Source organism: Fusicatenibacter saccharivorans, from assembly GCF_027667425.1.
Taxonomy (GTDB): Bacteria; Bacillota; Clostridia; order Lachnospirales; family Lachnospiraceae; genus Fusicatenibacter; species Fusicatenibacter saccharivorans.
In genome coordinates, this window is the sequence record NZ_JAQEGR010000013.1 from 57,672 (window position 1) to 103,875 (window position 46,204).

At 46.4% G+C, this 46,204-nt stretch carries 52 protein-coding genes, 2 pseudogenes and 1 riboswitch (1 of these 55 running past the window's edge); of the genes and pseudogenes, 23 read left to right on the forward strand and 31 right to left on the reverse strand.

Translation table 11 applies throughout. The features are described from left to right. From PGS38_RS12765 to PGS38_RS12810, 11 genes and pseudogenes are all read left to right on the forward strand, one after another. Positions 1–154, forward strand: partial view of an SEC-C metal-binding domain-containing protein gene (locus tag PGS38_RS12765; RefSeq protein ID WP_022463188.1) — the 3' end only. The gene continues 353 nt to the left of window position 1, outside the view; 154 of the gene's 507 nt are visible here — the last part of the coding sequence; the start codon falls outside the window, past its left edge; it ends in the stop codon at positions 152–154. A gap of 82 nt (positions 155–236) precedes the next feature. Beyond that, on the forward strand, positions 237–788 hold the full coding sequence (locus PGS38_RS12770) for a 4'-phosphopantetheinyl transferase family protein (protein ID WP_173841600.1): 552 nt from the start codon (positions 237–239) through the stop codon (positions 786–788). 57 nt (positions 789–845) lie between these two features. Further along, on the forward strand, positions 846–1,853 hold the full coding sequence (gene spoIIIAA, locus PGS38_RS12775) for a stage III sporulation protein AA (RefSeq protein WP_055228503.1): 1,008 nt from the start codon (positions 846–848) through the stop codon (positions 1,851–1,853). Further along, complete coding sequence (locus PGS38_RS12780) at positions 1,853–2,368, forward strand: stage III sporulation protein AB (protein ID WP_055221399.1); 516 nt, start codon at positions 1,853–1,855, stop codon at positions 2,366–2,368. Before spoIIIAA ends, PGS38_RS12780 begins: the two co-directional genes overlap by 1 nt. A 27-nt stretch (positions 2,369–2,395) precedes the next feature. Then, complete coding sequence (gene spoIIIAC / locus PGS38_RS12785; RefSeq protein WP_022463192.1) at positions 2,396–2,590, forward strand: stage III sporulation protein AC; 195 nt, start codon at positions 2,396–2,398, stop codon at positions 2,588–2,590. Positions 2,591–2,619: 29 nt separating this feature from the next. Then, entirely contained in the window at positions 2,620–3,003 is a 384-nt protein-coding gene (locus PGS38_RS12790) for a SpoIIIAC/SpoIIIAD family protein (protein WP_055221401.1), read from the forward strand. Next, the gene (locus PGS38_RS12795; RefSeq protein WP_055221402.1) at positions 2,990–4,156 is read left to right on the forward strand and encodes a stage III sporulation protein AE; all 1,167 of its coding nucleotides are present in this window, start codon (positions 2,990–2,992) and stop codon (positions 4,154–4,156) included. The genes PGS38_RS12790 and PGS38_RS12795 overlap by 14 nt, the downstream gene beginning before the upstream one ends. A 23-nt stretch (positions 4,157–4,179) precedes the next feature. Continuing rightward, positions 4,180–4,236, forward strand: a pseudogene (locus tag PGS38_RS17840) (DUF6783 domain-containing protein); the annotation flags it as partial. 26 nt (positions 4,237–4,262) lie between these two features. Next, positions 4,263–4,817, forward strand: a complete 555-nt coding sequence (locus PGS38_RS12800) for a stage III sporulation protein AF (protein WP_270476359.1) — start codon at positions 4,263–4,265, stop codon at positions 4,815–4,817. A 4-nt stretch (positions 4,818–4,821) separates the two neighbouring features. Beyond that, complete coding sequence (locus PGS38_RS12805; protein WP_055221404.1) at positions 4,822–5,391, forward strand: hypothetical protein; 570 nt, start codon at positions 4,822–4,824, stop codon at positions 5,389–5,391. A gap of 13 nt (positions 5,392–5,404) precedes the next feature. Next, the gene (locus tag PGS38_RS12810) at positions 5,405–6,124 is read left to right on the forward strand and encodes a SpoIIIAH-like family protein (protein ID WP_238033485.1); all 720 of its coding nucleotides are present in this window, start codon (positions 5,405–5,407) and stop codon (positions 6,122–6,124) included. A 71-nt stretch (positions 6,125–6,195) separates the two neighbouring features. Here PGS38_RS12810 and PGS38_RS12815 read toward each other — a convergent pair whose 3' ends face one another. Next, positions 6,196–6,864: an energy-coupled thiamine transporter ThiT gene (locus PGS38_RS12815; protein ID WP_055221407.1), complete on the reverse strand. Its 669-nt coding sequence runs from the start codon at positions 6,862–6,864 to the stop codon at positions 6,196–6,198. Positions 6,865–6,929: 65 nt separating this feature from the next. Further along, positions 6,930–7,039, reverse strand: a riboswitch (TPP riboswitch). A gap of 152 nt (positions 7,040–7,191) precedes the next feature. Between PGS38_RS12815 and PGS38_RS12820 the strand changes: the two genes are divergently transcribed. From PGS38_RS12820 to PGS38_RS12840, 5 genes are all read left to right on the forward strand, one after another. Further along, the gene (locus tag PGS38_RS12820) at positions 7,192–7,809 is read left to right on the forward strand and encodes a DUF4867 family protein (protein WP_055221409.1); all 618 of its coding nucleotides are present in this window, start codon (positions 7,192–7,194) and stop codon (positions 7,807–7,809) included. Positions 7,810–7,918: 109 nt separating this feature from the next. Beyond that, positions 7,919–9,385 (forward strand): L-fucose/L-arabinose isomerase family protein, encoded by a 1,467-nt coding sequence (locus PGS38_RS12825; RefSeq protein ID WP_055221457.1) that lies wholly within the window; start codon positions 7,919–7,921, stop codon positions 9,383–9,385. A gap of 124 nt (positions 9,386–9,509) precedes the next feature. After that, on the forward strand, positions 9,510–10,982 hold the full coding sequence (xylB, locus tag PGS38_RS12830; protein ID WP_270476360.1) for a xylulokinase: 1,473 nt from the start codon (positions 9,510–9,512) through the stop codon (positions 10,980–10,982). Positions 10,983–11,000: 18 nt separating this feature from the next. Then, positions 11,001–11,888 (forward strand): AraC family transcriptional regulator, encoded by an 888-nt coding sequence (locus tag PGS38_RS12835; protein WP_270476362.1) that lies wholly within the window; start codon positions 11,001–11,003, stop codon positions 11,886–11,888. A 96-nt stretch (positions 11,889–11,984) separates the two neighbouring features. Further along, positions 11,985–12,284, forward strand: a complete 300-nt coding sequence (locus PGS38_RS12840; RefSeq protein WP_022463203.1) for a YerC/YecD family TrpR-related protein — start codon at positions 11,985–11,987, stop codon at positions 12,282–12,284. Between the two features lie 60 nt (positions 12,285–12,344). Here the strand turns inward: PGS38_RS12840 and PGS38_RS12845 are convergent, their stop codons facing one another. Beyond that, on the reverse strand, positions 12,345–12,965 hold the full coding sequence (locus PGS38_RS12845; protein ID WP_117510256.1) for a DUF1836 domain-containing protein: 621 nt from the start codon (positions 12,963–12,965) through the stop codon (positions 12,345–12,347). Positions 12,966–13,146: 181 nt separating this feature from the next. Between PGS38_RS12845 and pcrA the strand changes: the two genes are divergently transcribed. Further along, positions 13,147–15,375: a DNA helicase PcrA gene (gene pcrA / locus PGS38_RS12850; RefSeq protein ID WP_055228510.1), complete on the forward strand. Its 2,229-nt coding sequence runs from the start codon at positions 13,147–13,149 to the stop codon at positions 15,373–15,375. 67 nt (positions 15,376–15,442) lie between these two features. Here the strand turns inward: pcrA and PGS38_RS17845 are convergent. The 5 genes and pseudogenes from PGS38_RS17845 to PGS38_RS12875 all read right to left on the reverse strand — a co-directional run. After that, positions 15,443–16,297, reverse strand: a pseudogene (locus tag PGS38_RS17845) (N-acetylmuramoyl-L-alanine amidase); the annotation flags it as partial. Positions 16,298–16,370: 73 nt separating this feature from the next. Then, positions 16,371–18,011: a recombinase family protein gene (locus tag PGS38_RS12860; protein ID WP_181978349.1), complete on the reverse strand. Its 1,641-nt coding sequence runs from the start codon at positions 18,009–18,011 to the stop codon at positions 16,371–16,373. Between the two features lie 84 nt (positions 18,012–18,095). After that, on the reverse strand, positions 18,096–18,218 hold the full coding sequence (locus tag PGS38_RS12865; protein ID WP_270437975.1) for a hypothetical protein: 123 nt from the start codon (positions 18,216–18,218) through the stop codon (positions 18,096–18,098). 444 nt (positions 18,219–18,662) lie between these two features. Next, a complete protein-coding gene (locus tag PGS38_RS12870; protein ID WP_008393052.1) occupies positions 18,663–18,899 on the reverse strand; it encodes a helix-turn-helix domain-containing protein in 237 nt (78 codons plus the stop codon). 1 nt (position 18,900) lies between these two features. After that, on the reverse strand, positions 18,901–19,317 hold the full coding sequence (locus tag PGS38_RS12875; RefSeq protein WP_117597771.1) for a sigma-70 family RNA polymerase sigma factor: 417 nt from the start codon (positions 19,315–19,317) through the stop codon (positions 18,901–18,903). Positions 19,318–19,892: 575 nt separating this feature from the next. On the opposite strand from PGS38_RS12875, the gene PGS38_RS12880 reads away from it, so the two are divergent. Next, entirely contained in the window at positions 19,893–20,249 is a 357-nt protein-coding gene (locus tag PGS38_RS12880) for a helix-turn-helix domain-containing protein (RefSeq protein ID WP_117597772.1), read from the forward strand. 62 nt (positions 20,250–20,311) lie between these two features. On the opposite strand, the gene PGS38_RS12885 is transcribed toward PGS38_RS12880, so the two are convergent. From PGS38_RS12885 to PGS38_RS12995, 23 genes are all read right to left on the reverse strand, one after another. Further along, on the reverse strand, positions 20,312–20,500 hold the full coding sequence (locus tag PGS38_RS12885) for a cysteine-rich KTR domain-containing protein (protein ID WP_117597773.1): 189 nt from the start codon (positions 20,498–20,500) through the stop codon (positions 20,312–20,314). Between the two features lie 127 nt (positions 20,501–20,627). Beyond that, complete coding sequence (locus tag PGS38_RS12890; protein ID WP_270476363.1) at positions 20,628–21,014, reverse strand: hypothetical protein; 387 nt, start codon at positions 21,012–21,014, stop codon at positions 20,628–20,630. Between the two features lie 10 nt (positions 21,015–21,024). Continuing rightward, positions 21,025–21,666, reverse strand: coding sequence for an ABC-2 transporter permease (locus tag PGS38_RS12895; protein WP_117597775.1), 642 nt, complete (start codon positions 21,664–21,666; stop codon positions 21,025–21,027). Next, entirely contained in the window at positions 21,656–22,525 is an 870-nt protein-coding gene (locus PGS38_RS12900; protein WP_117597776.1) for an ABC transporter ATP-binding protein, read from the reverse strand. The genes PGS38_RS12895 and PGS38_RS12900 overlap by 11 nt, the downstream gene beginning before the upstream one ends. Then, positions 22,526–22,903, reverse strand: coding sequence for a GntR family transcriptional regulator (locus PGS38_RS12905; RefSeq protein WP_117597777.1), 378 nt, complete (start codon positions 22,901–22,903; stop codon positions 22,526–22,528). 204 nt (positions 22,904–23,107) lie between these two features. Beyond that, on the reverse strand, positions 23,108–24,013 hold the full coding sequence (locus tag PGS38_RS12910; RefSeq protein ID WP_270437980.1) for a conjugal transfer protein: 906 nt from the start codon (positions 24,011–24,013) through the stop codon (positions 23,108–23,110). Between the two features lie 15 nt (positions 24,014–24,028). Then, on the reverse strand, positions 24,029–25,033 hold the full coding sequence (locus PGS38_RS12915) for a bifunctional lytic transglycosylase/C40 family peptidase (protein WP_118198943.1): 1,005 nt from the start codon (positions 25,031–25,033) through the stop codon (positions 24,029–24,031). Then, on the reverse strand, positions 25,030–27,159 hold the full coding sequence (locus PGS38_RS12920; protein WP_118198944.1) for a CD3337/EF1877 family mobilome membrane protein: 2,130 nt from the start codon (positions 27,157–27,159) through the stop codon (positions 25,030–25,032). The genes PGS38_RS12915 and PGS38_RS12920 overlap by 4 nt, the downstream gene beginning before the upstream one ends. A gap of 5 nt (positions 27,160–27,164) precedes the next feature. Continuing rightward, the gene (tcpF, locus tag PGS38_RS12925; RefSeq protein WP_117597781.1) at positions 27,165–29,615 is read right to left on the reverse strand and encodes a conjugal transfer ATPase TcpF; all 2,451 of its coding nucleotides are present in this window, start codon (positions 29,613–29,615) and stop codon (positions 27,165–27,167) included. Continuing rightward, a complete protein-coding gene (locus tag PGS38_RS12930) occupies positions 29,602–29,991 on the reverse strand; it encodes a conjugal transfer protein (protein ID WP_117597782.1) in 390 nt (129 codons plus the stop codon). Before PGS38_RS12930 ends, tcpF begins: the two co-directional genes overlap by 14 nt. Positions 29,992–30,104: 113 nt before the next feature. After that, the gene (locus tag PGS38_RS12935) at positions 30,105–30,593 is read right to left on the reverse strand and encodes an antirestriction protein ArdA (protein WP_118198945.1); all 489 of its coding nucleotides are present in this window, start codon (positions 30,591–30,593) and stop codon (positions 30,105–30,107) included. 23 nt (positions 30,594–30,616) lie between these two features. After that, positions 30,617–31,111, reverse strand: a complete 495-nt coding sequence (locus PGS38_RS12940; protein WP_165858243.1) for an antirestriction protein ArdA — start codon at positions 31,109–31,111, stop codon at positions 30,617–30,619. Next, positions 31,093–31,335, reverse strand: coding sequence for a hypothetical protein (locus PGS38_RS12945; RefSeq protein ID WP_117598680.1), 243 nt, complete (start codon positions 31,333–31,335; stop codon positions 31,093–31,095). The genes PGS38_RS12940 and PGS38_RS12945 overlap by 19 nt, the downstream gene beginning before the upstream one ends. 70 nt (positions 31,336–31,405) lie before the next feature. Continuing rightward, positions 31,406–31,912 (reverse strand): superinfection exclusion B family protein, encoded by a 507-nt coding sequence (locus PGS38_RS12950; protein ID WP_015541085.1) that lies wholly within the window; start codon positions 31,910–31,912, stop codon positions 31,406–31,408. Between the two features lie 68 nt (positions 31,913–31,980). Beyond that, positions 31,981–32,202 (reverse strand): hypothetical protein, encoded by a 222-nt coding sequence (locus PGS38_RS12955; protein ID WP_117598681.1) that lies wholly within the window; start codon positions 32,200–32,202, stop codon positions 31,981–31,983. After that, positions 32,202–32,333, reverse strand: a complete 132-nt coding sequence (locus PGS38_RS12960) for a DUF3789 domain-containing protein (RefSeq protein ID WP_117598682.1) — start codon at positions 32,331–32,333, stop codon at positions 32,202–32,204. Before PGS38_RS12960 ends, PGS38_RS12955 begins: the two co-directional genes overlap by 1 nt. Before the next feature lie 4 nt (positions 32,334–32,337). Next, positions 32,338–33,588 (reverse strand): MobT family relaxase, encoded by a 1,251-nt coding sequence (mobT, locus tag PGS38_RS12965; RefSeq protein ID WP_118198949.1) that lies wholly within the window; start codon positions 33,586–33,588, stop codon positions 32,338–32,340. Between the two features lie 137 nt (positions 33,589–33,725). After that, positions 33,726–35,129: an FtsK/SpoIIIE domain-containing protein gene (locus tag PGS38_RS12970; protein WP_118198950.1), complete on the reverse strand. Its 1,404-nt coding sequence runs from the start codon at positions 35,127–35,129 to the stop codon at positions 33,726–33,728. A gap of 16 nt (positions 35,130–35,145) precedes the next feature. Further along, complete coding sequence (locus PGS38_RS12975) at positions 35,146–35,529, reverse strand: YdcP family protein (protein ID WP_117598200.1); 384 nt, start codon at positions 35,527–35,529, stop codon at positions 35,146–35,148. Positions 35,530–35,544: 15 nt separating this feature from the next. Continuing rightward, positions 35,545–35,859: a YdcP family protein gene (locus tag PGS38_RS12980; protein ID WP_005363246.1), complete on the reverse strand. Its 315-nt coding sequence runs from the start codon at positions 35,857–35,859 to the stop codon at positions 35,545–35,547. A gap of 46 nt (positions 35,860–35,905) precedes the next feature. Next, positions 35,906–36,040, reverse strand: a complete 135-nt coding sequence (locus PGS38_RS12985; RefSeq protein WP_270437986.1) for a hypothetical protein — start codon at positions 36,038–36,040, stop codon at positions 35,906–35,908. Positions 36,041–36,103: 63 nt separating this feature from the next. Next, entirely contained in the window at positions 36,104–37,168 is a 1,065-nt protein-coding gene (locus tag PGS38_RS12990; protein WP_302471728.1) for a DNA cytosine methyltransferase, read from the reverse strand. Further along, the gene (locus PGS38_RS12995) at positions 37,168–40,209 is read right to left on the reverse strand and encodes a VaFE repeat-containing surface-anchored protein (RefSeq protein ID WP_118198952.1); all 3,042 of its coding nucleotides are present in this window, start codon (positions 40,207–40,209) and stop codon (positions 37,168–37,170) included. The genes PGS38_RS12990 and PGS38_RS12995 overlap by 1 nt, the downstream gene beginning before the upstream one ends. A 390-nt stretch (positions 40,210–40,599) precedes the next feature. Here PGS38_RS12995 and PGS38_RS13000 point away from each other — a divergent pair, with 390 nt between their 5' ends. Continuing rightward, complete coding sequence (locus PGS38_RS13000) at positions 40,600–41,256, forward strand: NAD(P)-dependent oxidoreductase (protein ID WP_147326119.1); 657 nt, start codon at positions 40,600–40,602, stop codon at positions 41,254–41,256. A 2-nt stretch (positions 41,257–41,258) separates the two neighbouring features. After that, the gene (locus tag PGS38_RS13005; protein ID WP_055221420.1) at positions 41,259–41,780 is read left to right on the forward strand and encodes a phosphatase PAP2 family protein; all 522 of its coding nucleotides are present in this window, start codon (positions 41,259–41,261) and stop codon (positions 41,778–41,780) included. Here PGS38_RS13005 and PGS38_RS13010 read toward each other — a convergent pair. Next, on the reverse strand, positions 41,716–43,278 hold the full coding sequence (locus PGS38_RS13010; protein WP_270476365.1) for a PucR family transcriptional regulator: 1,563 nt from the start codon (positions 43,276–43,278) through the stop codon (positions 41,716–41,718). The genes PGS38_RS13005 and PGS38_RS13010 overlap by 65 nt on opposite strands. A gap of 335 nt (positions 43,279–43,613) precedes the next feature. Here PGS38_RS13010 and PGS38_RS13015 point away from each other — a divergent pair, with 335 nt between their 5' ends. From PGS38_RS13015 to PGS38_RS13025, 3 genes are all read left to right on the forward strand, one after another. Next, entirely contained in the window at positions 43,614–44,561 is a 948-nt protein-coding gene (locus PGS38_RS13015; protein WP_055268199.1) for a diacylglycerol/lipid kinase family protein, read from the forward strand. Then, positions 44,558–45,430, forward strand: coding sequence for a glycerophosphodiester phosphodiesterase family protein (locus PGS38_RS13020; RefSeq protein ID WP_173841597.1), 873 nt, complete (start codon positions 44,558–44,560; stop codon positions 45,428–45,430). Before PGS38_RS13015 ends, PGS38_RS13020 begins: the two co-directional genes overlap by 4 nt. A gap of 72 nt (positions 45,431–45,502) precedes the next feature. After that, positions 45,503–46,174: a phosphatase PAP2 family protein gene (locus PGS38_RS13025; protein ID WP_055268197.1), complete on the forward strand. Its 672-nt coding sequence runs from the start codon at positions 45,503–45,505 to the stop codon at positions 46,172–46,174. Positions 46,175–46,204: the final 30 nt, after the last annotated feature.

Consider the following 46,204-nt stretch of genomic DNA (forward strand, 5'->3'; position numbering starts at 1 on the left):
GGATGAGATCTTCACAGAAGAGCAGAAGAAAACGCTTTACATGGAGCAGAAAAAATCCGGCACTGTAATCAAAGGCAAAAAAATCGGAAGAAACGATCCATGCCCGTGCGGAAGCGGAAAGAAATACAAATACTGCTGCGGTAAAAACGCATAAGAAAGAATTTTCGAGAAGAGACCGGGAAGCCGAAAGTTGAAAGGCTTCGCGGTCTCTTTTTCTATGAAGAGGGAGAAGCAGGATGCAGGAGACGGTAGTTTATCTGAAAAAAATTACACAGCCGGAGGGCGAAAAAAAAGAGCTGGAACGGGAACTCTCGCAGTGCGGATGGGAGCTGTTCCGGATGGGAATGCAGGAACAGTATGGGCTGGATGGAGAAAAGATAACGATCGAACGGAATGCGCACGGAAAACCGTACCTGCCAGGGCATCCGCAGATCTGTTTTAATATTTCTCATTCGGGGGAATACGCTGCCTGCGCTTTTGCTTCCATTCCGATCGGCATGGATCTGCAGCAGCACCGCCGCGCTGCCTGGGAGCGCATGGCAGAACGGTATTTTTCCGACGAAGACCAGAAACGCCTTGCCGCAGCGGAGAATGCTGAAACGCTGTTTTTCCGGATCTGGACCGAAGAGGAGAGCTACGGCAAGTGGAGGGGAACCGGTCTTTTGGGTTCTCTTGGAACGGAAAAGAAAGAGGGCTTCTGCATGCATTTCAGTCCGGAGAAAGGATATGAAGGCGCCGTCTGGGCAGCGGAGCCCGTGAAAATCTGCATGAAAAGAATAGAACCATAAAAATCGTGCATAACCTGTCCCGCCATCTCATATATATAACGATAAGAGGTGGTGAAGATGAAAAGGACAGGAAGACAAAAGGATATTGTTACGCCAGAGAAAAAACAGGAGCAAAGGGAACTTTTGCGCCTGTTTTCTGCGAATATACGGAAAATTCTGAAAAACACAGATCTGCTGGCCGATGACCTGCAGGAAATCCGTCTGCGGACCGGCGCGCCGCTTCTGGTGGTCGCAAAGGATCAGGAGTACTTTCTGACCCCGGACGGAGCACTGACCGGGGAGTGGGAGAAAGGTTATCCCGTCTCACCGACGGATATCCGCGATACGATGGATTACATAGGAAGTTTTTCCCTCTACGCCTACGAGGATGAACTGCGGCAGGGTTTTCTGACCGTGGAGGGCGGCCACCGGATCGGCATTGCCGGAAAGACGGTAATCGAAGGGGAAAAGGTGAAAGGCATCAGCCATATATCCTGCATCAACGTGCGGGTTGCTCATGAGAAAAAGGGCTGCGCGGACCGAGTGATGCCGTACCTTTGGGAAGACGGCCGTTTCCTGCACACCCTGATTGTCTCCGCACCCGGCTGCGGCAAAACGACGATGCTGCGTGATATCATCCGCCAGATTTCGGACGGGGAGTCGCCGTATCCGGGGCTGACCGTCGGTGTGGTCGATGAACGGAGCGAGATCGCAGGCTGCTATCTCGGCGTTGCGCAGAATGATGTCGGCATCCGCACCGATGTGCTCGACTGCTGTCCGAAGGCGGAGGGCATGATGATGCTGATCCGCGCCATGTCGCCCGATGTGGTGGCAGTCGATGAGATCGGAACGGGCGAGGACATCCGTGCGATCGAGTCCGTCGTTAACTGCGGGTGCAAGCTGCTCGCGACCGTGCATGGCAATTCCATGGAGGATATGAAGCAGAAGCCTCTCCTGAACCGCCTCGTGGAATCCCACGTTTTCGAGCGGTACATCGTGCTGGATGCGAAACCCCACGCCGGAAGCGTACAGGCTATTTTTGACGGAAGAGGAACGACACTGTACCGAAGGGAGGCGTTTCTGTGATGCGGCTTGCAGTTTTACTGGCGGCTTCTCTTGCCTGCGTCGGGATCGGCTTTGCAAAGAGTGCGGCGCTGTCGGCCCATGTGAAAGATCTGGAAACACTGCAGAAAATTATCCAGTATCTGCGTGGAGAGATTGTGACGGCGGCTTCCCCGCTGCCGGATGCGTTCTGGGAGACGGGAAGGCGGATGCGGGATCCGTACCGGGATTTTTTACAGGATATTTCCGAGGATATGCGCCGCCCGGACGGAAAGACACTGCCGGCGATTCTGGAAGAGAATACGGCAGTCCACCTGGCGGACACACGCCTTACAAAAGAAGAAAAAGAAGAGCTGCAGGAGGCCGGATGCAGCCTTGGAACCGGGGACCGCGCCATGCAGAAGGCGAATCTGGACCGGTATGAGGCACGCCTTGTGCAGCGGATCGCGGAACTGCAGAAAGGATTGCCGGAAAGGAAGAGGCTCTGTCAGAGTCTTGGAATCATGGGAGGCCTTTTTTTATTTTTGATTCTGGTTTAGGGCGTGTCTGAAAACGGAGGAGCAGGCGTGGAGGTCGGGATTCTATTTAAAATCGGGGCAGTCGGGATTCTGGTATCGGTCCTGTGCCAGGTATTAAAACACAGCGGCCGGGAAGAACAGGCATTTCTTGCAAGCCTTGCCGGTCTTGTGCTGGTGCTGTTCTGGATTCTTCCCTATATTTCCGCGCTGTTTGAGGACATCAAACAACTGTTTACAATTTAAGAGCAGGGAGAAAAAACGGAGGGGATCATATGGATATACTTCGGATCGCTGCGCTTGGCACGGCGGGCGTGCTGCTTGGAATCACAGTAAAGGGAGCAAAGCCGGAATTTGCCCTTCTTGTGACGGTTGGTGCCGGCCTCTGCATTCTTGCCGGGACCGTCGGAAAAATGCAGTATCTGCTCGGCATGCTCGCACAAATGAAATCGTATCTCCCGGTGGACTCATCGTATCTGAATACGCTGCTGAAAATGCTTGGGATCACGTATGTGGGGCAGTTTTCCGCCGGGATCTGTAAGGATGCGGGCTATTCTTCCATTGCAGGGCAGATTGAACTGTTCGCCCGCCTGGCGGTCCTTGCCGTCAGTATGCCAGTGCTGCTCGCTCTGCTGGAAACGGTTCATGATTTTCTGTAAAAAAGCCGGATGGGGCATGGCGCTGCTTTTTCTGTGTCTCATTTTCGGAACGGGAAGAACGCAGAAAATCGAAGCAGCGGATACCGAAACGGATCAGGCAGCAGCAGCGCAGGACGAACTTCTTGCAGAACTCGACTTCGATGCAATCCAGCAGGAAGTGGACAGCCTGCTGTCCAGCCAGCAGTTTTCTTTTGCCGGTACGGTGCGTTCTCTTTTGCAGGATGGCGATCCCTTCCGCACCTTCCGTGCCGGAAATGCCGTTCTCTCCTGTGCCAAAACAGCATTCCTTGCGCAGAAGGGGCTGATGAAGGAGCTGTTTCTCCTCGTTCTGGCAGGCGCGGTGCTCGGCAGTTTTTCCTCTCTCTTTGAAGGAAAACAGGTCAGGGACGCTAGTTTTTATATGGTCTATCTGCTTGCGCTTGCACTGATTCTGAAAAATTTCCAGTCGAGCGGGGAAAACCTGAAAGCTGTCATCACATCGCTGGTCGCTTTTATGCGGATCCTGACGCCATCCTACTATCTGGCGGCCGCGGCCGCCGGTGGTGCATCATCAGCCGTGATGTTTTATCAGATGCTCCTTCTGGTGATTCTGGCTGTCGAAAAGCTTCTGCTCGCCCTCGTCCTCCCGATGATCCATATCTATCTGCTCATCGCCCTTGTAAACGATCTTTCCGGCGAGGAGATTTTGTCCCATATGACAGAGCTGCTGGAAACCTGCGTGAACGGCCTTTTAAAATCGTCGCTCGGCGTACTTGTGGGAATGCAGATGATCCGGAATCTGATCGCACCGGCGCTCGATTCCCTGCGGCAGATGGCACTCTGGCGGACTGCCGGAATGATTCCCGGCATCGGAAATGCGGTGAATGCTGTAACCGAGTTGGTGGCAGGCTCCGCGGTGCTGATCCGCAACTGCTTTGGCGTGACGGCAATGCTGGTACTGCTCGCAGCAGGCATGGTCCCCGCCGTTCAGCTTCTCGTTTCGGGTCTTTCCTTCCGCCTTCTCGCCGCGGCGGCGCAGCCCGTCTCGGACAAGCGGATCGCGGGATGTCTTGCGGCGGCAGGAAAAGGATATGCGATGCTTCTGCGTCTCCTTCTGACCGTAGAAGTCCTGTTTCTGCTGACGATTGCAATCCTGGCGGGAACTTTTTCCTAGAGCGTGTCTGAAAAAGGCTTTTCGCAAACTGGGGCTTGCAGATTGCGGAAATGATTTTTCAGACATGCTCTAGCATGTAGTTGGGCAGGCAGCGGCGGGAGGCGGCATGGTAGAAGAGATTCTGCAGTGGCTTAAGAATATTTCAATTTTTCTGATTTTTATGACAACTGTGCTGAACCTGATCCCGGAGAAGGAGGACAAGAAGCCGGTTCAGTTTTTTCTTGGAATTGTGATGGTACTGATTTTTTTTCAGCCCGTGCTAAAAGCGGGAGGTTTGGAGCAGAAAATGGCGCAGACGCTTGACCGTCTGACGCTGGAAGAGGAGGCAGCAGCAATGGAAAATGTACAGATTCGTGCAGAAAGCTTTGAAAAACAGTATTACGTGGGCACCTGGGAAAAAGAGACGGAGCGCCAGATCCGGATGTATCTGTCAGAGAGCGGCATTCCGGGGGCAGCCGTTTCGGTAACGCTGGAGCCGGGAAACACCGGTGAGGCAAAAGAGATCCGCATTGAAGCGCCGATGCGGCAGACGAGCATTTACCGCGAAGAACAGAAAAAACAGCGGGAAATGCTCGATGAAAAGCTGACAGAGATCAAAAGTGTTTTAAGTGAGGTCTACGGAACCGATCCGGCGCATATTATGGTAGAGATTTCGGAATAGGCCTATGAGGGAAAAGGCAGCGGCGTTTTTCCGGAAACAGAAAAAGGAGCAGTGGATGCTGTACTTCCTGCTGGCGGCAATCGGCGTTGTCCTGCTGCTGCCGACGGGAACAAAAAAGACCAGTGAGGAGACAGAACAGCCGCAGGAGACGGCTGCGCGTCCGGCGGGGGATGCGGGACTTTCGGTGCAGGAGGAGATGGAACAGCGCCTTTGTGACGCACTTTCCCAGATGGACGGTGTGGGCGCAGTGCACGTCGTGGTGACGCTGGAATCCACAGGAAAAAAGATTGTGGAAAAAGATGTCCCAACGCGGAGCACAACGGAGGAAAACAAGAAGGGAGAGGAGACCGGAAGCGTTACATCCGCGTCGCAGGATGAGGCAACTGTCTATGAAAAGACGCAGAACGGGGCCGAGACGCCGTATGTGGTTTCCGAGGAGTACCCGGCGGTGCGCGGCGTGCTCGTCATCGCAGAAGGCGGGGGAAACCCGGTGACGGTACAGGAGATTCAGGAGGCCGTGATGGCATTATTTCAGGTGGGCGCAAATAAGATTAAAGTAGTCAAAATGAAGTAAAGGAGTCAAATGCGTGGAAAAATTAGAACAGGAAATGAATGCACCTGAGAAAATGGCAGAGACACCATCGCCGAAAAAGACGGCCGGGAAAAAGAAAAAATTCCGGAAAAATCAGGTCATCATCACCGCCCTTGCGATCATGATCGCTGTCGCCGGATACATCAACTATGCTGACAGTACCCTGTCCACGAAGGAGAAGGCAGACGGAACCACGGCGGATGCCAGCACCGTTTTAAAAGACATCTCCAGCCTGGACACCGACATCACCGACGAGGTGGATGCCGGCACAGCAGGGGACTCGTCGCGGACCGTCACCGAAACGCCGGGAGAGGCAGTCCTTGCCGGGGCATCTACATACATGGCCCAGGCCAGAATCGACCGCGAACAGATCCGTTCCCAGAACAAAGACACCTTAAATGAAATCATCAACAACACCAACCTCTCCGAAACCGAGCGCCAGAGCGCTGTCCAGAGCATGGTGGAAATGACGGAACTCGTAGAAAAAGAGTCAGCAACTGAACTCCTCCTCGAAGCCAAAGGCTTCACCGACGTCGTTGTAAACCTGACCGGCGAAACCGCCGACATCGTCGTTCCGATGAAAGAAGTAACCGAGGAACAGCGTGCCCAGATCGAAGACATCGTAACCCGCAAAACCGGAATCGGCGTAGAAAACATCGTCATCACCCCCATGAGCTCCGCCGCCGACACAGCCGCAGAGGAGAGTGCTCAGTAAATTTTGATATCCACGTAAAAAATCCGGAAACGCAAAATCATGCGTTCCCGGATTTTTTCACGTAATTCTATTTAATTTGCACCATGTGCTGTTCTTGCAACCGTCTGCAGTGCTTTCTTCACCGGCGGCAGCGAGATCAGAATCACCGTCAGCACACCTTCAGCCAGCAGATAGCTGTAGTTGTAAATAATCGGATACAGCGCCTTTAAAGACTGCGGGAAATTCTCCGGCATATAATCCATCCAGTACAGATACCCGCCTAACGTATGGAAAAATCCCCTCGCCAGCACAGCTACAATATACCCGATCAGCAGCCCGTTTTTCTTCTTTCCAAAGAATCCGGCCACACCCAGCGCCGCAAACGCAAACACATAATCACAGCACACCTGGAACAGCGACAGCACATACGGCCCCTGGATAAACTGCAGCAGTCCATAAGCAAAACCAACGAGAATACCCGTCTTCGCCCCATACCAGTTCGCAATCAGCACAATAAACAGCATCGAAAACAACGTAACCGATCCCCCGTACGGCAGCTCAAACACTTTCACATACGAAGTCACAAACGCCAGCGCCATCCCCATCGCACAAAACGCCAGCTTCCTTGCATCCATTCCCGTCCCCTTACTCTTCTGAGCAGAAAGAACCGAAGCAATCACCACCAGCGCCACCATCAGCACCACGCATCCAACATAACCGGCCGTCGTCAGTCCGCCGTCAGCAGTAACAAAAAAACTCATAAAAAAACCTCCTTCGCATTCCGCTTGGAGGGGCTCACATAAAAACACAGTCCCGAATCACCTCCGAAACCACGTTCCAGCTTCCCTACGCAGGAATTATCCCGTTCAGGTAGTGAGGGTCCGTGAGCTTATCCATGTCCCACGTTCTCAGCCAAAGGCTCCCCTAGCGTCTTATTATTTTAACGTATTAAAGTATACCAACCTCCCCCTTATTTGTCAACCTACCCGTTTTTTCATCCAAATACATGTTGACAAGAAGTACATACAAGTGCTATATTACAATTAGTTCAATCATTAAACTAATTGTACGAAAGGAGCACCAACACAATGCAGATTCTGAAAGTAACAGACGAAGCATTCCGCCAGTACGGCAAAGTCATCAAAGACCTCGACGTCAGCGACATCATCACCGCCATGTCCGAGACCCCATGTCCCGACGACGTAGTCTACGAGCCTTCCATTGAAAGCCTCGAAGCCTGCAAAAGCGCCCAGTCCGTATCCGACAGCCTCTACGGCGGCATGCCGATCCAGATCGGCTACTGCAACGGCCACAACCATTTACTGAACGCCGTAGAATACCACCGCGACAGCGAAATCAACATCGCCGTAACCGACCTGATCCTGATCCTCGGAAAAGAACAGGACATCACCGAAGACCACACCTACGACTCATCCAAAATGGAGGCCTTCTTAATCCCGGCCGGAACCACCATTGAAGTCTACGCAACCACCCTCCACTACGCACCATGCAACGTGGCAGCCAGCGGCTTCAAATGCGTCGTAGTCCTTCCAAAAGGAACCAATACCGACATCACCCTGGAAGAAAAACACACCCCGGAAGACGACCTGCTCTTCGCCAGAAACAAATGGCTCTTAAGCCACCCGGATGCAAACATCGCTGGAAGCGTAGCAGGCATCAAAGGAGAAAACCTCTCGGTAAAATAAAACCAGAGACAAAACCAGAAATCAGAAACACTGCCCCAAAAGAGCAGTTCTGAACATAAAAAGAAACCAAAAACCAAGAAAACCAAAAAAAGGAGGATCTTCAAAAATGATCAACAATACACCGGAAATCAAATTAGGTATCGTTGCAGTAAGCCGTGACTGCTTCCCGAACAGCCTTTCCGAGAACAGAAGAAAAGCAGTCGTAAAAGCATACGACGGAGAAATCTACGAATGTCCAATCATCGTCGAGAATGAAATCGACATGATGAACGCACTCGAAGACCTGAAAAAAGCAGAGTGTGATGCACTTGTTGTATACCTTGGAAACTTCGGACCGGAGACCGAGGAAACCCTGCTTGTAAAATACTTCGACGGACCTTGCATGGTAGTAGCAGCAGCAGAAGAGACCGGCGACGACCTTGTAGGCGGACGCGGCGATGCATACTGCGGCGTTCTGAACGCAAGCTACAACCTGAAACTGCGCAACCTGCACGCATACATTCCGGAGTACCCGGTTGGCGATGCAGAAGACGTAGCAGCCATGATCAAAGATTTCGTACCGGTTGCAACTGCAGTTGTAGCTGTTAAGAACCTGAAAATCATCAGCTTCGGACCGCGTCCGACCAACTTCCTGGCATGTAACGCACCGATCAAACAGCTGTACAACCTCGGCGTAGAAATCGAAGAGAACTCCGAGCTTGACCTGTTTGAAGCATTCAACAAACACGCAGGCGACGAGAGAATCCCGGCAGTCGTAGAAGATATGGCAAAAGAGCTCGGCGAAGGAAACCTGAAACCGGAAATCCTGCCGAAACTGGCTCAGTACGAGATCACCCTGTTAGACTGGATCGAAGCACACAAAGGCTCCAGAAAATACGTAACCCTGACCGGAAAATGCTGGCCGGCATTCCAGACACAGTTCGGATTCGTTCCTTGCTATGTCAACAGCCGTCTGACCAAGATGGGCATCCCGGTATCCTGTGAGGTAGATATCTACGGAACACTGTCCGAGTTCATCGGAACCGTTGTATCCAAAGACACCGTAACACTCCTCGACATCAACAACACCGTTCCGAAGGATATGTATGAGAGCGAAATCAAAGGCAAATTTGATTACACCTTAAAAGATACCTTCATGGGATTCCACTGCGGAAATACCGCTTCCACCAAACTGGCATTCTGCTCTATGAAATATCAGATGATCATGGCAAGAACCCTTCCGGAAGAAGTAACACAGGGTACCCTCGAGGGAGATATCGTTCCTGGAGACATCACCTTCTATCGTCTGCAGAGCACATCTGACGCAAAACTGCGCGGATACATCGCAGAGGGCGAGGTTCTTCCTGTAGCAACACGTTCCTTCGGAAGCATCGGTATCTTCGCTATTCCGGAGATGGGCAGATTCTACCGTCACGTACTGGTAGAGAAAAACTATCCGCATCACGGCGCAGTAGCATTCGGACACTTCGGAAAACCGTTATTCGAAGTATTCAAAATGCTCGGTGTTGAAGTAGATGAGATCGGCTACAACCAGCCGAAGGGTGTTCGTTACCCGACAGAGAATCCGTGGGGCTAATCCGTTCCGGAAGAATCACTGAAAAATAAGAAAGATATGCAGTAACGCATAAGCAAAAGGGCGGAGCAGAGAGCTAGGTCTACTGCCGCCCTTTTTGAAAAAGAGTAGAAAAAGGAGATTCGACATGTATTTTATTGGTGTTGACCTTGGTACTTCCGCTGTCAAACTGCTTCTGATGGACGAGGAAGGCAAAATTGTAAATATTGTATCGAGAGAGTATCCGCTGTATTTCCCGCATCCAGGCTGGTCTGAGCAGAAACCGGAAGACTGGTGGGAGCAGAGCAAAGAGGGAATCCGCGAGCTGGTAAAAGACGTAGACAAATCCCAGGTAGCCGGCATCAGCTTCGGCGGCCAGATGCATGGCCTTGTCATCCTGGATGAGAACGATAACGTCATCCGCCCGGCGATCCTCTGGAACGACGGCCGTACCGCAAAACAGACCGATTATCTGAACACCGTAATCGGAAAAGAAAAACTCTCCGAGTACACCGCAAACATTGCATTTGCAGGCTTTACCGCACCGAAGATTCTCTGGGTGAAAGAAAATGAGCCGGATAACTTCGCAAAAATCTGCAAAATCATGCTTCCAAAAGATTACCTGGCATACCGTCTCTCCGGCGCATTCGTAAGCGACTACTCCGATGCATCGGGCATGCTTCTGATGGATGTCAAGAACAAATGCTGGTCCAAAGAGATGGCAGAAATCTGCGGTATTTCCCTGGAGATGCTGCCGGAGCTCCATGAGAGCTTTGACGCTGTCGGAACCTTAAAACCGGAAGTAGCAGCAGAACTTGGACTGCCGGAGACCTGTAAAGTTGTAGCAGGAGCCGGAGACAACGCAGCAGCCGCAGTCGGAACCGGAACCGTAGGCGACGGCATGTGCAACGTTTCCCTTGGTACAAGCGGAACCGTATTCATTTCCAGCAACAAATTCGGCGTAGACAGCCACAATGCCCTGCACGCATTCGCACACGCAGACGGCCACTATCACCTGATGGGATGCATGCTGAGTGCAGCTTCCTGCAACAAATGGTGGATGGATGAAATCATCCGCACAAAAGAATATACAAAAGAGCAGGAGAACATCACAAAACTTGGCGAGAATAATGTATTCTTCCTGCCGTATCTGATGGGCGAGCGTTCCCCGCACAACAACCCGGATGCAAGAGGAACCTTCATCGGCCTGACCATGGACACCACAAGAGAGGATATGACCCAGGCTGTTCTCGAGGGCGTTGCCTTTGCGATCCGCGATTCCTTTGAGGTAGCAAAATCCCTCGGTATCCAGATCGAGAGAACAAAAATCTGCGGAGGCGGTGCAAAGAGCCCGCTGTGGAGACGCATGATCGCAAACGTGCTGAACATCAAAGTGGACCGTATTGAGTCCGAGGAAGGCCCGGCACTTGGCGGAGCCATGCTGGCAGCCGTTGCCTGCGGTGTCTTTTCATCCGTAGAAGAGGCGGCAGAAAAAATTGTTCGTGTGACAGAGACCATCGAGCCGGAACCGGAACTGGTTGAGAAATATGAGCGCCAGTATCAGAAATTTGCAAAGATTTATCCGACCGTAAAAGATCTGTTTACAGAGCTGCTGCAATAAAAAGAGGTAAGAAATAAGATGAAGAAAGTGGAACATGGGAAAACATTTGACCGGAATGCAGCAAACCCGCCGGCGTTTGAAATCTTTCACAACACCGTGACAGAAGGCTATCCGGAGCACTGGCATACCGCAATTGAAATTATCATGCCGACCAGAGGCGAATATGAGGTTGTTGTCGGAAAAGACAGCTATAATCTCAAAGAGGGCGACATCATTATGATCAATTCCGGCGTTGTACACGGAATGAGATTCGTATCCCAGGGAGAACGGATTGTCATGCTGGTGGAACCGGGCTGTGTGGAGAATCAGGAAGAAATGGAAACGATTTTCCTGCGGCTTCCGGCCATCTACTTCAAAAAAGAGGATGAGGAAGATCCCTTCTATCTGTTTCTACGCAGCCAGATTCTGGAACTGGTGCGGGAATACGATAATGAGGGCGCAGTGATGACGCACAGAATCTGCACCGGCCTCAAAGAGCTTTTTTCAGAGTTTGGCCGCAAGGGCTTTTCGGATGCCAACGCGCAGAATACGTTCGGGGCAATGAAACAGCAGGAATATATAGAGGCTGTTTTAAGCGTCTGCCGTTATATCAATGTCCATTACATGGAGAATCTTTCTCTCGAGGAAGTAGCTACGGTCAGCGGATTTTCCAAGTTCCACTTTACCAGAATTTTCAAGCAGTACATGAACATGACATTCTATGAGTACCTCAATTCTAAACGCGTCAAACGCGCAGAGGAGCTTCTGTATGACAAAAAGATGAGTATCACGGATGTGGCGATGAATTCCGGATTCTCTTCTTTAAGTGCCTTCAACCGTACCTTCAAGACGGTAAAGGCCTGTTCGCCGAGCGATTACCGCAGACAGCGGGAGTCGATGGTACAGGCTTTGCTGATGCAGGGATAAAAGGACTTGTATTTCACACTTTACTGTGCTAAAATGGTAGTATTCCAAGTTATAAGAATGAGATGGGGACTTAATTTTCGTACAGGAGGGCTTGAAATGAACAAGAAACTTCATTCAGAAGCAGTAGACCAGCTTTTTGAGGCAATTTTGTGTCTGAAGAATAAGGAAGAATGCTATACTTTTTTTGAGGATGTATGCACCATCAATGAACTGCTTTCGCTGTCGCAGCGGTTTGAAGTGGCGAAAATGCTGCGGGAGAAGAGAACGTATCTGGAAATCTCCGAAAAGACGGGAGCATCCACGGCGACGATCAGCCGCGTGAACCGTTCCTTAAGCTATGGAAACGACGGATATGAGATGGTGTTTGAACGGATGGAAAAGAAAGAAAATGTGTAAAATCAAAAAAGACGGTGCGATTCCAACGCAGCCGTCTTTTTTGATTTTACACGTTTGTTCTTAATTTTTCTTTTTCGGATCAGAAGGCGCCGCGAGGGATGCCAGTTCATCCACCATGTGCTCGATCATCTGTTTTTTCAGATAGACATCGAAACTCAGCAGACAGATAAACGAAAAGAGCTGGAGAAATTCCCGATCCTCCTCCGGTGAGCTGCCGAACATGGACTTGGATACATCCGCTTTTTTCAGAAGATCTTCTTTTACGGATGCAATTTCTTCTTTTTCCATCTGGAAAATTTCGTCGTAGATATCTTGGATGGAAAAGCCGCTCTCCGTGCCGAAATACCGATCGGTGATCGGGGCGAGCAGTGTCTGGATATCCGTGATCGAGAGGATGTTTTTAAAGTAGTAAATAAAAACCAGAAGCATCATGTGCTCCGGCGAATATTTCTTTTTGACCGGCGGCGGGAGCAGCTTGTTTTTTGCATAGTTGTTGATCATTGTTTTTGTCAGAACCTTATCGGACTCGAAACGGCGCGAAGAAGCGAGCTGTGCGTCCATAAAGGTCGTGACCTGGTCCATATATAAAGCAATGTTCGGGATTTCCCCCGGGCGGATGCCTTCGAGAGAATCCAGTGAATTCAGTAAATCATGAAGAATTTTATCTGAGTCTATCGTCATTTGTTATCACCTCACGGTTCCCATTATATAGTTTTTAATACCAGATAGCAAGGACTTTGCGAAAAAAAAAGTTTCCATGATAAAAATGCAACGTATGTTCGTTCTTACTTGTAACCGGGGCGGATTTGTTATATACTGAGATGCATGTGAAAAGATTCGAAGCAGATGAAGGAGAAAGAACATGAATCAGACAGAAACAGGATTAAACCCGATGCAGATGGAAGCTGTGGAGCACACCGAAGGGCCGCTTCTGATCCTTGCAGGTGCCGGTTCGGGAAAGACGAGGGTACTGACGCACCGCATCGCCTCCCTGATCCGGGACAAAGGCGTCAATCCATGGAATATTATGGCGATCACCTTTACGAATAAGGCCGCCGGAGAAATGCGTGAGCGTGTCGATAAAATCGTGGGATACGGATCGGAGCGGATCTGGGTCAGCACCTTCCATTCCAGCTGCGTGCGGATTCTGCGCCGCCATGCTGAACGTCTGGGATACGCCAACAATTTTGCAATTTACGATACCGATGACCAGAAATCGCTGATCAAGGACATCATGAAACGGCTCCAGATGGATCCGAAACTGTACCGCGACCGTGCGATCATGGCGGCAATTTCGTCCGCAAAGGATGAGATGATCGAGCCGGACCAGTACCGGATTGACGCGGGAATCGACTGGAAGCTGCAGAAGTATGCGGCAGTTTATGCGGAGTATCAGGCAGAGTTAAAGAAAAACAATGCAATGGACTTCGATGATCTGCTGGTACAGACCGTAAAATTATTCCAGCAGTTCCCGGAAGTGCTCGATTATTATCAGGAGCAGTTCCGCTATATCATGGTCGATGAGTATCAGGATACCAACACGGTTCAGTTCCGCTTTGTGAGCCTTCTGGCGGCAAAATACCGCAATCTCTGCGTTGTCGGCGATGATGACCAGTCGATTTACAAATTCCGCGGGGCGAATATTGAAAATATTCTGAGCTTTGAGCATGTATTCCCGGATGCGAAGGTCATTAAACTGGAGCAGAATTACCGTTCCACGCAGAATATTCTGAATGCGGCAAATGAAGTGATTGCGAATAACCAGGGACGAAAAGCAAAACGCCTGTGGACAGAGAATCCGGAGGGTGACCTGATCGATCTGCGGCAGTTCCAGAGCGGTTTTGAGGAGGCGGAGTACGTGGCAGGAGAAATCACGCGCGGCGTCCGCACGGAGGGAAAGAAGTACCGTGATTATGCAATTCTCTACCGTACCAACGCACAGTCCCGTCTTTTTGAGGAGAAACTGCTGCTTGCAAATGTTCCATATAAAATCGTGGGCGGTGTTAACTTCTATGCGAGACGCGAGATCAAGGATCTGCTGGCGTATCTGCGTGTGATCGAGAACCCGGAGGATGACCTTGCGGTACTGCGTATCATCAACGTTCCGCGGCGCGGTATCGGAGCGGCGACGATCAACAAAGTGCAGGACTGGGAGGCAGAGCAGGGCATCCGTTTCTACGATGCACTTCTCGAGGCCGAGTATGTGCCGGGGCTGATGCGGTCTTTAAATAAGATTAAATCCTTCACGTCCTTTTTACAGGTACTCCGCGCGAAAGCAGATTATCTGTCGGTCAAAGAGCTGCTGAATGAAATCATCGAGGAGACCGGCTATGTAGCAGATCTGCAGGCGGAGGGAACCGAAGAAGCGGCAGCCCGCATCGAGAACATCGACGAGCTGATTTCAAAGATTGCGGATTATGAGGAGAGCGCCGAACAGCCATCTCTCGGTGGTTTTCTGCAGGAGGTTGCGCTGGTGTCTGATATCGACTCGGTGGATGAGGAGAGCGATTACGTGTTGTTGATGACACTGCATTCCGCAAAAGGACTGGAGTTCCCGAACGTATTCCTTGCCGGCATGGAGGATGGTATTTTCCCAAGCTACATGACGATCACCGGGGATGATCCGTCGGAGCTGGAGGAGGAGCGCCGTCTCTGCTACGTGGGCATCACGCGTGCGATGCAGCATCTGACATTGACGTGTGCGCGCCAGAGAATGATCCGCGGCGAAGTGCAGTACAACAAGATGTCCCGTTTTGTCAAAGAGATTCCGCGGGAGCTGATTTCCCTGGAGCGGGAGCGCGGGGAGATCGAAGACCGGAAACCGAAGATGGACATTCCGACGAGAGGCAGCGTCTATGCGGCGATGAAGCAGGCATTCCGCGAGAAGCCGCAGCAGGCGAAAACCTTCAGCGCGCAGAAGGCGACGAAACTCGATTACGAAATCGGGGATACGGTGCGCCATATCAAGTTCGGTGTCGGCATTGTCACGGATATCGTGGACGGCGGAAGAGATTATGAAGTTACCGTCAACTTCGACCAGGCTGGTACGAAGAAAATGTTTGCTTCGTTTGCAAAACTGAAAAAGTTATAAGGAGAACGAGAGCGTGCCGGAAAATAAAATTCCGGCACGCTCTTTTTTCGACTGATGCGTCAGACGCTCAGGTGGTAATCAGGGTGGAATAGCCGTCGCGGCGCAGGCGGCGTTCCATCAGAATGGCATTTCCGAGCTGGCGGTAAGCGCCGACCTGGACTTTGAAAAAGCCGTCCTCGGCGAGAAGAAAAGCGGGATAGCCCTGGTCGAGAAGGTCGTAAAGCATACGGTCGGCATTCTGGCGGATGCGGAAAAGGCCGGTCTGGACACGGTAGAAGGTTTCCGGTGTATCGGAAGGATTTTCCTGTTCCGGCGGCGTGGGATGGGGCGAAGCGGAAGCAGTGACGGTATCCGCTGTTGAAACGGACGGACGGGCGGCCTCCGTTTCCGCAGCGCGCCGGTCAGCCTCCGTGACCGTCTCGAGATCCAGCGTTCCAAGCACTGCATCCGCGATGGCGCGGGCGATTTCTTCCTGCTTTTCATCGTAGAGCGTATTGTCCTGCTCATTGTTCAGAAAGCCGGTTTCAATCAGAAGAGCCGGCATTTTCGTCCGCCGCAGAACAACAAGCCCTGGCCGTGCCTTGACACCGAGATTCCGGAATCCCAGCTCCGAGAGCGCGCCGTTAATGTTTTCTGCCATTGTCTGTTTGATGCCGGAGTTGTCATAGATAAGCGTTTCCACGCCGGTATACTGGTTCGGTTCCTCCGAAGAATTCCGGTGAAAAGAAATAAAAAAGTCGGCATCCGCCTGATTGGCCATCTGCGCCTTTTCAAACGGCGTCTGATAAACATCGGTTGTGCGGGTATAAATGACAGAGACACCCTGCCGGGAAAGAAGCTCGCCGACCGCGATGGCGAGGGAAAGATTGTCATCCTTTTCCCTGCGTCCCTCATAGACAGCGCCCGGATCACTTCCCCCGTGTGCAGGGTGTTAATTGCGCAAATGCTATATGTATTTCCCCCAGACTGATTAGGGGATTTAGAAATGTGTGAGATTAGATAGCCTTTCCCTCCGATTCCACACTGTACACACTGGAAAATAAATGTTCCAGTTCATTTCCGAAGTTATAAGTGATTTTGATTTTGCGGTTTTCATAGACTTTTATTTCGCTTATCATTTCCACCACAATGTCTCTATCCAGTGTTTCAATGTCTTTTAATTCCAAAAGCCTTTTAAGCCAAGGCGTTTCAAAAACATCTTCTGTCACATTGTCTTTCTTCTTTTCTTCCAGCGCTTCAATCTGTTTGGAGTAAAGTTCTTCTTTTTTTAGATAATCCTCTCGGTAAGAAAGAAATTCTTCTTTGGAAATCAATTCTTCTCTGTAATCTTCATATATGGATTTTTTAAGTCTTTTCACACGTTCCAATTCTGCTTTGATTTTACTAAGTTCCGTATCTGCAATCCTTTTAACTTTTGAAGCTGTGAAGCTCTGCGATTGTACTAACTCTTTTAAGTTGTCTACGCTGTCAACGATTGCTTTTAAATCACCCAGTACAATATCTTCCAACACTGCCATAGGAAGCGTATGGGGCGTACAATACTGTTTCCCGTTTCTCTTATATGTTCCACAATAAAGACTGTATGTTTTACTTCCATCTGCACGACGCCACATATTTTTTGTCATTGCCCTGCCACAATCACCGCATTTCACAAAACCAGCGAAGATATTTTTATTCGTTTCCAAATCCAACTCCCTTGTCCTTTTCTGTAAAAGAGATTGAGCCTTTTCCCATGTTGCTTTATCTATAATTGGCTCATGGGTATTTTCAACGATTATCCATTCTTCTTTTGGCATTTTCTTCTGCTTGCTTCTCATGCGCTGGTGCTTTGTTCCCTGTACCATGTTCCCCACATACATTTCCCTGTGGAGAATACTGTTGATTGTGGAATACGACCAGTACGTTGTGCTTTCCAGACGGTTACAGTTCTTGTAATTCTCACCATTGACCTTTTTATATTCTGCCGGGCACAAAATACCCTCTGCGTTCAGCAGTTTTGCGATTCTCTGTTTTCCATATCCCTGTATATATAAGGAAAAGATTCTACGGACAACATCAGCAGCGTAATCATCAATTACTAATTTGTTTTTATCAACAGGGGATTTCTTATAGCCATAACTTGTAAACGCCCCTATAAACTCACCAGCTTTTTGTTTTGATTTTACAGTTGCCTGTATTTTTTTGGAAATATCTCTTGCATACTGCTCATTGAAAATATTCTTGATTGGGAGCAGCATATCATATGCCTGTTTCATACTGTCAATACTGTCTGTTACAGAGATAAAACGCACTCCCAATTCTGGGAAATATCGCTCTAAGTATCTTCCAGTATCAATGTAATCACGCCCGAATCTTGATAAATCCTTTACAACAACGCAGTTTACCTTTCCATCTTCAATATCCGCAATCATTCTTTGGAAACTAGGTCGGTTGAAATTTGTTCCCGAATAACCATCATCAACGTATACGTCGTACAAAATAAAATCATCTTTTTTCGCAACATACTCTGTTAAGAGTTTTCTCTGATTTCCTACACTATCGCTTTCTTCCTTATCACCATCTTCTCTTGATAATCTGATATAAATTGCAACATTGAATAAGTTCAATACCTTTTGAAGTTTCATATATCCACCCATTCAACTGTCGCCCTATCTATAATAAGATTATACCACGCTTTACCGCAAAAAACAGCCGTTTTCTGTGGATTTACCATTACCAGACTACCCATTTTGAGCCTTATTATTAAGGTGAGATTTGATGATACGGACAAGCAATTCCTCTATGGTAAATTTTGACAAAAATTCTCTTTCCACTGTATATTGGATTGGTTCTTTCTTTTCCAAACTTTATCGCCCTCCTTGTTTCAGCTATCTATTCTCAACATACGCAAACAGGCTTATCCAATATACCTGCCTGCGCTGCTTTTTCTCAATAATCAAATGGCTCTGGCAAGCTCCACAGGACTTTCACCTTTCCCATTCTGATGGGCGAATCGTGTCATACGGGTGTATCATTATTCTGATATACAGGTCATGGCAACAACCTTTCCAACAGTTGTTCACAGATCACTGGCGTGGTCGCTCACCTGTTTTCCCTCCTTTCGCGGGTCATAGCGTTCCAGTCTGTCGGCTCACTGCATATCAAACGTATTTGATTATTGTATTCAGTTGTCAAAGAACTCCCGACTGTATTTGCCAGTCTATGAAAATCCACTACCTAGCTAATGGACTTTCATAGATTGACAAGCGGAGCAGAGGAAAGGGGAAATGCTCCGCCCGTCAGAATGATTAGATTACGACAATCTCAAAGTTTGCAATCATATCCATGACCGCCGCCTGTATTCTGCCTTTTAATTCAGAATCCACCACCATGTAGACATTACCGTATTCGTCATACAATTTGCGTAAGCTCAACTTTGATATGTATCCGTCATAGAAATCTAAAATTTCCTGTATTGCAGCTTCATCACCATTGGTAGCCGCCACAATCACAGCAAACGGTATATGTTTTTGGTCTTTATCCATGCTATTCCTCCTCCATCATTTTTCGTAATTCTTCCAGAGTGCTTGTCCTGTGACGGTATACAGTGGTGCGTACCACGTTCATAAGCTCTCCGATTTCTGCGTCAGACATATCCATAAAGTAGGACAACAAAATGATATTGCGTTTTCTCTCTGGTAAACATTTGAGCGCTTTGCTTAACTGGTCGTCCGATACTTGTACTTCCATGCCAAGAACATTAAACGCTGTATAATCGCTGGAATATCTGTCATAAACGCCTGCTTTGTTCAATTCCAAATCTGAAATTTCAGAGAATGGAACTTCATGTTTCAAGCGTCTTGAAATATCACGGTTATACTTCATTGCTGCTCTTTTTATGACTTTCTTTGTAAGGCAATCAAACTGTGCTTGAATAGCCTGTTGGAAAGAAGATGACTTCATGCTGATTCACCTCCTTTCTGCGTGAGAGTAGATGAGGTTGTTTTCCCTCTATCCCCCTTTCCGCACAGTAGCTACCCACGCAGCAGCTATTTGTTGCGCTTTCAGAAAAGATTTTGAAAAATTTTTTAGGCAGCAAAAAAAGCACAAGAGCATAAAAGAAATGCTGTTCTTGTGCTTTTAAAATTATTCCTGCTATGTAATGTGAAAAACCATATTCAAGAGTATATTGCGCCGCTTTGAAAGCTAATATTTTTTTGACAATAACAGATATGTTGAAGATTGTCGATTACACAGGTTTTTCAATGCGGCTACCTCCCAGAGCCGCTAAACCAAACCAATATGCTATTTTTCATTGTTGGAAAAAGAAAAAGGCGGCTTTCCAAACCGCCATTTAAGTAAAGATATTTTTTGACACGCAAAAATGATACTGTTAATAACGGTTTTTTTTATTTACCGCTTAACAGTAATTTTCTTCTTTTGATACGCATAACAGGAACTAATAAACCATACTATACGTTTTTCTATACCTGTTAGAAAATCAACAGGAACTGTAGAATATAGTGAGGTGATTATATATGCGTAAAAAGGAAGATAAATACGATTTTAGAGCCTTTGGTCTTACAATCAAAGCAGCTCGCAAAAAACAAAACTTAACCCGTGAGCAAGTGGGAGCAATGATTGAGATTGACCCACGTTATCTGACAAATATTGAGAACAAAGGGCAGCACCCAAGTTTACAGGTGTTCTATGACCTTGTATCATTACTTAATATTTCGGTTGATGAGTTTTTCCTGCCTGCGTCTGATCTGGATAAAAGCACCAGAAGACGACAGTTGGAAAAGCAGCTTGATAGCCTTTCTGATAAGGATTTAGTTATCATGGAAAGTGTTGCTGACGGAATCATCAAGTCTAAGGAAGTGGAGGACGAGTAATCCTCCACTTTTTAACCCTAAATAAAATAAGCCGATAACCCAAGATAAAACTATTCTCGGTGTTATCGGCTCTGCGTCTGTGCGTCTGGCTCTTTGATTACTATTATTTGTAGATTTTTGGCTTCTATTAAGGCTTCCTGTTTACATTTCGGACAATAGAGTGGATAATTTTTTAAAACCGTATCTTCTCTAATTCTGTCACGGGTTTTGTTACCACAAACAGGGCAGCGTATCCATTCCGTTTTTTTCATCATTACCTCCACTTTGCTATTTCTTTCTGTTTTTCCATGCCTTATAAATCAAATTGGCAATGGGGAACAACACACAAATGACTATAAACCATTCTGGGAAACGTGGCATATCCTATATCCCCTTTCTCTAATGAATTTGCATAAACACAGCTATAAGTATGCTGCCTACACCAATTAAAAATCCTATAATAATTCGTTTTACTGAATAACTGTATATTTTGTCTGGCTGGTTTCGGTCATATCGGATGGGAATATGCGTTCCTATATCGGAGGCAAGAGAAACCTGTATGCGATTTTTTGACACAATTCGCTTGCCATTTACCAGATAGGAAACCTCTGCCAGTTTCGCATTACGCCATTTTTCGTTTGTCGGATTTGTAGACTTTATTGAAACAATCGTTCCATCTGTTTTCATTGTCTTTTCATGTTTCAAGGCAAACAAAATACAATTAAACAAGGCGAAAGTAAACGATACTCCTGCTATCAAATACAAAATAATTACATCATGTTCCATACGATACCTCCTATGCCAAATCGCTCTTTTCAAAAAACTTAATTGACAGAATAGCGGATATTGAAAAAATGACAAGACTAATTATAATACCAAAAACAATGAGCATTGTTGTGGAAACAGTATTTAAGAAATCAAACTTTATCTTATTTTCTGGTTTAAACAGAGCTGCAAACAAAATAGGGGATGCCATAATAACTAAGACAAAGACAAATTTTGTTTTTTCATATCCCAGTTTATATAAAGCAGGAAAATAAACAGATAAAAATGCAGTGACCATAAAAAAAATGATAACCGCCATCCTAATATCAAACGTTCCCAGTTTTGGAAAAATAAGTGTGTCAATTCCAAAAATCAAACAGCATACCGCATAAATAACCAGACAAAATAAATATTTTGAAAGCACAATCAGCCTACGGGGATATGGCGTTGCACAAAGCAGAGTAGTTGCTTTCGGATATTGATGTTCCTTTAAGGAAACATATTGTGTCAACATGAAAATACTGAAAATAATAGTAAGTGTGAAACCCATAGCTCCAGCCGCTTCAGGTGTACGCCAAAGCATAATAGGCGGAATTAAAAAGGATACAATAAGCATAATACCCACATATTTCTTTACAATTAGAAAATCTTTTTTTACTAAGCTAAATAACATTCTTTTTTCTCCTTTCCACATTCGCAAGCATAATGTCTTCAATCGTTGGTCGTTCTATAAGAACATCCTGCATACATTCCATAACAACAGAAGCCTGTTTTGTAATTCCCGTAAAATTAAATGCACTTTCTTCTGTGCAAAGAAACATCTTTCGTGTATCTGAATTCAGTTTCTCTGCACTTCCTTTTATAATTCGATAGCTGTCAAGCAACTGGTCTTTTTCTTCTTGAAAAACAATCTGCCCACTATCAATCATAATCAGCATGTCTGCAATTTTATCTAAATCAGAAGTAATATGCGTAGAAAAAAATACACCTTTCCCATCTTTGTTCATATAATCTTTTAATATATCCAAAAGTTGGCTTCGTACCAGTGGGTCAAGTCCGCTTGTCGGTTCGTCCATAATAAGCAGCTCCGCTTTATGGGAAAGAGCCAATGCCAAAGCATATTTCATACGCATACCTTTCGACAGTGTATTGATTTTTTGCTTTGGGTTAAGCTCGAATCGTTCTAAGTAATCAATAAAATCTTGTTCACACCAGTTTTTGTAAGCAGGTGCTATGACGCTTTTCATTTCTGAAATGGTTAATTCATCATAAAAACAACCATCATCAAGCACTATACCGATACGGTCTTTTATTTCGCTTTCATTTCCCTTTATGTCCATACCAAAAAAATTTATTTTCCCCGACACATTGTTGGTAAGCCCTAAAATACTTCGTAGAGTGGTTGTCTTACCTGCCCCGTTGATTCCCACAAATCCAGTGATACATCCCTCTGGTAAATAGAATGAAATGTCCTTCAAGGAAAAATCATCGTAATTTTTATTGATTCCAGATACTTCTAAAATATTGTTCATTCAGTTTCCCTCCTCATATAGAATATCCATCATGGCATTTAATTCCTCTTTGCTGATATTTAGTGATTTAGCTGTCTGTATCATATCAAGCATTTTTTTCTCTACAAGTCGCCGTTTGGACTCCCTTAATAATTCAATATTACTTGTAGAAACAAAAGTTCCGATACCGACTTGACTTGTAATAAATCCCTCTTTTTCCAATTCATCATATACCCTCCGTATTGTTAGGACGCTGACTTTTAAATCATTTGCAAAGGAACGGATAGACGGAAGAGCGTCGCCCTCCACTAATTCCTCTCTTAAGATAGCGTCTTTTATCTGGTCTTTGATTTGCTGGTAAAGAGGATTTTCAGATGTATTAGATATTACTATCTTCAAATGTCTTTCCTCCTTTAGTGTGATGTTTACTCATACACATTATATACACGCATCACTTATATGTCAATATTCTTTCTGATTTTTCTGGAACTAATCTTCCAAATTAAGAATGGCATTTTTTTCGTAGTACAATAAGCAAAAAAATTAAGCGTGCATGAAAATGATTAAAGGGGAACGGTTCTTAATATCCATTCCCCATCTTCATTATTTTACAATCTGCCAGTTGCTATCTTTTTCCAGTATCAAATCAAACTGTGAAATCTGTGTTGCCTTTGTCCTCTGGTCGAGGTATTTCACTGATACGGACACTTTCACCTGTTCCCCATCTTGTGTATAGATAGGATTTACCAGCTCCGAGAACACATAATCACAGTTGACAGGTTCAAGCACATTCCCCGATACATAGTAGGCAAGCTCTTTTTCTGTTGCGGTAGGGTACAGCTTGAAGAATGTTTCCAAAAACTCTGTCACTTCTTCCGTAGTGGCAGCGTCCACCGTTCCGTCTGCTTCTTTGACTTTTGGTTCATAGCCGGATTTGGTCGGTATGCTGCTGATGGTCGGATTCTGTGTAATCACCATGTTTCTGTCACCATCTACATGAACCACTACCATATAAGCGGAAGTATAGCCGATAGAGGTTTCTCCCTCCGTTACCGTCTGATCTACCGAGTAGACAACGGTAAAGTCGTCCGTTCCAGCTGCTTCAACTTCCCAAATCTTAACGTCCGTGACTGTTGAGCTTGTAGGTATATCCTGTCGTACCGTATCGACATTCAAATCCTGCAAGCTCTTTGTTAGATAGTTGTTGATGGCTGCGGTTCTTTTCTCAATGGATTCCTGCGTGTTGCTCCAAGAATAGTAGGACTTCGCAAAGGCTTTTACAAAGTTCTCTATCTTGTTGGTATCAATGATACGCTGTTCAATGACTTCTTTCTCATGTACCGTGTGCATATCAATGGCGGTGAAATTCTTATACACCCCGAAGCTGATACTGGCAATCAGTACCAGCCATAAGGCAATCACGGTTTTCTTATGCGTGCCGACTTTCATCACAGGCACTTTTTTCTCTTTTTTAGGTTTCGATTCCTTATCCTTTTTCTTAAATAACATAGCACCATTCCTTTCTTATTTGGTTTTCACCCGTCCGGCACCAATCAAGTGTTGCTGCCAGTACGAACTTGTTAAATCTACATATCCGATAGGGTCGCCAGCGTGATACATTCTGTTGTTTCCTGCGTATATCCCGACGTGCGTGACGTAGGTTCCGGCATTATAGGTCGAGTGGAAGAACACCAAGTCACCAGCCTTTGCCTGTGACAGAGGTATGTGCTGCGTAGCGTCATACTGTGCCTGTGCGGTACGAGGTAAGCTGATACCAGCTTTCGCATAGCACCATTGAACCAATCCCGAACAGTCAAAAGAAGTGTTGGGATTGCTGCCGCCATACACATATTTCCAGCCTTGATACTTCAACGCTTCATTGAAGATTGCCTGTGCGGTTGCGTCACTGAAACTAGGCACAGCCAAATACTGACTGACTAACTTTACATAGAACATATTCCCGTACTTGTAACGCCAGCCGCCATTTTCTTTTATGGAAATCTCATTCTTATAGGTGACTTTGACACCGCCGGATTTATCCTTTGCGAAGCTGACCGCCAGCTCAAAGGTGTACTTTTTCCCATGACTGGAAACATAATCAATGAAGCCGCCGCCATAGTTATAGGACTGTACCACTGTGTTGATGTCACAGCCTTTTGCTTCTGCGGATTTCAAAAGCTCCGAGAAGTATTTACACCCCTGCTTGATGGAATCCTCCACAGACAAGGAATTAAGCGGCAGACCAAGTGATTCACTGGCTTGCATAACGTCTGTCGTGCCAGTGCCGCCGGATTCCACCTGCATAATCGCAAGCAGATAGTTCACATAGTCAGAGATTCCGTATTCCTTTGCGTATTTTTCTACCGTAGGCTGATGTTTCAAGACTTCTTGTGACAAATTCAGTCCAGAAAAATCAAAGCTGGGAGAACCGCTTTCTTCATCATCTGCGGTCACGATAAACAGGAACAGAAGCAGACAGATAATCACCGTGAAAATCCCACCGAACACATCGAAATGCCTTAACTTCATTTCTTGCCGCCTTTCTTACTGGTAGATTTCTTCATTGTTGATTGATTTGTGGTCTTTTTCTGAACCGTCTTTGTCTGCTTCTGACGTTGTACCGTTTGTCTTGAGGTATCTGTGGCAGCTTGTGAATGTTTATTTACTGCTGATGAAGTCTGCTTATCTGCCGGACAGGATTCTCTGACAACCTGCGTTCTCACATTCTCCTGTGATTTTGTTACAGGCTCTTTAATCTTGCTTGACTGCGGTTGCTCCTTTGTCACCGTGACAGGACGCTCCTTGACGTTCTGCTCTGGCTTTGAAGCTACCGCCTGTGAATCCGATTTTACAGGAACAGGCGTTGTTGCTGGTCGCTCATGCACTGGGGCAGCTCCTTTTGTCGCTGATCCGTTGCCTTGTCGCTCCTGTTTCTGTGTTTCCTGCTTGTCCTGTTCATTACCTACAATCGGACGTTGCGGATTCTGTCTTTCTGATTGTGGCTGCTGCGATACCGATTTTTTATCCACGATTCCACGTTTTGAAGTGGATTGCATTTCCTGTGTCTGGTTCGTAGAGCTGCTATGTACTGTCGATTGTGAAGAATCTTTTTGATTCATCTTATCGGACAGAGCAGGCGGCTTTCCGTTACCTCCACCAGAAGCAGAAGTATTGTGATTTGCTCTCGTATGTGTGTTACCTGTCTGTTTGGTACTGTCTGCCTTTTTCGTAGAAGCAGAAGCCGCAGCAGCACCAGCTACACCGCCAGCAGCACCAGCCGCAACGGTTCTTCCGATTTTACGCTCCAAGCGTCTTGCCCTGCGGTTAAGGAACATATACGGGTGTCGCATGATTCGTCTGCTGACTTGCTGTGTATCAGAAGATTGCAGACTGAACATTGCCATCAAATCACCCAATTTAAAATAGATTCCGGCAAAGGTGACTATCTGTAGAAATGCCACCATGAAAAACGGATAGCCGGAGGAAATAGAGTAAAACATAGTTGAGATACTAAAGGCTGTGGTGATAATCAGCGTGATTCCAGCCCTCATCATAATGGTGTTGAACAGCTTTGTAAGAGCCTTTTTTGCCATACCCTCATAAGTCGGTATCATGGATAAAATGAAACTTATCGGCAGAAACATGGCGTAAATGATAAATAGCACCTGCGAGAAAATCATCATGCCGGTAAGCAGAAAGACAAACGCTGTAATACCGATATTGAAGATAAACAGGAACACCACCATACCAAGACGGGTCATAGTCTTTGTGACACTTAAATAGTCGTTGTCCTTATCTTCGATTTCCTCAATCACAACGTCCTCTCTGTCGTCTGTGTCCGGACTTTCCGATAACAGGCTTTCTACACGGTCAGAACCGAGCGTTTCTATATCCGATTCCCCGTACTGTAAAAGCAGCCACGGTTGTTTCACTTGTATGGAAAACAGGCTATCCCTTATCAAATCCACACTGTCTTTTCCTTTGCTATTGGAATCGGGCAGCACGATTTTTGTACCGAGCGATAATGCCGAGCTGCTTATATCTGCGGAAAAGTCATTGATTTTGCTGATATAGTTTGGGGCATAGGCAATAAAAGAAGCGGATAACAGGAACACCACAAGAAAGTTGATAACTGCGTGAATAGCTTTTGTGGTTTCTCTTTTTAACAGTCCTGTGTATGCCACATAGATTCCCATTACCAGAATCAGAAGTAAAAAGAATCCCACATAAAATCCCTCGCTGGAAAATCCGTTTTGCGTCACGCCAGCCAGCGTTTGAATGTTCTTTCCGATAGAGCTTGCGGTATCAGAGATAAAGTCTAGCTTGTAGGCTTCCTGTACCACATAGCCTGTCGCATTGGAGATATAAAGGCTCACCGTCCAGACAAAGTTTGTGATAGCGTACAAGCCATACTGAATACTTTTCCCAATCCCATCAAGCCAGTTCCACGGTAGCCAATCCCAAGAGCTGTCAACGTAAAAGTCAAGCTGATAGTTTTCCAACGGATATTTAGAGTAGGCGTTGCTGTCGCTCACCGTATTATCTACCAGTCCAGCCGCATAAGCCACTGTGCCTGTGATGGATAAAATCACCAGCACGCCGAGAATCACCGCAAGAGTAATGAGCAGCCAGCGAATTATCTTTTTCTTACGCATAGGCTTCACCTCGTTTCTTCTGTCTGTACTGGCGGTCTGGTATCAAAGGCATGGAACAGGTCAGAGAATACAGGGTGAATCTGGATAACGCCCACACGCCCGTATAAATCTTGAAACAGGCATTGCCCGTTTTCCAAATCCCTAAGTCTTTTCTGGTTGCCCTCGTCCTCCTTATCCACACCGAAAAATTCAAGGGTATTCTTGATTTCTTTTATATCCGTGCTACGAAAGGCAAATTTCAAGCCGATATTGTTCTTCATCTTTTCGTCGTCCACATCACCAGAGTTTTGCGTGACGAAGTAAACAGCAGCGTTCATGGAACGTCCGGCACGAATCAGCTTGTTAGACAGTGCTTTCCCCTGTGCTACCTGTAGGAACGTCCACGCTTCGTCCAAGTCCACCATCTTGAAAATACTCCTGTCGGAATGGATAAAATCAAGGGCAAAGGTACTGATAACGATAAGCATTGCCACAGAAAGCAGCTCCATTGTGGTGTATTCTTCAAACTTTGTATCCTTATCCGGCAGTACAAGGTCTGCCACCTGTATGATATTTAACTGTCGGTCTAAACTAATAGATTGCTCCACATCACCGTCCGAGAACAAAAGGTGTGCAAAGTCATAATCGGTCATGCTCTCGATATGGTCTGCGATACTCCCTGCCACGGAAGAACCGTCTTTCCTCAATTCATCAATAACACGGAGTAGTCCTCGTTTTTTGCTCTGTGTTACAGAACGGATTGCACGCCTTAATACAGGGAACTTCTCACCATCACGGGAAGAAATACCCGTAAGGAATGTCAAAATATCAATCGCCAGACTTTCAGCGTCCTTTGTTCGCTTCATAATCACATACGGGTCAAGAAGTCCTCTGTTCTTGTCCTCACTGGTGAGATTAACTATCTTGATTTCCTGTGCAATATCGGGTAACGTTTCCTGCCAGTTGCCACGCTCTGATTTTGGGTCTACAATGACCGCTTTCCCTCCAAACAGCACCGCATAATAGATAATTAGGTTGTTACAGAATGACTTTCCACCGCCAAGCGAACCGAGGAACGCCGCCGCAAGAGCATTTGTTACCGAACCTTTTACGCCCTGTGCCGCAAGGCTAGGTTTTAAGTACACATTTTTTCCAGTGTCGAGATTGTAACCGATATAGATACCGTCCGTTTCTCCAAGCTGCTGTGTCGCACCGAAGCCAAGTCCGGCGAGAAAGTCACTGGTAACATACTGGATATAATCATTGATGTAACGCTTGCTGGACGGGATAAATTCACCATGAAGACCAAGCATATCCCCAAAAGGACGCACTAACTTGACGTTCAAATCATCATAGAAGTCTTTGACTTCATCACAGCGTCTTTTCAACTCGTCCAAAGAATCCGCAGCTACACGGATAACGTAAGATAATTTATACATGGATTCCTTTGACTGGTCGAGATTGGTTTCCAACTCATTCACCGAATCCAAAGCGTCCATGACGTTACTTCCCGTTTCGTTGTTGGATTCCCACGCATGGTTATCCAAGTCTTTCAATTCTTTCTTTTTGTTCCTAACAGTCGTCAGAGCCTTTTTGTTGGTGACGATTTCCACATTCATAGAAGTGGAAACAGGGAACGTGAATTGCTGTTGCTGGTAATAAAATATCTCGCTTGACGGGAAATCCAGCTCACCCACGATATTGTTAATCGTGAAGTAGGCAACAAAAGTTGTCTGATCTTCACGCTCAATCTTTAGGTATCGCTGGTTTTCCTCTATCATGCAGCGTGTCGGACGGATGAGGTCATATCGCTTCACCAGCGTTTCACGTTTTAACTTCTTGACTGGCAGCTCATAGGAATAATCACTGTAGGCAACGCCTGTATTCCCGTAGATATGTTCTAAGAGATAGCCGAAGTCGTTCTTATCCAGCCTGCGGAACTGAAAGCGGCGTGAGATTTTGCTTTCCAAGAGCTTTTCCATCTTTAGGAAACGGTTGATTTCATCATTGTTCATGGAAACAAAGTCACCCATCAGCTTGTGATTGACTTCATAGATAAAATCCGTAAAGGTCATAGCCGCTGATTTTTGCATACCCTTGAAACTGATTTCTTCCTCATTCACCAGCAGCTTGAATCCAAGAAAAAAGCGATAGTCAATCTGATTTTCCCCAATTATTTCAACCAACGCTTCTGTCTGTTCGTCTACTTTTTTACAGGCAATCTCTTTTAATCTGCCTGTGATTCCTTTTTTGGAACGCTCCTGTACCGCACGCAGGCTGTCCTCTGTGGCAATCTGTAGGGCATGGATTTTTCCGTCACGGTTCTGGGCAATAAGCTGACGGAAGTTGTCATGCACCATGTACTTTTCTTCTGGTGACAGGAACGAATAATTGTAAGGTGTCAGCTCATAGTAGGCAAAGCACTCACCGTCATGGTTGAACACCAGATTGTTTTCGATATATTTAATCGGGAACATACATCACACTCCTAACTGTCGTAATAACGGGATTGAATCTTTCCTTTTTCAGTCTGATTGCTTTTCCGGCATAGGTCACTTTTGGACGTAAGGCAAAGGTGACAGCCGATTTCAGGAATCCAAAAGGCTTCTTTCCGTCAAAGGTCTTTTGCGATACGAACCAAGTGAACGCCACAGGGATTCCAAAGTATTTGAGGAACGCACCGTCAATCATGTTAAAGGGCGGAAGCTCCCCAAAGAGAATCACCACGAACAGCGACACCACAAACCAAGCCATCTGGCTGAACGTGACAGGGAACGGGAGCTGAAAGTCGTTAATTGCGTAAATGACTTTCTCTACGCTCCATATGCTTGTATAGCTTTTGATTTTCTTCAATTTTCACAGCTCCTTTCTGTTCTAAAATGGAAACAGCAGCCTATCTTTCAAGGCTGCTGCAAAAAAATAACCAGTGTCATTTCACTGGCAGATAGTAAAATATTCAGTTGTCGTTACCAGCCGATTTCATAAACACCGTGATTCGTTTCTATGAATGTGCCGGAGGTATAGAGGTTATTCCCATAGCCTTCAAAATCTATGTAATCCCTCAATTCTTCTGGTACAGCGTCCATTGTTCCACTTTCATACAGAAAATACTCTGCCACATCTGCCATATCCTCACAGTCTGGATAGTGAAAGATACGGTCTTTATTGTCGTACAGTTCTTCGATACTTCCAAAATGACCGACCATCTCGCTCAATTCGTCCTGTATATTCTCTGGTAAATCTTCCACCATTTCACACATACGGTTGACTTCCTCAATGGGCGTGTACTCGTCAATCTCAAAGGGCAGCTCATAATCATGGATAGCGTATTCTTCGTACCTGTCATTCAAGCCGATACGTTCTGCCATCTCGTCATAATCAACGGGCGGCGTAAACCACGCACCCACAAGCTCACCCTCATTGTATTTCCCAAGATTGGCGATATAGATTCGCATTTCTTCGATACCACATCACCCCTTTACTGATAGCGGAACACGCCGCTTGTGGTAAATAAGTATCTGTCGTCCATTTCCAACTCACTACCATAGGAATGATAATCTATGTGCTTTTGCAGTTCGTGAGGAATCTCACCGAAAACATACTCCTCACAGATAAGATATTCTGCCAGAGCCGCACCGTCACCCACATCATAGTAGCGTATCTCGTCCTTATGGTCGATAAATTCCTCGAAACTGGAAAACCATTTCTGCTGAATGGCTTTCATTTCATTGCCGATAGGCGTACCCTCCAATTCAAGAACCATGCGGCAGTTGGCATTGATTTCCCAAAGCGGCGTATCGCTGTGTAAATCAAAAGGCAGCTCATAATCAGCAATCTCAAACTGTTCTTCATGCTCCACGCCGAGTTTTTCCTTGACTTCCTCAAAGTCCACAGGACAGTTGAACCAGTCGCCAGAATAACCGTCGTCCTCATCATGGTAAGGCCTTGTATTGTTTAACAGGTAGATTCGCATTTCCTGCATGTTCTGTCACTTCCTTTCATTTCCAGTATTCCCATTATAACAGCATAATCTACACCGAACATATAATGAGAAAATTTTTCTAACTGTTCTTTAGGATATTTAAGCGGTAGCTGTCGTTTGATTTCTTCCCACACCTCACGTTTGCGGTAAGGCAGGTCGGAAACATCATTACAGCCGATATAATCTTTCATATCCTCAAAAATATCTGTTTTCATGTTGTCCTCCAATCTAAAAATTTTGCATAAAAAAAGCAGCAAACCTATTATGATTTACTGCTAATTCATTTTAATAAAATTTTTGCCTTAATTCATCATCATTGTTAATTCTCTGAATAACCCACGGTTGCAAAAAGAATTGAATTTGAGGGTCTAACATATCTACCAAATGAGTTTGTCCTGCTGGTGTAATAATTTGCAGGTGTTGTAACTCAATTACCAATCCATTATTATAAGGAAGTGGCAATGTATGTGTTGGTTCATTGATAAACTCCCGAATCACAATAACTTGTTCTGGTGTCATTCTTTTAAGATATTTTGTTTGTGCTTCAACCAATTTTTTTGATGAATGCTTATCATAAAAGTAATGATATATTTTACTAACTATAAGAACTATTAGTATAGCAGTTGAAACGACAAAAATAATACCTATTGTAAATCCATATTTATCACGAAACTCTGTCATATATAGCCTTTTAGCCAACTGGTCTGGCAATAGTAATAATGCTCCGCTTGCAATAGACAAAGCTCCTAGAATATTAGGCGGTAATTTTAAGAAATCAATAAAATCTTTCATAATCATTCCTCCGCAATTCATTAAATTACAACAAATTATAACATCTTGCGGAGGATATAACAATATGATTACGCCCCGATAATCTTATTGAATAACTGTAACAGTACGTCTTTCACGCCAGTGGCATTGAATACCAGACCGACAGCGATTAAGGCAATCACCAGAAAGCCAATAAGTTTGGAAAACTCACGCTTGAAACCGAGATACACCCCGATAACAGCGATTGCCATAAGCACAAGTGACTGTGCATTGGATAAAAACCAGTTGTATAAGTTCAGTCCGAAATTCATTATTTCTCACCTCTTTTCCATGTTTCCATATCTCTGTCAAACTGGCTGCTAGCCCGTACCAGACACATTGTAACCACTCCGATACCTGCACCAAGAGATACTAAAAATAAATCAAATAAGATATGCTTCATGTTGTCAATCCTCCGTTTCTGTAATCATTTCCTCCGTAGAGGTTGTCTGCTGTTCAATCAGCTTTTTGTGACGCTCCGTAAGTTTCGCATGGTCTAAAATGTCTTTGAGATAAGTCGTGCCATTTTTACTGTCAATCTTCTCTAAGACTTTCCAAGTGGGAGCGACCTGTCTGCTTATCCAGTTGAGTGTCCTCGTGAGCGTGTAAGGCTCTGGTTTGGTCGTCAGTTTCAAACGCCCACGATCAGAGCCAATAAAATACGCCCATTTCTCATTGGTCTGCCATTCGCTGCGTCTTTTCTCCACCTCCCTGTCAGCGAACCGCATATAACGGTTGATAATATCAAAAGCGGTACGCTCTGCGTCATGGTAGGTCAGCAGGTCACGCACCGCATAATAGGCTCGCTCATTTTTCAGCCGGATTTCAAAACGGTTCTTGATTTTCGTATCTTCAATCGGAATATCGTATTTCACATACTGCTCATAGTCCTTTTCATAGATACAGAAATAAACCTCCGATTTGAGTGAACCGATATAAAGCGTATTTCCCATTCCGTATCTGTCCTGTTCATTGCTTCTCACCAGCTCACCGCTGCGGTAACTCTTGAAGCTGCGGAATACGGAAATACATTCCTCATGGTTGCATTTCTCTGTCAGCTCTGGAATATCCAAGATTCCTGCCATGTCGTTGATGGCAAGGTCAAGACGTTTCATCACACCTCCCTCCACCAGAGCGTCCATGAGAAAGTCATACCAGCTCCTATGCTGTGCCAGCAGATAGCTTTCCATCTGCCGACAGCCTTTGCCTTTCAGCTCTAATAGCGTGCCTTTTTCCTTATCGGGTGATGTCAGCACGAACACATCACCAAGCACATAATGTTCCGCATAGGAGTAGAACCCGTAATCCTCATGTATCATTACGTCCAGCTTTAATTGCAGAATATCCTCAACAACGTGCTTAACGTCCTGTGTGGAGAATCGGATTCTGACGTAATCCAAGACCATTTCCAACGGATTCTCTGGATTCAGCTTTTCCAGAGCGTCCGTGAATTTCCCCTTGATTTCTTCCGTCAAGGCTACTTTTCCAGATTCAATTCTGCTGACATACTCACGACTAACACCAGCCATGACCGCAAGACGATTCTGGGAAACGCCGTACTGCGTCCGTTTTTCTTTGAGTTTGTTTATCCAATCGGTATCCTTCAGTTTCAATCCCTCCCATCGAAAAAGGAATGTGACAGTTACCGATTTTGTCACACTCCCTTGAATGTTGGAAAAGTCCTCTATTTTCAAGGACTTTTTGATATGTAATTGACTGTTTCCAGATAATTTGTGCCCCCCTGTTAGATAACGGGGGCAGATGGTTGGGGCGGCTTGCGCCACCCCAACACAGGCTAGTCCGTACCTGCGTCTAACGCTTCGCACGCCGCCTGTCCGTCCTGCCTGTTTTGTGACAATCTCCCTATCTCTTTTAGGAAGTCGTGTCCTTTGGGTACAAGGGGAGTGTAAAACTCGGATATGACACTGTTTCCTGTATCAACATAGCCACGTCCTTTGATCTGTTTCAGAAAAAAGTCCTTGTCTACTTCACCGAACATCATACTGTACCCAAGTTCTGACATACGCCCCAATGCCACACGGAAATTGAACTGGTCACGGATTCCATCACCGAGATACTTTGCGTCTGGTCGCTGACAGGCGAGAATCAGAAAATATCCTGCCTGTCGTCCGAGCATGACTATCTGTTTCAATTTGTTCAACACAGCAGCATTTTCCTTTGTGGTAAGCATTTCCATAAACGCCACGTATTCATCAAAGATAAGAAAATGCGGAGCAAGACCGAGATAGGCATAGTTTTCACCTGTCCTGTAATTCTCCATGAGCTTCATTGCTTCACTTCTTGCCATCATACCGTCATAGAAGCGGTCAATACAGGCGGTTATATCGTCTTTCTTATACCAGACTTCCGGCATGACAACGGACAAATCCGCAAGGTCGGCGTTCTTTGGGTCTAACACATACATGACCGCATTGCTGCGGAGCAGAGCTTCAATGATAGTGAGGACAAAATACGTCTTTCCTCCACCTGTACCGCCAGCAATCAGCATATGAGGGAGCTTGTCATACTCCCACCAGACATTTTTCATAAGACGCAGGCTGCCATGTTCCGCCTGTACTTCATCTATGGTGATACGGTTTGCGCTAGTGTCATAAAGTAAGACATACTCCACATAGGAATCATGCAGTTCTTTTGACACTAGCTCACAGTACAAGCCTGTTTCCAGTTTCTTTTCCAAGTGTAAAAGCTGCTCTTGATATTTCCCCAATGTGATTTCTGTACGGATATATAAAAGTCCATGCTCCATACGGTAATAAAGTTTAGGGAAATAGGTGATTTTCTCTTTTTTGGTAGTGGCTGGCAAGTCCTTGAAAAAGCCACTGTCCTGTGTGGATTCCGATTCATACCAGCCATTTTCCAACAGCATACGAGCCAGCTTTTGACGATGAAAAAACTGTTTCACTCTATCATACTGGAATCTGCGATAAAAAAGGGCAGCCAATATACAGACCAGAGTCGCCACAACGATAGTCACTATCCTATATGGCGTGATTGTCAAATGGACACTGCCATCTTGTAGAAAGCTGACCGATTTCCAGTCTGTTGTGATGATTGCCTTTAGGTTCAGTATTACTACTACAGAGAAGAACAGCAGGAGCAGCGAACCAGCCGAGAAACGAAAAACCAGTGATTTGTCACTGGCTCTGATTCGATTCCCACGTTTATTGAATCGTGGCATAGGCTAAATCCTTTCTTTATTTCTTATGCTGCGGATTGTTGGGAGCGTGGTTATTTCCTGCTGGCTGACCGTTCTTATTCTTCAAGACAATATCATCTGCCTTGATATACCAGTCAACGTCTGCCCCTTGAAATGTAGCGGTTGCCACCGTATCAGCCACAGGATTGATGATTTCCACCTCGGCGTTGTAGTCAAATTCCTTTAACGGAACAGAAACCGGAATACTCACCTGTATCATGCGTCCTTGCTCCTTACACTTCAAATCGTAGGTACGTTCTTTGATTTCTTCAGAAACCGTACCGTCCTCATTCTGGATATGTACCTCTCGTCTTAATGCGGAGAATTTCAATACTCCGAAAGTCTTTTCTTTGTCAATGATGATTCCGTTTGCTAATCTCATATACTCAATACCTCCTTATGCTTTCACCATATCGTCAGCCGATAAGATATAGTTTGTGAATCCTCTTGTACCGATTTTGTAACCCTCTGCGGTGATTTTGGGATTGATAAGTTTCACTTTTTCCTCTGATTCAAAATTTTTCTCACCAGCAGAAGCAGGCAGCACCACGATAATATCATCTGCCCTCTGTACGTCCGAATAAAGGTTGAAGCTGCGGGAAACTACCGTCATACGTCCGTTGATCCTGCGCTGTTCAACTTTATTTTCACCTGCAAACTCCAAATTCCCGAATGTCTTTTCCATGTTAGGGATAACGTGTTTTAATTCCATAAATTGTTTACCTCTTTTCTTTCTATATTTTTAATGATTGATTGTGTCATTCTGCTGTCGGGATAATATCTGTCTGCCTGTGGATAGTAAAGGGCAGGCGTTGTGCCGAAAGCACCCTTGACAATCCCCATTCAGAAAGATAAATCGTAATCAGGCAGAAGTTAGATAAAATATCAGCCATATGCTGATTTTCCTAAAATAAATCTGTTTCAGGCGGTTCTTTGTTGTGATAGTTTTTCAACCCTTATCCCTCCAATACTTCTTTGATTCCTGCCATGATGTACTCCGCACAGGGTAAGGCGATTGCGTTTCCAAGTGCGGTACACCTTGCGTTGGCACTGGTCTGTTTTCCGAGATAGTCATACTTCGTCCAGTTGTCGGGAAGCCCCATCAGACGTTCACATTCAAGCGGTGTCAGATAGCGGATAACTCCGTCTTTTTCTTTCCCCTCATACCAGAACGAAAAAATATTGACCGCACCAGCTAAAAGAGTGGGAAAAGGGTCATCTGACCGTCCGAAGCTTCGTAAGAATCCGGGTATATCTCCCGATTTTGCACAGCTTCGCATTCGTCTTTCCTCAAAGGGACATAAGACAGGTATTTCCCTCCCTGTTTCAGCAGCAGATATTCCACCGGCTCTGGCGGAGGATAGCCCGCTCTCTGTGCCAGTGTCAGGAAGTGGGTACAGTTGACGGGATTTAAGTAATATTTCTGCGGCACGCTGTCCTCCAAAATCTGCCACGACAAAGACGCGCTTTCTTCTCTGTACGAGGGAGGGTTCTCCCCAATACTGGGCGTCCAAGAGGCGCCAGCAGACATCAGCGACACTCCCTCTAACCATTCCGCATTTTGCCCATCTTCCAGAATCAGGCATTGGAATCTCGGAATCTGTGAATGATTCCAGCACGAATTTAAAGTCCAGCCTGTGATTTGATGAAAACGCTCCTGCGACGTTTTCCCAAACAGCGATAACTGGAAATATGCCATTGGTCGCACACCTCATTTCTTTTATGATTCTGATTGCATGATAGAAAAGCCCCGATTTACTTCCTGCCAGTCCCTCACGGAATCCGATTGTGGAGAGATTCTGACAAGGTGAGCCGAATGTGATGATATGCACCGGAGGTATTTCAGAGCCTTTCAGCTTCGTAATATCCCCCAAGTGGAGCATATCGGGAAAATGCCTTTTCGTAATGGAAATCGGTACTTTTTCAATCTCACTCGCCCATACAGGAATAATCCCATGACGAGAAGCCGCAAGAGGGAATACACCGATTCCATCAAACAGGCTCCCAAGTGTCAGGCTCATTATCTGTTTCCTTTTCTGCCAAATCTCTTATATCCGGCAAAGATAAGACCAGCAGCAGAAATTCCCATCATGACGAACAATGCGACAAATGGCGTGTTGTCACCTGTTTTTGGTGAATCACTTGTCTTTGTTGGTGTACTAGGTTCTTCTGGTGTCGTAGGGGATTCTGGTTTTTCTTTGACAGTTACCGTCTGCCCCTCGTCCTTGATGTCCTTATGTTCAGCTACTTTGATAGGATTGTCTGGATTGGTTACGTCATATAATTCTTCAAAGGTCACAAGCTCTTTGCCGCCAAGCTCCGAAGCATTGAATGTAAACTCAATCTGAACCTCCATTTTAGAATCCTCGGCAGTAAAGGTAAGGTCATTTTCTACACGTTTACCACCCACGATAAGTTCTGCATTTTCAGACTTCACCATCTGCCAGCCTTTAAGGGTGTATTTCACGCCTTTTTCAAGTCCATCTAAAGTCACAGTATCAACGATAGTTACGTCCTTGCCAGCTTCGATTGTCTTTTTACCTGTTGCCTTGTCGGTAGCGGTTGTGTGCATAGTGATGATACGTTCCGTAATCGTCACCGTTTGCCCCTCGTCCTCAATATCTTTATGTTCCGCTACCTTTGTAGGCTCGTCTGGATTGGATAAATCGTATAATTCTTCAAAGGTCACAAGGTCTTTCCCTGCAAGAGAAGAAGCATTGAATGTAAAGGCAATCTCGACTTCCATACTGGAATCTTCCGCAGTAAAGGTATAGCCACTTTCTACAGGCTGCCCGTCAATCAAAAGCTGTGCATTTTCAGACTTCACCATCTGCCAGCCTTTCAACTGATATTTCGTGCCTTTTGTCAGACCATCTAAAGTCACAGTATCAACGATAGTCACGCTCTTTCCAGCAACGATTGATTTTTCACCTGTCACCTTATCTGTGGCAGTCGTATGGATAGAGATTTCTGGCTCATAATCATCTGTCAAAGTACCCAAGTCAATAACTACATTATTTCTTGATACCACCACATCAAACGCCGGAATCAGTGTCATTCCCTTGTTGGAAACGCAGCGTAATTCTTCGATTGTGTAAGTATCATAGAGCAATGCACCTTTGCTGTCGTCTGGTGTGGAAGTACCGAACCAGATACCGTCCTCACTGGTCTTTCCAGCATTGGTATTCTGTTTATGAGATACCCAGTCAGAGGAAGTGGAAAACTGACCGTTTTTATCTGTCACAATGATATGGCTTTCACCAGTCGTCTTGCTTGTGATCCTAAAGGGAACATTCGCAAGTCGCTTGTGAGTACCATCACCAATTTTCACACCCTCCAAATCACCACGTTTAATCTGATTGTAGATGGAATGTGTTTCATCTGTTAAATCCACGATTTTGCCATCTTCTGTGATTTCAAATTCAATCGGTTTTGCACCATCTGTCAAATATCCCTCTGGTGCGTTGCTTTCCTCAATACGGTATTTTCCGTATGGTAATGTATCAGTGGCAGTTGCAGCGATACCGTCAACACCTGTATGGATTGTCTTGACGACTTCATTTTTGCTGTATAGCTTGCCATCTACCAAGACAGCGTTATCATTTAAGGAAATGATTTCAAAGGCAGTATCTTTCAAAGTCGCACCGCCTTGTGCCTTTGTATCTTTGGTTTCAAGGTCACGTTTCTGGATTTTGACACCGCCACGGATAACCTTGTCTGATACGGAATACTGGTTGCTGCCGCTTAATGCTGCAAGCTCCCCATCTTCTGTAATCTGTGACACATAGACACCTTTTATCTGTTCAAAACTTCCTGCAGCCTGCATATAAGCACCCTCCAATAAGTAACCGTTTGGAGCTGCCTTTTCTTCTACAGTGATAGTACCAAGCGGCAAGCAGATAGTACCATTCTGTGTATAGAAACTGTCACCAGACACCTTGTAGGAATCCGCTAATCTTGTGATGTAATGGACTTCATTCTTGCTGTCTTTTTCAGCGATTGTCTTTGTCGTCCATGTGCGTGTTGGTTCTGATGGAAGATTGTCTTTTGTGTAATATCCGTCATAATACTTCCAGACAAACTCTGCACCCTCCAAAGAAGCGTTACCCTGTGGCGTAGCTTTGGAAGTTTCCATATCAATCTTGAAAAGCTCAACCAAAGTGTCTGTGACTTTTGGTGTGTCGCTGACTTTCAATGTAGAAGTTTCACCAGCTTTGACCGTCATAGTATAGACGTTCTTATCTAACTGGAATCCTTTTGGGGCTTTCGTTTCTTTCACATAGTATGTTGCAGCTCTTAATTCCACAGTGTCAGTATTTCCACTGGCATTTGTCGTAAGTGTGACAACAGATTTCGTGCAGCCTTTATCAGAATAGACACCATAAGTCGCACCAGAGAGGGAATAGCAGTTATTCCCGTTCGTAACTGTGGTATTACTGGAAGATTTCTGAATCTTGCCATTCCCGACAGCCAACTTTGCATAGAACTGTCCTAAATCCTGCCCCTCACCAGTGTAGATATAACCGTAACAGTCATAGCGTCCTTTATTTGCTGCTACAAAGGCTTTCGCTCCGGCGAATACTTCATCTTGCACGGATTTTGAGATTTCATCATAGGAAGCTCGTACATTGTCACAGCTCCACCCAAGATGGACGCTCAATCTCTGCCAGACTACTAACTGTCTTAAAAGATAGGCGTGCTGGCTGTTCAATCCTGTATGACTTTTCGTATACTGTTTGACGTATTCAAGAGATAAAGCAACGTCAGCTATCTGGTCGACAGTCATGCGTGTACTTGCGTCAGCTCTAGTCTTATATCCATTCTTAAAGCCTGTGTTGATGTCGATACAGTAAGCGTCCTCGCCCTCGACGGTCATATGCCCCTCGTTGAATGTAGAGCCGATAGAACCGTCATTCATTACTTTCTCAACAATTCCGACACGTTCCTCTGATGCTGTCCAGTATTGCGTTTCCGCAGCATGAACAGCAGTTGTAGGTAGTGCGGTAAAGACGGTTGCAAGGGTGAGAACACCTGTAAACAATCGTTTCAGTATCTTATTCATATTTTTTGATTCTCCTTTCATTTGGGTAAAAAAATAGACGCTCATTTCTGAACGTCTATGAACTGAAAGGCTTGTCCTCTCACACATATTTAATTTTGATAGGAGCAACAGTTACCTTTCTTTAAGTAATTTCGTTATCAGTCTTACTTGCGCAACTGTGTTCCTCCATGTCCGGCATCGATTACGATAGTATAGGGCATAAGATCAAAGCTCCTGAAAATACGGTTCTACTTACGATATGAAGAAAGGACGAAAAAGGTTATACTTTTTTTAGTTTTATTTCATTGTATCGTATACGGGCGGTGTGTTAGAATAGGAGATAACATTAGGAAAGTGTGTCAAAAAATCTGCGGAGGATACAAAAGACACACAGATGAGAGTGAGGATTTCATGAGAATTACAATATTCAGTCTGGGGGGACTGCTTGGGCAGTATGTGACCAACACGGCGCTTCTTCACGGCGCACAGGTGACCGCCTACGTGCCGGATGCAAAAGCGATCTGGCCGAGAAAAAATCTGACCGTGATTGAGGGAAGCCTTCAGAACCGGGAACGCGTGCTGGAGGCACTGCTGGAAGCGGATGCAGTCATCAGCGTGCTGACTCCGATGCGTGTGAAACATGTAAAAGAAGAGGAGACACCGCTGGCTGACGGAAACGCGATGATTCTCTCAGCCATGAAGCAGCTTGGAAAAACGAGGTTTGTGACGGTAGGACATGTCTGCATTCATGCGTTTGGAGACTGCGAGGACAAATACCAGAGAATGAGTACGAAATTCATGCAGATTTTCTGGCCAGGTGTCTATAAAGATATGCAGAAGATGGGACAGGTTCTGGCACGGAGCGATCTGAACTGGACACTGGTGCGGACGTGTCCGGGAAGAGACGGGAAAGTGAAAAAGGTAGGGCAGAACTGCAGTATTTCGCTGGACGGCAGCCAGTTCCGGCCTGGATACTCGAGAGAGGCCCTGGCGGAATTTCTGTACGAGGCGGCCGCCGATCAGCAGATGTACAGCAGAAAAATGCCCATTTTTTACAGAGAGGGGTAAGAATGGATTTTTCAATTTTATATGCACTGCAGCATCTTCACAATGCAGTGCTCGATCGGGTGATGGTGGGAATTACTTCACTTGGAAATGCGGGATGGATCTGGATTGCGCTGACTGCCGTTTTCTTAATCCTTCCGAAATACCGGAAATGCGGTGTAAGAATGGCGATCGCGCTGATTTTAGATTTGATTTTATGTAATCTGGTGTTAAAGCCGCTGGCAGCGCGCCCGCGTCCGTGCTGGATTGACGAGCAGGTAAAGCTGCTGGTTGCCGCTCCGAAGGACTATTCCTTCCCATCGGGCCATTCGGCAGCCTCGTTTGCGGCGGCAGTCTCTATTTTTGTGATGCACAAAAAAGAAGGAGCTGCCGCACTGATTCTGGCCTGCCTGATTGCATTTTCCAGACTGTATCTGTTTGTGCATTTCCCGACCGATGTCCTGGCGGGAATTGCGGTTGGTTTTATCTGTGCTTTTCTGGCTGCGAAGATCCAGAACGGTTTTCTTCTTCATTCTCGAGGTCGATAAAACGGAACGAAAGCATCAGATACAGAATTTCATCCGGGCTGGAAAGATCAGATTCTAAAATTTCCTTGATCTTTTCCAGGCGGTAGAGCAGGGTACTGCGGTGGATAAAAAGCTCACGCGCCGTCTGGACGACATTGCAGTGGTTGTCCAGATAGCAGCGGAGCGTCCGCATATAGTCACTGCCGGAGCTGTCGTCGTGCTCCTGCAGAAAGAGAAGTCTCTCATGGCACAGCATGTAGCCGGGGAGCTTTTTTGTTGCCTGATCGAGGATGTAGTCAAACGAGATATCGTTGAACGGATGCATCCGCTTGTCCGGGTATTTTCGCGTGCCGAACTGCAGGGCGATTTTTGCCTGGATATACTGGCGGCGCAGATTCATGTGGCCGTTCATGCAGCGCGAAAAGCCGGCATTTAAGGAGCTGTCCTCCACAAAGTGCACCATGCGTTCCATCAGATCGGTCATGGAAAAATCGGACAGCGTGAGGTTAAAGAACGCAACGATACCGCCGCCGTGTGGAAACGCGGAGCAGCCGGTCAGAATATTTTCCAGATAGGCGCAGACCGAGTTTGCCGTCAGGTTTTTCTGATCCATATCGGAAAGCTGCAGATAGAGGCAGCAGTAGGTGTGGCGGGAATGCCAGCCGAGCGCATCGAGAGCCTGGCTGACCGCAATATAGTCGGCCATCCGGTCGTCGAGGGCACGGAGCAGCACGGTGTGAAGCGACTGCGCAGGCGAGGTTTTCTGCATCACATTGTGCAGGAAGGCGTGATGGATCATTTCTGCAAGAAATTCAAGAAGAAAGCCTTCGGAATCAGAAAGATCCTTTTTTGTGTCGAGGAGCAGCAGGCGGTAGGCGCTCTGACCATGCTGCGTGATGTTGACGCAGAGGGAACCAAGTCCCGTTACGTGATCCGGAAAGCGGAACCATCCATTGAGATCGCGGACGGACGCGTATTCGCTGCTTTCTGTCAAGGAGAGCAGAAGCGGGCGCGTTGCATCGAGGGAGCCAAACACCTTCTCGGGAAAAAAGGAAGGTTCTTCGGACGCTGCGGCGATGATGGAAAAATCCATGCCGACCACCATCAGCGGGTGGGCAAAAACAGGCAGGGAGAGATTTAAAAGATGCTGGATCGATTTTCCGTCGAGCCGTGCCTGCATCAGCTCCTTCTGCCAGGAATCGTACGTCCAGAAAAGCTCCTGCAGGAACGAAAAAACAGCGGATACGCTGCTCTTAACGGCGATCGAAACCGGAGCCGGAAGTTCCTCCGGCAGTTCTTCGGTACAGAGAAGAAAAAGGGAGCTGCTTTCTTCCGGGAGGGAGGAAAGAGAGCCGATCTGTTCTTCTGTGCAGAGAAAGAAACGGTGCGCAGTGGCTGCGGAGCCTGTCTGGTAAAGAACAGGCAGCTCCAGTGTGCCGGAGAGCGGCAGGTTTTCCGGTGCAAGAACCGAAAAAGCGCTGCTTAGTTTATAAGCGAGAAATGCGGGGGAGAGCTTCATCGTATCATCCTCCCTGCGCGTGTCATATCGTAAAAATTCATAAAAACCTCCTCAGAAATGAGTGACGTTCTGCGGACGAAACCGCGGTACTTTTTATTTTAGCAGAACAAAAAGGTCTGTCAAGAAAGAAAAGACAGGGGTGCGGGAATTTTTACGGCGGCAACAAGTTAAGATTTTGTGAAGATAGTTGTGGTTTGCGGGGAAAACTGCTACAATATGGCTGATTTGGTTACTGTTCACTCAGCAGTGAAACACTTGCTGTTTCGCTGCGTAAGAACATGATTCAGGTGATTTGAAGTGGTTTTTTGCAGAAGAAAAAGGAAGGTATGACTTTGATGTATCATATTATAGTAAATAAAAAATCGCGGTCGGGGCGCGGCGAGAAGCTGTGGCCGGTGATTGAGGGCGAGCTTGAGCGGCGCAGAACGGAATTTCGTGTATATCCGACAAAGTATCACGGAAGCGCACGGGAGACGGCAGCACGACTGACCGCGAAAGGGGTATGGAATCCCGATGATGTCCTTCTGACGATCGGCGGAGACGGTACGGCGAATGAGGCGGTCGATGGAATCACCAGCCTGTCGGATGTAAAGTTCGGTTATATTCCAACGGGAAGCGGCAACGATTTTGCGCGCGGTGCCGGAATTCCCTCCGATCCGCTGCAGGCGCTGGAAGCTGTGCTGAAAGGGGAGGAAAAGGAGATCAACATTGGAACGGCGCTTCTTGGCAGCCAAAAGCGGAGATTTCTCGTCAGCACCGGCATCGGTTTTGATGCAGGCATCTGCCACGAGGCGCTGGCATCAAAAATCAAGAATACGCTGAACCGGCTGCATCTGGGAAAACTTACGTATGTGATGATTGCACTGCGGCAGCTCTTTTATCTCGAACCGTTCACGCTGGATGCAGCGCTGGAAAACGGAGAACACCGTTCGTTTGAAAATGTTCTTTTTGCAGTGGCAATGAATTTTCCGTACGAGGGCGGCGGCTTCTGCTTCTGCCCGGAGGCGGACGGGACAGATGATCTGCTCGACGTGATGGTGGTTTCCAATCTTGCCAAATGGAAAGTCAGCTATCTTCTGCCGATGGCGCTGTTTGGACGCCACACGGGATTTCCTGAGGTACATATGGAGCGGTGCAGCAGCCTTTCCTTTCAGACAGACCGCGCGGAACCGGTCCACCTGGACGGAGAATCGGGCGGACACCGCACGGAGGAAAGGATCGGACTGGAAACGGAGCGTCTCCGCCTTTTGGGCGACTGGGTGAAAGAAGGGATGGAAAGATGATGTTCTGGATCATATTTTTTGCAGTGCTTGCCGTCATGGCAGCAGGTTATTTCTTTTCCATTCTGCCGGCTACATCGAGACGGCAGGAATGTCTGAAATTTGCGGAATGGAATTATGCGCACCGCGGTCTGTGGAACGCGGCGGAGGGAGTTCCGGAGAATTCTCTTCCGGCTTTTGCCCGCGCGGCGGAGCAGGGATATGCCATCGAGCTGGATATTCAGATCACAAAGGATGGCCGGATTGTGGTGTTCCACGACGACACGATGAAGCGGATGTGTGGAAACGAGGGAAAAATCAGCGATTATACGTATGAGGAACTCCAGCAGTTCCATCTGGGCGACAGCACGGAAAAGATTCCGCTGCTTCGTGAGGTACTGCAGACGGTAGACGGCCGCGTGCCGCTTTTAATCGAAATCAAGATGCCGGGACTTTCCACGGCGGTCTGTGCGGGATTTCAGAAGGAGATGGAGGGGTACACCGGTATGTTCTGCATGGAATCCTTCAACAGCCTGGCCCTCCGCTGGTGCCGCCGCCACATGCCGCAGACGCTGCGCGGCCAGCTTTCCGGCCGTTTTTCAAAGAATGATAAGGTGCATCTGATCCTGCGGATAATGGCGCGTCATCTGATGCTGAATTTTATCGGGAAACCGGATTTTATCGCCTACGACCACCGCTATGCCGACTGCCCGGGCTTCCTGATCGACCGTATGCTGTTTCGGACACCGGCATTTGCATGGACGGTAAAAGATGAGCATGTATATAACCGGACACGGAAAAAATTCGACGCGGCGATCTTTGAACATTTCCATCCCAAGGACGGTTTTCAGAAACCGATGAATTGTTTCTTAAAAAATAATAAAGCTTATTGACTTCGGTTTTCGGTGTGCTATAATTTCAGCAGGTTGAAGAGAAAAACCTCGTCAGAAAAGTGGAGGGAAACTATGAAGACAATAAAAAAATATAAGCATTTTCTTCCGGTAGTGGTTTATGGTATTTTCTATCTGAAATGTTTTCAATATCTGGAAACGCACATTACGAAAGGTTATCATCTGATTCATACTCCGTTTGATGATATGATTCCGTTCTGTGAGTTTTTTGTGATTCCTTATTTTATGTGGTTTGGATATATTGCATGGTCTGTCCTTTATTTCGGCTTCTGCAACAAGAACCGCAGAGAATATTATCAGCTGATTATCAACCTGGGAATCGGAATGACGGCGTTCCTCGTGATCTCCTATCTGTACCCGAACGGCCAGAACCTGCGCCCGACGGTATTCCCACGGGAGAACATTTTCACGGATCTGGTCAGAGGCCTTTACCTGACAGACACACCGACCAACGTATTCCCAAGTATTCACGTATATAATTCCGTAGCCGTAGCTGTTGCCGTAGAACACAGCGAGCAGCTCAAAAACCGCCCGGTATTCCGAAACGTCTGCCTGGGCCTGACGGTGCTGATTGTGTTTTCGACCATGTTTTTAAAACAGCACTCCGTATCGGATGTGTGCTGTGCGCTTGTTATGAATGCGGGAACTTGTATGCTGCTGTACCGGCCGGCAAAGGCGGGGAATGCACTGCGGACACGGGAGAAAAAAGCGAAATATAGAATGTAAAAACGGAAACGGACGGCCCGCGCACCAGAA

Coding starts and splice junctions, on each gene's coding strand:
- PGS38_RS12975 (WP_117598200.1), bottom strand. CDS start 35,529: ATGAGATTAGCAAACGGAATCATCATTGACAAAGAAAAGACTTTCGGA.
- PGS38_RS12840 (WP_022463203.1), top strand. CDS start 11,985: ATGAACAAGAAACTTCATTCAGAAGCAGTAGACCAGCTTTTTGAGGCA.
- PGS38_RS12820 (WP_055221409.1), top strand. CDS start 7,192: ATGCAGATTCTGAAAGTAACAGACGAAGCATTCCGCCAGTACGGCAAA.
- PGS38_RS12980 (WP_005363246.1), bottom strand. CDS start 35,859: ATGGAATTAAAACACGTTATCCCTAACATGGAAAAGACATTCGGGAAT.
- PGS38_RS12900 (WP_117597776.1), bottom strand. CDS start 22,525: ATGAACAATATTTTAGAAGTATCTGGAATCAATAAAAATTACGATGAT.
- xylB (WP_270476360.1), top strand. CDS start 9,510: ATGTATTTTATTGGTGTTGACCTTGGTACTTCCGCTGTCAAACTGCTT.
- PGS38_RS12845 (WP_117510256.1), bottom strand. CDS start 12,965: ATGACGATAGACTCAGATAAAATTCTTCATGATTTACTGAATTCACTG.
- PGS38_RS12885 (WP_117597773.1), bottom strand. CDS start 20,500: ATGAAAAAAACGGAATGGATACGCTGCCCTGTTTGTGGTAACAAAACC.
- PGS38_RS12880 (WP_117597772.1), top strand. CDS start 19,893: ATGCGTAAAAAGGAAGATAAATACGATTTTAGAGCCTTTGGTCTTACA.
- PGS38_RS12995 (WP_118198952.1), bottom strand. CDS start 40,209: ATGAATAAGATACTGAAACGATTGTTTACAGGTGTTCTCACCCTTGCA.
- PGS38_RS12780 (WP_055221399.1), top strand. CDS start 1,853: ATGCGGCTTGCAGTTTTACTGGCGGCTTCTCTTGCCTGCGTCGGGATC.
- PGS38_RS13000 (WP_147326119.1), top strand. CDS start 40,600: ATGAGAATTACAATATTCAGTCTGGGGGGACTGCTTGGGCAGTATGTG.
- PGS38_RS12960 (WP_117598682.1), bottom strand. CDS start 32,333: ATGAAGCATATCTTATTTGATTTATTTTTAGTATCTCTTGGTGCAGGT.
- PGS38_RS12795 (WP_055221402.1), top strand. CDS start 2,990: ATGATTTTCTGTAAAAAAGCCGGATGGGGCATGGCGCTGCTTTTTCTG.
- PGS38_RS12985 (WP_270437986.1), bottom strand. CDS start 36,040: ATGGCTGATATTTTATCTAACTTCTGCCTGATTACGATTTATCTTTCT.
- PGS38_RS12970 (WP_118198950.1), bottom strand. CDS start 35,129: ATGCCACGATTCAATAAACGTGGGAATCGAATCAGAGCCAGTGACAAA.
- PGS38_RS12890 (WP_270476363.1), bottom strand. CDS start 21,014: ATGGAACATGATGTAATTATTTTGTATTTGATAGCAGGAGTATCGTTT.
- PGS38_RS13005 (WP_055221420.1), top strand. CDS start 41,259: ATGGATTTTTCAATTTTATATGCACTGCAGCATCTTCACAATGCAGTG.
- PGS38_RS12800 (WP_270476359.1), top strand. CDS start 4,263: ATGGTAGAAGAGATTCTGCAGTGGCTTAAGAATATTTCAATTTTTCTG.
- pcrA (WP_055228510.1), top strand. CDS start 13,147: ATGAATCAGACAGAAACAGGATTAAACCCGATGCAGATGGAAGCTGTG.
- PGS38_RS12940 (WP_165858243.1), bottom strand. CDS start 31,111: ATGCGAATCTACCTGTTAAACAATACAAGGCCTTACCATGATGAGGAC.
- tcpF (WP_117597781.1), bottom strand. CDS start 29,615: ATGTTCCCGATTAAATATATCGAAAACAATCTGGTGTTCAACCATGAC.
- PGS38_RS12870 (WP_008393052.1), bottom strand. CDS start 18,899: ATGGATAAAGACCAAAAACATATACCGTTTGCTGTGATTGTGGCGGCT.
- PGS38_RS12945 (WP_117598680.1), bottom strand. CDS start 31,335: ATGAAAACAGATATTTTTGAGGATATGAAAGATTATATCGGCTGTAAT.
- spoIIIAA (WP_055228503.1), top strand. CDS start 846: ATGAAAAGGACAGGAAGACAAAAGGATATTGTTACGCCAGAGAAAAAA.
- PGS38_RS12910 (WP_270437980.1), bottom strand. CDS start 24,013: ATGTTATTTAAGAAAAAGGATAAGGAATCGAAACCTAAAAAAGAGAAA.
- PGS38_RS12770 (WP_173841600.1), top strand. CDS start 237: ATGCAGGAGACGGTAGTTTATCTGAAAAAAATTACACAGCCGGAGGGC.
- PGS38_RS12895 (WP_117597775.1), bottom strand. CDS start 21,666: ATGTTATTTAGCTTAGTAAAAAAAGATTTTCTAATTGTAAAGAAATAT.
- PGS38_RS13010 (WP_270476365.1), bottom strand. CDS start 43,278: ATGAAGCTCTCCCCCGCATTTCTCGCTTATAAACTAAGCAGCGCTTTT.
- PGS38_RS12920 (WP_118198944.1), bottom strand. CDS start 27,159: ATGCGTAAGAAAAAGATAATTCGCTGGCTGCTCATTACTCTTGCGGTG.
- PGS38_RS12915 (WP_118198943.1), bottom strand. CDS start 25,033: ATGAAGTTAAGGCATTTCGATGTGTTCGGTGGGATTTTCACGGTGATT.
- PGS38_RS13020 (WP_173841597.1), top strand. CDS start 44,558: ATGATGTTCTGGATCATATTTTTTGCAGTGCTTGCCGTCATGGCAGCA.
- PGS38_RS12990 (WP_302471728.1), bottom strand. CDS start 37,168: ATGAGCCTGACACTTGGGAGCCTGTTTGATGGAATCGGTGTATTCCCT.
- PGS38_RS12805 (WP_055221404.1), top strand. CDS start 4,822: ATGAGGGAAAAGGCAGCGGCGTTTTTCCGGAAACAGAAAAAGGAGCAG.
- PGS38_RS13025 (WP_055268197.1), top strand. CDS start 45,503: ATGAAGACAATAAAAAAATATAAGCATTTTCTTCCGGTAGTGGTTTAT.
- PGS38_RS12835 (WP_270476362.1), top strand. CDS start 11,001: ATGAAGAAAGTGGAACATGGGAAAACATTTGACCGGAATGCAGCAAAC.
- PGS38_RS12790 (WP_055221401.1), top strand. CDS start 2,620: ATGGATATACTTCGGATCGCTGCGCTTGGCACGGCGGGCGTGCTGCTT.
- PGS38_RS12815 (WP_055221407.1), bottom strand. CDS start 6,864: ATGAGTTTTTTTGTTACTGCTGACGGCGGACTGACGACGGCCGGTTAT.
- PGS38_RS12875 (WP_117597771.1), bottom strand. CDS start 19,317: ATGAAGTCATCTTCTTTCCAACAGGCTATTCAAGCACAGTTTGATTGC.
- PGS38_RS12950 (WP_015541085.1), bottom strand. CDS start 31,912: ATGAAAGATTTTATTGATTTCTTAAAATTACCGCCTAATATTCTAGGA.
- PGS38_RS12935 (WP_118198945.1), bottom strand. CDS start 30,593: ATGCGAATCTATATCGCCAATCTTGGGAAATACAATGAGGGTGAGCTT.
- PGS38_RS13015 (WP_055268199.1), top strand. CDS start 43,614: ATGTATCATATTATAGTAAATAAAAAATCGCGGTCGGGGCGCGGCGAG.
- PGS38_RS12955 (WP_117598681.1), bottom strand. CDS start 32,202: ATGAATTTCGGACTGAACTTATACAACTGGTTTTTATCCAATGCACAG.
- PGS38_RS12860 (WP_181978349.1), bottom strand. CDS start 18,011: ATGGGTGGATATATGAAACTTCAAAAGGTATTGAACTTATTCAATGTT.